Raw genomic sequence first — 47,931 nt, 5'->3', positions numbered from 1 at the left:
AATCTCTGGCAGCCGCAGGTGGTCGTTGACGACTAATTTAATGGCGATAAGCCTTATCAGCTGGGGACTGGAGCATGTTCGTGACCTTTCAACCTTTAGGACTTAACCCAAACCAAACGAAAAGCCATGTCGACAAACCCGGCATGGCTTTACTTGTCTAAATGTTTGGCTGCCGGCACGACGACCACGTCGGTGTCCACAATCCCAAATTTCAACCGCATCGTGGCCTCAATCTCTTCACCCAAGCGGTAGCTGTCCTGAACCTCCATGTGGGGATCGACGGCAATCACCAGTTCCAACGTGACCACGTTGCCGTTGTAATGGGCTTTGAGTTCCAACACCCGATCGACGGCCGGAAAGGCTTCGGTGGCCTGCCGGAATTCATCTTCAACCTGTGGATCAAAGTAATCGGCGAGGTTAAGGCTACTCTCGCGAAAGATCTTAATCCCGGCGGACAGAATGAAAATCCCGACTAAGATACTGGCGACACCATCCAACCAACTCAGCTTGAAGAGTAGCGCGCCACCAATGGCGACCATGGTCCCCAGACTGGTGACGGCATCGCTCAGACTATCCTGGGCGGCGGCCGTCAACGCGGCGTTCTGTAGCTTACGACCGGCCCGGCGATTCAGCCACCAGACACCCAACATGATTACGGTCGCAATCGCCGCACCGACTAACGTAATGGGCTGAGGAACCTCTTGGGTTTCCGTGTGCATCAGGCTCTTAATCCCGGAATAAATGACGCTGGCGGCAATCGCAATCATCACAATTCCCGTAATCAGCGTGAACACGGTCTCGTAGTGAAACCGTGTCAATTGTAGCCGCTGGCCGCTGTTTTCCAGGTCTTCCGGAAGCGGCTGGCCCATCAGATCATCGTCGTGAATGTCACGCGCGATGTAGATTCCCACCATTAGCAGGACGGACGAGATAATCCCCGACAGATTGTTAAACGCATCCGCACGTAACGTCTGCGAATGGCCGATGATGGCCAGATAAAATTCAATGATCGAAATGGCCAGATAGGCCCCTACGTTTAGGATCAGATGCCGTTGCGCTCCCTTTAGCTTGGTTAACTCGGTCTGCTGCCGGGCCCGCCACTGTGCCTGCTCATCACGGCGATGCGCATTCATATCCTTCATACTGATTCCTTCTCACGTTACAAGATACTTTCATTATAACCACTTTTAGGAAAGAAAATGGCGAAATCCGTCTCGCCGATTCCTAACCCACCCAGTGGCCAACCCAACCGACGTGTTGACTAGTCAACTTGTTAGACTTTTCATTAGTCGAAAAAAGTGAGTGAACTGGCGCTTTTCAGTTTTATTTTGCTTCGTGAAATTGCAGCACATCAGTATTTCAAGTCGGTTTTATCGTGGGTAGCGCGTCAAATAATGCGGAACCGGTTGCAAACTGTAATCAACTAAGTTATAATTACTTTGTGAAATTGGTACTAAGTATTTTCAAAACTTCTGAAAGAGGGAAAATTGAATTATGGCTGAACGTAGTTATGACTTTTTGATGCCCAGTGTCAACTTTTTTGGCCCTGGCGTAATTAGCAAGATTGGTGAACGTGCAAAGATGTTGGGGATGAAGAAGCCCGTCATCGTTACTGGTAAGATTCTCGAAAGCATGGAGAACGGTGCCGTTCAACAAACCATTGCTTCCCTTGAAGCCGCTGGCGTGGACTACGTCGTTTACGACAACGTTGAACCCAACCCTAAGATTCGTAATATTAAGGAAGTTAAGAAACTCTACCAAGAAGCCGAAGCCGACTCCATCATCACGATTGGTGGGGGCTCCGCTCACGATACCGGTAAGGGTGCTGGCGATATCTTGACGAACGGTGACGACATCACCAAGTTGGCCGGGATCGAAACGCTTGACCACGCCTTACCACCACTGATTGCCGTCAACACGACCGCCGGGACGGGTTCCGAATTGACCCGCCACGCCGTTATTACCAACGAAGAGACCCATTTGAAGTTCGTCGTTGTTTCATGGCGGAACATTCCGTTGGTTTCCTTCAACGACCCAACCTTAATGCTCGATATTCCGAAGAATTTGACGGCCGCAACCGGGATGGACGCCTTCGTCCAAGCCATCGAACCTTACGTGTCCGTTGACCACAACCCGATCACCGACTCACAATGTGTCGAAGCCATCAAGTTAATCGAAGGCTCCTTACGTGAAGCTGTTGCTAACGGTCACAACCTGGACGCTCGGACCAAGATGGTCGAAGCCGAAATGTTAGCCGGGATGGCCTTCAACAACGCCAACTTGGGTTACGTTCACGCCATGGCTCACCAACTCGGTGGCCAATACGACGCCCCACACGGTGTCTGCTGTGCATTGCTTCTGCCTTACGTGGAACAATACAATATCATCGCCTGCCCAGAACGTTTCGCCCAATTGGCTGAAATCATGGGTGAAGACACGACTGGATTATCCACGCGTGACGCTGCCGAATTGTCCATCAAGGCCATGAAGCAAATGTCACAAGACGTTGGAATTCCTGCTTCCATCAAGGAAATCGGTGCTAAGCCAGAAGACTTCGAACTGATGGCCGAAAACGCCTTGAAGGATGGGAACGCCTTCTCTAACCCACGCAAGGGAACTAAGGAAGATATCATCAAGATCTTCCAAGCTGCCTACGACGCTAAATAAGTTGATTCACAGTTACCGTTAAAGCCGCCACTTCAACGGTAACCTGCTTAAAACTGTTTCAGTTAACGACTCAAAAAGGTCACCTTGCGGGGTGGCCTTTTCTGTTCCATAATGGAGGCGTCATCTCACTTAAGAGGAGCTCAGGAGTTATGGAAAAATACTTAACCTTTGATTGTTACGGCACCCTGCTCAACGAGGATGGGACTTACGACGCGGTGGCCCAAGCGGCCAGCCAAATTGGCGTCGACCCAGAGCTGGCGCGCCAACGGTTCATGACCTATCAGGCCGACCGGAACAACATGCATCCTTACTTAGACTACGATCTACTGACCCGGAACAACCTGATTCACTTAGACTTTCAGTTTGGGTTGCGGCACCAATTTGAACGTTACTTTCCGGAAGTGCTGATTGCACACCGCAGTCTCAAACCCTTTCCAGAAGTCATTGCCACACTGAAGACCTTACAGCAGCGCGGCTACCACTTGATCATGATGTCAAATTCGAGTTGGGATATCATCCCCGCCAACGCCGCGGCGCTAGAGGTTCCCTTTGCTATCTGGACGGCCGAAGACGTGCACGCCTACAAACCGGACCATGCCTTCTTCAAGGCCGTTGAAAATCATTACGGCCTGACGTCGGAGAACCACTGGCACATTGCCGAAGGGTATCCGAGTGATATCGTGCCGGCCAACGCCCTCGGGTGGCCATCCATCTGGATCAACCGGATCGGTGCGACACCCACGGCCGCTGCTCGCCCAACTCACGAGGCCACTACGCTGGATCAAGTTCTGCGGTGGCTGAAATAGCCTCGGTATTTCGAGATGTTCTAAAAGGTTCCGATGACTTGACCTATGCGTTGCGTCATCGGAACCTTTCGTAATCATTCAGATCCCTGACGCATGCCTACGCCGGCGCCACCCGATACCGCAGCACCGTCTTCGCCTTCTCTGGGGCCGTGCGCCGAGCATCGGTCAGATAAATTTCACGGTGCCAGTAGTCGCCCATGGTGGGGATAATCTTCAAGTGTTTCTGATCCAGGGCGTCTTGCAACTGTGCAAAAGTCGTTGGCTCATCGTCAAAGGGCCCATGGTGAATGGTCTGGAGAACCTGGCCCTCCTCAAACGGCTCCCACTTAAGGTCCGCAAACCACGGGTTCTGTTTCTTCGCCATCACCCGTGCCAGACTCGCCTGAAAATCCGCTTCGGTTAAGCGATCCGGCTGCCGTAGCATAATCTTATAGTGTAAGGCCGCCTTATTGAGCGTCGCACCACGCGAGCCGTCATCCGTGGTCCACACACCCTCCAGCGGGTACACCGTGTATTCGTAAGGGGTCCCCAAGTCGCCGCGCTTCAAGGCCATCCGGAGATCATAGGCTACCGGATACAGTGCGCTCACCTGCTCGCCAAACTGCGGTTCATTGGGGTCGCCCGTTCCTTCCAGCGTGATGAAATTCAACCGAGGCAGGGTTAGAATCGTCGGTTGCTTGGGTAGATACCAAGCCTTTTCTGCTTTTCGCCATTCATGTTTCACGTGAAACAACCTCCTAATTTACACAAAAAGAGCGGGAGTAATGTCATCTCGCTCAATGTCTTCTTATTTTTCAACCAATGGCACTAACATCTCACCAATCACGCCATCGGCCGTCGTTCCCGTCATGTATGACGTGTTGGGGCCACCCACGTAAGCGTAATCGGTCAATTGCGGCAAAATTTCACCAAAGGCCGGGCCTTCCAGCGCGTTGTACAACCCCATCTGATCGGCCGCGGTACCTTTAATAACCAGATACTTGCCCGCTGGAAATTCAATTAACCGTTGACCGGCCGCCGCTTCCGTATCGGCCACCACTTCTCGGCCGGCGTAGTAGTGAAATTCACCATTGATGGCTTCGTTGACGGCAAAGGGATAGTCGTTTAGGCCCGTCAACTTGTCCAGTGCATGCTCGGCATTAATCTTTTGCCAGAAGTCCGTCTTCTGTTGCCCCATCTCGGGGAATCCCCCCGTTAACACCGTGCCAATCCCGAGAATCGTAAATGCTGCCTTTGTTTCAATCGTGTAATCTGCCATATTGTGGTGGCCTCCTTCAAATGATAGACTCAGTATACGCACTAATAGTTTCAAAAACTGACACTGTTAGGAGAAAAAACGATGAATAAAACCGATCGCATTAATACCATGATGCGCTACATCAACAATCGCCAATACTTCACGATTCGTGAGCTCACCACGCAGTTCCATGTTTCCCGCAGTACGGTCATCCGTGACCTCAATACCATTCAGGAATTGGGCATGCCGTTGACCGCCAGTGTGGGCCGCGACGGCGGTTACGCCGTCCTGCAGAATCAACTCCTCCCCGCCGTTCAATTCAACAGTGAGGAGCTCAAGGCCCTCTTTGTCAGCTTCTTGGCCACGCTGAATACCCAGTTGCCCTACCTGCAAAATCGCAATACCCTGACCGAAAAATTGGTCGCCATCGCCTCACAAACCCAACAGGACGACCTCTTGACGCTCCAGGAACTGTTGGTCTTTGACCACACTAATCCCCGTAACCCCAAGCTAACGGAGCTCGCCGATCACGCGCCGGCCCTGTTGAAACCCCTGCTCAATGCCTGTCTGACCACGCGACAACTGACCGTCGCCACCGCCGAACGGACTCTGACCATCTGGGTGCGCCACGTTTTCAGCCGTCAGAATAATTGGTACGTGGACGCCTGGGACCTGACGCACCACCAGTTTGTCCAGCTGGCTATCGCCCGATTGACCCGGGTCACGCCGATCGCTAAGGAACGGGCCCTCGATCCTCAAGCCATCACGCTGGCCATTAAACACGCCCAGCCGCAGCCCAACGTCCAGCTACGGTTAAACGCCGACGCCATCCAGCAGTTTCACCAGCATCCCCATCCCACGGCGGCCCTACAGTTCAGAGATGCCTTTCAACAGACGGCCGTGCTCGACTGTTTTCTCGAGCCGACCAACGCCCAGCAGCTGGCCGATTTTGGCCGGTGGTACCTATACTTAGGCGCCGGTGCTCGGATTATCCAAGCGCCAGCGCCCCTCATCGCGTATTTAAAAGAAAGTGCCCAGCGTCTACTCGCGGATCTACCGCAGTAGGTAACCGCCATCGACTGGAAGCATGACCCCGGTCACGTAGTCGGAGGCGTGGCTGGCCAAGAAGATCATCGGCCCCATCAAATCGGCCGGAACACCCCAATCACCACTCGGAATGTGGGCCGCAATTTCTGGTCCCCGAACGGGATCTTCCTGTAGGGCCTTGGTCATGTCGGTACTAATATAGCCAGGTGCTAAACCATTGACCTGAACATTATCCTTGGCCAAGGCATCGGCGTAAGCCCGCGTCAATCCTAAGACGGCGTGCTTGCTGGCGGTGTACGGGAAGATGTATTTCCCGGCCCGGTAGGACAGCATCGAGCCAATGTTGATAATCTTGCCGTGCTTCTGCTTGGTCAAGACCTTGGCCGCCGCGTGCGCCAGGTAATAGGTCGCGTTCAGGTTGATGTCAATGACCTTTTGCCAGTCCTCGTCCTTGTAGTCGAGCACGTCGTTTCTGATAATCACGCCGGCATTGTTGACCAAAATATCGAAGTGGTCAAATTCCTTCAATGTCGCCGCAATAATCTTGTCGGCCGCCCCCGGCGCGGTCACGTCCTGTTGCAGAAAGCCCACGTGCTGGCCGTTCTGTTCGACGACTTGCCGAATCTCATCCCAGCCATTTTGCGTCCGACTGACCACCATGACATCGGCCCCATACAGGGATAATGCGGTGGTATAGAACTTACCGAGCCCTCTGGCACCCCCGGTGACGATGGCCACTTGGCCCTTTAATGAAAAACTTTCACGATTAAAATCTGACATTGCTATCGCTCCTTAATAATGCGCTTTCATTTTCAATTTTAGCACCAATGCCGCTAAAGCAAAAAGGATTGATCAAGATGGGCCGCGCCCACGCGCAAGCCAGGACCCCGACTGAATTTTTCCCATTACAATAGCGCCCTCCAAGACCGGCTAGCGGTTTTGAAGGGCGCTATTTCATGGTTATCAGTTAGTCTTCTTCTGACGGCGCATCATTGCCAGATTGGTGTCGCAAGGCCATTTCGATTTCTTCCAACGACTTGCCCCGTGTTTCCGGAACCAGGTAGTGGACGAAGAACATGGACAGGACGGCAAAGACCGCGAAGACCGCGAATGGTCCGCCAACATTGTTGTGGAAGTAAGCCAGCATGACCAGGAAGAATTGGGAAACCAGGAAGTTTCCAATCCAGTTGGCCGCGGAACCGATGGACGATCCGATCCCCCGCACGCTGAGTGGAAAGATTTCGCCAATCGTGACCCAGGCAATCGGCCCCCAGGAAATGGCGAACCCGAAGATGTAGACCGCAATCAGAATCATGGTTGGCATGGCGGTCGTGTGAATATCCATGGTAAAGTTCATCACCGCTAAGATACCCAGTGAGACGGCCATGACGATTGACCCAAACATCAGGAACGTCTTTCGGTTGAATTTATCCATGATGACGGTGGCCAGAACGGTCACAACAAAGTTCACAATCCCAATGCCCACGGAGATCCAGATGGCACTGCCTTCAGCGAAGCCGAACCCTTTAATGAAGACCTGTGGCAGGAAGTAAATCACGGAGTTAATCCCGACTAATTGTTGAAGCAGCATAATCCCAACCGCCACAACCACCGCTGGACGAGCCACCGTGAAGAGTTCCTTCAGGCCCCCCTTAGGCTGATTGGCCACGACCTTGATCTCGTCCAATTCTTTTTCGGGATCATCATCTGTATTTTGTCGCAACATCTTCAAGACGCTCAGGGCTTGCTCATTATGCCCTTTTTCAGCCAAGAACCGTGGTGATTCAGGGAGTAACAGTCCCCCAATTAACAGTAAGGCTGCCGGGATCAGGGCCGACCCCAACATCCACCGCCAGTCACGAACGCCCAACAGGTTATGATTCAAGAACCCCAGGTTGGACACGTAAGCCAATAGAATCCCCAACGTAATCATCAGTTGAAACAGCGTCCCGAGTGACCCCCGTCGTTCTGCGGGTGCCAATTCGGCCAAGTACGCCGGCGTCAAGGCTGACGCTGACCCCACGGCCAGTCCTAAGATGATCCGGGCAACGACCATGGACCAGAAGCCGATGGCCACCATGGACAGCGAAGACCCAATCAAGAAGAGAATGGCGGCCAAAATCAGCAAGCGTTTCCGCCCATACCGATCGGCCAGCGGGCCCACGCCCAGTGCCCCGACGGACGACCCAATTAAAACGGATGACGTAATAAACCCGGTCTGTGCAATATTCAGGCTAAAGTTGCTTTCAATTAATGGCGAAGCGCCCGAAATAATCCCCGTATCAAAACCAAATAATAATCCCCCGAGTGCACCAAAAGTAAAAATAAAAAAGGTACTTAAATGTCGATTCATAAGCCCGTTCACCCTCCGATATTTAATAATAAGAGCACTTGTATAATCGATTTAATGTAACCGCTTTCCTTGACCAGTGTACACGTCCCGTTAACGATACGCAATTGTCTAGACCGCAAAATTTTACGACCCATAACTTTTGCTATTTCGACCCATCAAAATAGTCGCGCCAAGCCCTACTAATGCCGGGTTTGGCGCGACTATCGCTAGTGTTATTGGATTGAAAGTTAATTGACCCTAGCTAGGGGTTAGATCAGTTGCAAACGCCAGCCCATAAAACCAAACGATTTCTCTAAATCACTCGTCAAATTGTACTAGTCCTAATCGCCACTCGTATCGCTCTTTGACGCACCTTGATTACCAGTGACGAGAAAACCTTTCATGTAGTTCTTACGGTAATTTGTCGGTGTCACGCCAACCTTCTTCTTAAACAAGCGCAAGAAATACTTTTCATCGTTAAAGTAGGCCCGATCCGCGATTACCTTTAGCGGCAAATTGGATTCTAACAATAAGCGTTTAGCAATGTTAATTTTCAAAAAAATAATATAGTTCTCCACCGTAAAACCAGTTTCTGACTTCAATAATTGACTGAGATAGCGGTAATTGAGATCAAAATGTGTCGCGACATCCTTAACCCCAAGTGAATAATCCAAATTGGCTCGAATCCAATCCTTAATTAAGCGAGCCTTTGGATTCTCTTTGACTAAACGGTGTAAAGAATTAATGAAGTCATTGGAGATTTGCAGTGCTAGCTTGGTCACACTATAAGACATGATGGCATCGGTATAGTTGATTTCTTGGGAGATCGCCAAAACTTCGTTCGCACTCGCCAGGATGTTGTCAAAGTTATCAATCGTATACTCTGCCGGCAATATCGCGTAATTAATAATCCGGCTTAGGCGTTCTCGATCATCCAGGGCGGCCAGCAAGTCGGCCTGAGCAAGAGTTTCAACATGATCTTTCGGATAAAAGTGAAACCAATAATACTCAACATCGGTCTCTGACTTTTGATAACCAACGACCGTCGCTTCACTGGGAACTAATATAAACTTCCCCCGCGTTAACGCATGTTCTATGCCATTCACACTAAGATAGGCAACGCCCTTTACACCAATAATTAACTCATAATTATCACTAAGGGTTGTGGCTTGATGACTCCATCCCCGCTTCGCTGTGTACCGCCCAGCGACAAAGTAATGGAAAGGTCGATCGCTATTCAAAATAGTAATTGGTTCATTCGTACTCATCTGATATTTGTCCACCTTTAATTTATCTTATTGAGAAATAGTCCACTTTTATGTCATTTTATCTGAATATCATCCACCATTTTTGTGGATACAATTTAAAATAGTCCACCTTTTCTATCATTATATCAGTTTCGGCCGGCTGGTGAAAGCGCGTACAATATAACTGTCTTCTCGAGTAGACCAGAAAATTTGAGGTGAACTTCAACATGAAAAAGAAAGCAAAACAGTTTCTTAGTAATTATGAGATGTTCAACTACGCTAGTTTAAATTTTGCTCAGGTTCTTATTTACTTTTTGATTAGTAGTTATCTCCTTTACTTTTACACCGATGTCGCCAAGATTCCCGTGACCGTTGCCGGAGTCATTCTTTTAATTGCCCGGGGATTCGATGCGATTGATGCGCCAATTTGGGGTGCTTTGATTGATATCACCCATTCTAAGTACGGTCGATCCCGACCTTACTTCCTATGGGTTGCTTTTCCCTTTGCCATTTCGTCCGTTCTAATGTTCTGGAATCCGAGCTTACCTTACAAGCAAAAGATTATCTGGTGTGCTGTGACCTATATCCTTTCCGGAATTCTCTACACTGGAATCAATACGCCACTGACTTCTATCTTACCCTCATTGTCCCGAGTCCCTGAAGAACGACTCAAGGCCAACTCGTGGCGTTTGGTCGGTTCTCAATTGGGCGGGTTTCTGATTAATGCTGCCTGCTTACCCGTTGTCGCTTTTCTAGGCAAGGGTAACGACACACTGGGTTTTAGATTCTTAATTATCGCAGTTGCCATTATTTTCTTAATCATCACACTGCATGCCTTTACAGTTGTCAAAGAACGGGTACCAGTATCCGTTGAAAAAGTTCCCATTAACAAGAGTATCAAGGCTATCAAAGGGAATTGGCCGTGGGTCATCATCGTTCTTAGTAACTTATTCTACTGGATGGCTTACACGAACCGTAATTCCACGTTGGTTTATTACTTTACTTACAACTTTAATAACAAGGGGCTTGTTTCCCTCTTCAATTCGTTAGCTTCCCTACAGCTTTTTATGATTCTTCTAATTCCCTGGTTGAATAAGAAGTTTTCCAAGACGCAGATTTGGTCAGCGGGCTTTATCATTGCGATCCTCGGTCAATTAATCGTATTGGCCGCTGGACACAATGTTGGTATTGCCCTTTTCGGTTGGATCTTCGGTAACATGGGGTCCGGAGTTGCCGTAACCATGCCATTCTCCATGCTCAGTCAAGCCGTGGACTTCGGTGAATGGAAGACCGGGATTCATTCTTCGGGGATTCTAACCGCGTTAGGGAGTTCTTTCTGTATCAAGATGGGCAGTGGCCTTGCCGGCTTCATTCCATCCATGATTCTCGCCCACTTTGGCTACGTGGCCAATCACGTCCAAACGGCACGTTCCCTATTTGGTATCAAATTAAGTTTCATCTGGGTTTCTATCCTACTCTTCGCTTGTGCCCTGATTCCGGTCCCATTTTATGGTAAATACGAGCGAATGGAAGATAAAATCGCTGCTGACTTAAAGCAACGGCATTTACAGACTAAGGAGACTGATTAATTTATGGCAATTATTAAAGAACAAAATCACCAGCTCTATTGGACACATGCGGCCGAACAAATCTTAGTTGAACCCTGGGGCGCTAATAGCCTACGCGTTCGGGTAACCAAGAAAGCCGACTTTGCGAAAGATCAAAACTGGGCATTAACACAGCCCATTAGCGGTCAAGATAAGGCTGTGGTCACCATCACTGACGACACCGGGGCAATTCAAAACGGTCATTTAACCGCCAACATTAACAAATTTGGTTGGTTAACCTTTACCGATCAAAATGGGAAAACGTTACTAGAAGAACGCTGGCAAGTTAAGCCTGGTGGACACAAAACCAGTCCATTAGGTATTCCCGGCCGTGAACTCAAACCAATCATCGGTGGCGATTACGCTGCAACCATGCGGTTTGAAGCTGTGGACGGTGAAAAAATTTTCGGTATGGGGCAACGTCAAGAAAAGCAACTGAACTTCAAAGGCTGCATCCTTGAATTGGCCCAACGTAACACCCAGGCCAATGTTCCCTTTGTCATTTCCAACTTAGGCTACGGCTTCCTGTGGAATAACCCAGCTATTGGGCAAGTGACCTTCGCCAACAACGAAACTAAATGGGAAGCACAGGATACTGACCAAATTGACTTTTGGGTGACCACGGGTGATTCGCCAGCCGCTATCGAGGAATCTTATACTAGTGTGACGGGTCATGTTCCCATGCTACCAGAATTTGCCAGTGGCTTTTGGCAATCAAAACTCCGTTACCGCAGTCAAGCAGAACTATTACGAGTTGCACATGAATACAAGGATCGTGGGCTACCGATCAGCGTTATCGTTATTGATTTCTTCCACTGGACCCAGCAAGGTGAATGGAAGTTCGATCCCGAGAAATGGCCAGACCCGAAAGCCATGGTCGATGAGCTCAATGATATGGGTATCAAACTGATGGTTTCCATTTGGCCCACGGTTGACATCAACAGTGAAAACTACGATGAAATGGATGACAAGGGCTATCTGGTTCGTTCAGAACGCATGTACAATGACTCTTATCACTTCATGGGAAATGAAACGTTCTTTGATGCCACGCATCCCGGTGCCCGCCATTTTATTTGGCAAAAAGCCAAGCAACATTATTACGACAAAGGTATTCACCTCTTCTGGCTGGATGAAGCCGAGCCAGAATACGGGTTTATGTACGATTTCGACCACTTCCGCTACCACATCGGACCAGCACTTAAGGTCAGCAACATCTATCCTTTAGACTATGCGAAGGCCTTTTATGAAGGGCAAAAGGCCGAGGGGCAAACAGATATTGTTAACCTCGTTCGATGTGTCTGGGCTGGTAGTCAACGTTTCGGGACCCTGTTGTGGTCTGGCGATGTCCACTCAACTTTCGAGTCTCTACAGAAGCAAGTCGTCGCTGGCCTCAATGCTGGCTTATCCGGCATCTCCTGGTGGACCACCGATATTGGTGGCTTCACGGGTGGCAACGTCAAAGATCCTAAGTTCCATGAACTCCTAGCACGCTGGTTCCAGTTTGGAACCTTCTGCCCCGTTATGCGGATTCATGGATTCCGCGAACCCGCTGAACAGACCATCGAACACGCTGACCGTATGTTTGGCCAACCCTTTGGCTCCGGTGCCTTCAATGAACTTTACAAGTATCCTAAAGACACCTACCAAATTTTACGGAAGTACCTCTTCATGCGCGAAGCCTTGCGCCCTTACATCATGATCCAGATGAAGTTGGCCCATGAAAAGGGAACGCCTGTGATGCGGCCACTATTCTACGACTTTAATCACGATGACACTGCTTGGAATATTTCTGATGAGTACATGTTTGGTCCAGACATTCTAGTCGCCCCAATCTTACATGCCGGTGAAAACCAGCGCCAGATTTATTTGCCTGCGGGTGAACAATGGATTGATATTAACACGCAAAAAGTTTATGACGGTGGCCAAACGATCACCGTTGACACGCCGGTTGCAACCATCCCCGTCTTCACTCGCGCCAGTCATCCGGTTAAAGAAATTCTGAACTTTACGGAACCAAAATTAACTGAATAATCGCTCAACCTAAAAGACGTCCTATCAATATTTCGATAGGACGCCTTTTGCCGCTAACCCTCTGGTTAATTAACTAGCACAACGTGTAAATTTGTATTTTCTAGTAGATAAACAATTGGTTCAGGACAAGAGGATGTCTCTTATCGTTGATGATGTCTACAAGGTCTGCCACTATGCCGTACCCTAGTTGTTGAAGCATAGCACAATAGTATGTTCGTGATGGGTCTCATAAATGTTATTTTGAAAGTGCGATAATAAAAATAGCAATACTATATAACGACGTTTATGCTTTACACTGTTTACTACATTGCTGATATATGATATTCTTCTTTTGAGAGCTAAAAATGAATTTCATTCATGATTCTCAATTGCATTCTAATAATATTGGAGATGACTAGTTGGCAAATGGAGGTTCACCAGAAACTCAATTAAAACTAATTTTTCGGGAATTTTTAGGAGCTCGCAGTGTCAGCCAATTCTCCGATACGAATGGAGAAGTTTATGTCCATTTAAGAGTGTCTGATGTAGAAGGTCTATGTCTTTGCTTTAATTTACTAGGTCAACATGGCGCTAAATTTGGCACGACAGACATACTTGATGCAAGAGGCAAAATAAGTCAGATTCGACTACATGTTAGTTTAAATCAAAGTGAAGATCTGAAAAACTGGCTAACAGGTGAAGTACAATGAAAATTCTACTATTTTTCTTTAGGATGATTTTGCAGGATGAAACTTTAGTTCAAACAGACGCAAAGTTATCCTTTATCAATGTGGTGTTTCCGGCCACTGAGCTAACAAAACTAAGTTCCATGTTAACAATGCTTGGTACTAACCAGACAGTATTTGCTTTAAGGGCTGATAACAATACGATCTTTCTAAGCGTGAAATCATCTGAAAATCCCGATATTGATAGTAAAATGGCGCCAGTATTTGAATAAAATATGAGACCATACAAAAACGTCACCGTAAATAAGATATGGTGACGTTTTTTGTATAATAGTCACTTTGTCCCCTACGCCACCGCCATCCGTCCATCCATAATCGCGTAGGTCTGGTCCGCATACGCCCGTAGCCGTAGGTCATGGGTCACGACCACAATCGCCTTGTTGTGGGCCTTAGCCAAATCATGAAGCAACTGCCCCACGACCTTGACGCGTTCACTGTCCAGGGCCGCCGTGGGTTCGTCGGCTAGGATAATATCTGGATTCTGGTAGAGCGCCCGGGCAATGGCCACCCGCTGTGTCTGACCTCCCGAGAGTTCGGCCGGATACTGATCGACCAGCTGGCTAATGCCGAGGTGATCGAGGAGTCGGCGCAACTCGTCAGCGCTGAGGTTTCCCTGTGGCTTGACCCGGTCGACCAGCGCGAACTGATCGGCCACCGTTAGATAGGGCACGAGGTTGTACGCCTGTAAGATAAACCCAACTCGATTGAGTCGCAAGGCATCTCGTTCCTTGCCCGACAAGTGGTTTAGATCGCGCCCTTGAACCACCACATCCCCCGCGGTCGGTGTCTGAATACCGCCGGCAATCGTCAAGAAGGTACTCTTCCCGGACCCGGATGGCCCAATGACCAGACTGACCTCACCGGCGGCCGCGGTAAAATTCACGTCCGTCAACACCGTTACTTCATTACTGGCGTGGCCGAACGTTTTCGTCACGTGTTTCACTTCCAAAACTGCCATTCGCTAACCTCCTATCACGCTGACTGGATCAACGTTTAAAATCACTTTGACCGGAATCAGGGCACCCACGACGCCGGTCAGTAAAATACCGCCCGTCACGCCCGCCAACAACGGCAGGTTAAAACTCATGGGAACCCCCGCCGGCAACGCCAACACGGTTCCCAACGTCAGGACCGCGCCCAGTGCCAGACCGCAGACGACCAGTAGCAGTGCTTGGCTGATGGTCGTGGTCACCAGGACACGGGCGGGAATCCCTTGAGCCCGCAAAACGGCGTAGTTCGGCAACTTTTGCATGGTTAAAATGTACAGGAACACGGCAATCACCACCATAGCGATGATCATCAGAAAACCAATCATGAAGGTAAAGGTCGTATTCTGCGCCGAATAACCGGGTAATTTGTTGATAAATTGTGGGATGGTCAGGGTACTCAGCCCGGCCACCTGCGGCTTGAAATCGGTACGATCGGTCACGATACCACTGGCCTGAAAGTCCGTGGTCACGTGACTAAGCGTCCGCCACGTTCCCAGCGTCCCATAGATCACCGGCGCCACACTCAACTTTGCATTGTGGGTGAATCCCACGATCCGATACGTGGTCGCCGTCGAATTTAACGTGACCCGATCACCTAGTCGATAGCCATTCGTCTTGAAGCTATCATCGACCATGATCTGGTGGGCGTTCAGGGGTTTATGCCCACTGGTCGTCTTGACGCGGCGGTAAATAAACTGGCCCCGATTGATCCCTAAGAACTGGGCAGACAATTTAGCCTGACCCTTGGCCTTGGCCACCACACCAGCCTGACCAATGTCGGCTTCGTGGGACGTTAACGTCACGCGATCAGCCGTTGATTTGGCGATTAACGACTGGGACAGACTGTTGTTGGCGTCCGCATTTAAGACTATCTTGCTGGCCTGCCACGATGAGATGGCCTGCGTGTTCTGCTGGGCCAGTCCATAAGCCAGGCCGCTGAGCACAAAGACCAGGTAGCTGACCAGCACGATCATGCCCACGATTAACCCGTAACGTAATTTTTCGTGGCGAATTTCTTTTAAAGCGAGAAACATGCTCAGGCCTCCTTGGGTTGCAACAGATTCAGCGTCGTTCTGAGCCGCTCACGCACCACGGCTTCGTGGGTTGGCTGTAAAAGGATTTCCTTGATGGCCGCGTGGCTCAACACCATCGCCGCCCAGGCAATCGCGGGAAGGGTCGCTGGGACCGGCGCCGCGGGCAACAGGCTCTCGTTCTCCGCGTAGTGTCGCCGAATGAAGGCGTAGTATTGGCTGTCGTTGACCTGATCGACGAAGGCCACCACGCCCTGATAAATTCGCTCGGCGTCAAAGGTCTGGTGGTCATCCCCACCGGCATCGCGGTGAATCTCACGTAACGCCAGCCGATAGAGATATTGATACGCATCGGTCAGATCGGTAAAGTACTTGTAGAAGGCGCCGCGGGCAATATCGGCGGCCGTGACAATCCGCGCCACCTGGGCATCGGCCAGCCCATGGTCGGAAAATTCCGTCAAAAGAGCGGCGGTGATGCGCGCTTTTTTAGCGGTTGGTAAATGGTCAAACGTCGTTGAAGGCAATGGAAAAACTCCTCTCTTGGTAAAGTGACATCGTGTCACTTGAAAACAGGTTACCATGTGGGTGACACCGTGTCAACTTTAAGTCTGAATTGCGACTAACCGCTGGACGCTTAGGCTATACTCACGCTGTTTTGTAAAACATTGCCTCACCGAGTATGAAGCGCTTACATTGTGGCGTTTGTCACTACCCAATTCCACTACTTTGTGGTCTGTAATTTCAGTCGTTCACGCATCATTTTTATTGGTACTGATGGTAGAATGAACCTGTAAATACATAAAATATATAAGGGGTGCTTTTTATGCCGACATTTATTCGCCAGTTATCAGCCATCGGCCTAGCCATAATCCTGGTTGGTGGCCTTTCTCCGACTATCGCCCATGCCGACACCATCAACTCGCCAAGTGCTAAGACTGCAGAAAACGAGAAAGCCTACCAGATTAGTGGCGTCGAGGGGCCTTACACCACTTACGTCGATGAATCAGGCACCACTAACGTCCCCTGGTATTCTGATGAACCGAGTCAGATTTTCGATAGCGAAACCCTTTCGAATGATAATTTTGTTATTAACATGGTGGATAAATATTCCTTTGATCCACCTAATAGCAATCGTATGCTTCAAAATATGGTTGATTTTGCGAAAGAGCCCCTCACCCTAACTCCTGGTGAAACATTAGGCGACTACATGACGCAACAGATCAATGCTTCATTAAATCAGCAACGCCAATTTTCAACTGAGCAATTCACCACTATCCTGACGGCGACGACTTACAGTTATGCCTGGTACCTACACGTTGGTTCATCTAATCTTGCTAACGGTATGTCTATTAGTGATATCCAAGAGGACTATTTGGGGACTCCCCGAGATAAAATCAAATCGTCCGTAGATAGCCTATCTGCAGGTGAGACACCATCTTTTGCTGATGAACTGGACACCCTCAGTCAAAATGATCCAGATGAATTCCTTAAACAAATTTTTAAAAAAATTGAAGTGGCATTGCCCTTTTTCCAGCATTCCCAACTATCAGAGGACCCACAGGAACTTTATGTACAATTAGCTAAGATCAATCCTGGCGCAACCGCCGCCACAACCGCTAAACTACTTCAAACGCCCATGATTGACTTCTTGGAACCACAGAGTGACGGCACCTATCACGTTAATGGCGCCCTCGCGGCAACTGCACGTGCAACAATTATCATTAATCCCGTTTTCAAAGCCGATCAACCCGACGTCACCCCTACACCTACACCAACGCCCAGTCAGCCAATCACCATCCACTACGTTGACGAACAGGGCCAGCAATTGAAACCGGATAAGCTGCTCACCGGTGCTTGGGGTGAGAATTACCAGGCTAAACCGCTCACCATTGCTGGATACACCCTCGTTAAGACCACGGGTGACGAGACGGGCACGTTTAGCGAAAACGCACGCAGTATCACTTATACCTACGCGAAAAGTACGGCTGATGTGGCCACACCTAGCATCATTGCGGCGACCCGCAAAGTTGGGTTGTATCAGTCCCCTGACTTTAGCCAAAAAACGCGACAATCCTGGTATGCGAAACGTTCGCAGAGCAATCGTCCCCTCTTCAAAGTCACCGGTAGCACAACCTCCAAGGCGGGCACCTTGCGTTATCACGTCAAAGACATCAATGCTCAGAGTCAAACCGTTGGGCATACCGGCTACATCACGGCCAATACCAAATATGTGACCCAAGCCTACTATGCCAAGCGCCCACAACGGCTCACCGTCATCAATCCCCAGGGACTCAACGCTTATACCCAGAAGAATCTGACTGGTAAACGTGCCCACTATCGCCAGGGCCAAGTCCTTCAGGTCAAGCAGGTCGTGAAACACAACGCGACGACCCGGTTTATGTTGAAGAATGGCACTTACGTCTCCGGCAATAAGCACCTCGTCTTCGCTGGCAAGCAGGTCATGCCTAAACGCGTCCAGGCCAAGACGGCGCTGAACCGCTATACCACGCCTAATCTGACCAAACGTAACCACCACTACGCCAAGAAAGCTCACGCCACCTTTAAAGTTCTCGGTTGGGACTATGCCAACGCCAACGACTTTAGCAAGCGTGACCCCCTGCGTTACCGGGTCGCTGGTGGCTATATCACCGCTAATCAGCAGTTTGTCCGCACGTTAAAATAATCCGATCATCAAAAAATGCAGCTTACCCGCCCAGGTAAGCTGCATTTCGTTTGTCCCATAGATTACGCTTCCACACTCAACTTCTTCGGCTCCCCAATCACCCAGTGACCGAGCAACGCAACCACCAGAAAGGCCGCCGCTACGCCACAGACACCGAGCCAACCGGCGTGGGTCCACGCCCAGGTTGCGGCCAAGGTACCAATCGAGCCGCCGAGAAAATAACTAAACATGAAGACCGAATTATTTCGACTACTTAGCTTGCGGTTCAACGACTGCACGATGGCTTGGTTGGAGACCTGACTGAACTGAGTGCCCAGATCCAGTAAGATAATGCCCAAGATCAGACCAACCATCCAGTGGCCGCCGAACCAGAAGATGACGAAGGCAACCCCGGAAAGCGCCATCGACAAGGTAATCGTGAGGCGGGGCGACCGTTGATCGACCAGGTTACCAATCATCGGCGCCGCCAGTACACCGGCAATCCCCAGTAAACCGAGTAAGCCAGCAACGTTACTGCCGAGATGATAGGTTGCGGCCAGGTAAAAGGCCAGCGTTGACCACAGCACGTTGGACATGCCGAACAGGCAGAAGCCATTAATCGCTGACCCGCGTAACGCGCGCTGGCTCGTGAATAATTTAGGCAACATGCCAATCACCGACCAGTAGCGCAAATCCTGATGCCCCCGTGCATCTTGCGGCAATCGATAATGGACAATAACCAAGAAAATCAGGTCGATTCCCGCAGCAACGAGGTAGATATCCTGCCAAGGCATGATACTCCCCAGCAGGCCACTAAACGACCGCGACAGTAGAATCCCCGTCAACAGTCCACTGAGCACGATGCCCAGTACACGTCCCCGCTGTAGTGCCGGCGCGAGATACCCCGCATAAGGAATAATAATCTGGGGGGCGACCGACGTAATGCCGACCAGAGCCGTGGCGACCGCAAAGATACCGGCATTGGGCGCCCAAAAGGCTAAGAGTAACGAAAAGATCGAAAGCACCATCATAAATTGAATAAGCTGATAGCGATCGAAGATGTCTCCCAACGGAACAATCAACAATAGGCCAAACGCATAGCCCAGTTGGGTCACCATGGCTAGCGTCCCCACCGTTGCCTTGGAAATATCAAAGTCTGCGGCAATCAGGTTCTCAATGGGTTGAATAAAATTCAAATTGGCCACAATAACCCCGGTGACCACCGCCATGAGTAGGATTGTCCGCTTAGACAGTGTTGCTTCTTGTGTCTTCACTTAAAAAACCTCCTCATAGTAGTTTAGGCTAATTTCATGAAAAATAAAACCACATATGTAAGAACTGAAAGACTGAAAAATTAGTTTTCACCACCTGAAATGCCCCAACGTATTTATTAATTTCGCACATAAAACCGACTTCTCCCCAAAAGCCATTTCTCACGTTTTTCGCCGCACTCACAGTGCCAACCTCAACATCAATTTGACTCGTCGACTATCGTCATCGCGCGTGACCCTCCGAATTTCGCTTATTTCCGCTTGCTCATTTACTAATTTATGTGCAATTCCTTCTATTAGTATTATTAAACCAGAGCTATTCATCAATCACCGGGTCCTTTTCGCGACACCAAGTAAGCGCTCTTTTCATTTATTTTCAAAATATGTCTTACGAAATGAAACAAAACATGCTATGCTAACGACTCGTGGGAAATACAAACGAGGAGCAACACAATGCCTAAAAACTTTAAAGAAGAACTCTTATTTACTGCCGTCATGGCGGGCCTCATGGTCCTGGTCATGGCTGGCTACAACATCGCCTTAGCTGACGGTTTCTCTCACCACTTCATTCGCGAGGTGTTGACGGGCTACCCATTAGCGCTGCTGGTCGCCGCCATTTGTGATCTGGGCATCATCGGCCCCAGCGTCAAGGCCATCTTCTTCAAATTCATTCTAAATGATTACATGAAGAAAAAACAAATTCGAATCGCCCTGACCATCTCCTGCATGATGGTGGCCGGGATGGTCACCCTGATGTCGCTATTTGGCATGATCGTGACCCAGAACTTTGGGGACAACGTCTTCTTGACGTACCTGCACACCTGGATCTTTAACCTATTCATGGCCCTGCCACTCCAATTGATCGTGGTGGGTCCCATCGCCCGGGCCATCCTGGGCTTCGTCCAAAAGAAGACGACCCCCGCTGCCGAACATTTAGAACCCGAATCACTCGAAGATTAATCAAACTGAACGTCGCCGCTACCACTTAGTAGCCGCGGCGTTTTTTCACAGCCCCACGCCTGTGGAACCACGAACGCCTGCCCCGAGATATTTAGGGACAGGCGTTCGTTTTTGCTTGCTTAAGGTTAGCTCACGCAAGGCCCCGCGGAGACATCCACCCGGTCACGACTTGTGCGCTTCGCGATCCGCCTGAATCATCTGCCGCACCCACCGCTGGGAGTAATCATACTTCCGCGTGAGCGCCGCCATGTTATGGCCGTCATACTCCGTGACAATCTGTTGGGCCACCTTATCACGGTTGTAGAGCCGCATGGGAAATGAGATCTGTTGGCCCCGGTAGAGGTCATAAAGCCTCAGCAGCAAGTCTTCTCCCACCACTTCGTATAGTTGTGCATAGGACTCTTGCAATAAATCCACGTGTACTGTCATCAAATACCGTCTCCTTTTTGGCTAGATCTGCCGCCATTAGCGTAGCAAACGCGCACTGCCGGGGGAAATGACTTTGGCCACGCCCGTCACCGGCAGATTGCCCAGCATTATGCCGAGGACTGCGCTAATATTCGTCGAATCGTGCGGCTAGAATAATTGTGGCGCCGTGCTAACTGGGCCACCCGCATCCCTGCCGCATACTCTTGGCGGATGACTACGGCCTCACGTTGCGGATCGGCCAGGCGCTTGGGAAAGCTCACTTGGGACCCGCCAAAATACGCCCATAACTTCTTCGTGGCGGCTGGCCCCACGACCTGGGCCAATTCGCGATACAGGGCCTGCCAATTCTCAATATCTTCCACAATGGTCGCCTCACTTGCTTACGAATTAACCCCAGTCTACAATGACAACTAGACAGAATTTGTCTACCTACTAAAAAAGGAGTCTTCCCCATGAATGCCGCCTACCGTCAACTCACGATCTTTCAATCCCTCATGACCGGTCATCTGGTCAAGAAACAAGCGCTAGCCGACCAATTTCACGTCAGCCCCCGGGTCATCCAGCGCGATTTTAGTCAAATTCGTCAATTCATCGCCGAACAACACCTGTTTTACCGCCTCACTTATCGACGCCAACTGGGCGGCTATCAGCTCAGTACCACGCAGGCCACCGTTTCTAAGCAGGCCATCCTTCTGTTAATCAAGATTGCCCTCGCCAGCCGGGCGCTCACCAAGGCCGAGATGACCCAGACCATCGACGGCCTCCTCCGTTTAATTTCCCCCGAAGATCAAAGTGAAATTAAACCAATTATCAAAAACGAACGCTTTTACTATCGCCCCCTGCACCACGATCAGCCCCTCCTCAATGCCGTCTGGCAGTTGAGTCAATTCATCACCCACAAGCAACCCGTGACCATTACCTACCAACGCCAACACGGTGAGCTGGTCACCCGCACGATTCTCCCGGCGGCCATCATCTTTTCCGAATTCTACTTCTACGTCATCGCCTACAATCCGCGTTACCAGCAGAATCTCTTCTATCGGGTGGACCGCATCCGCCATTTGCAAACGACGACGCAACCCATCCCCCGTTCCCGGGCCGAGCGCGTCGAGGAAGGCGAGCTCCGCCAATTCATCCAGTACATGCAGCCCGGCCAGAAGATTAACCTGCAATTCAAGTTCTGGGGAATTCCCGAGGCCGCCCTCGACCGGTTTCCCACCGCAAAAATAACGGCACGGTATCCGGATGAGGGCGCCGTCTTAATTGCCGCCACCACCTTCGACACCGGCGCCAAGATGTGGCTACTTAGTCAGGGCGCGAACGTCCAAGTCACGGCGCCCCAGGAGTTTGCGGCCAGCATGCGCGCAGAACTCCAACGCATGTTGGCCCGGTACTAACGCGTTAACCAGAATATAAGTTTCCTGGCGAGAATCAGTTGGCAAGCGTCAAGCCGAACAGCTTGGCCACACCACCGTCCGCTAGTCAAAAAGGGCCTGCCTCGCAATGCGAGACAAGCCTTTTAACGTCTGTCTTAAATGATTACTGGGCATCAAAGTGGAACACCTTCAGGGCCTCACTTACCGGTTGGAACCAAAGAAGACCACGGCAACATCCCTGATGTCCCCTAAAGAATCTAGCAAACTTGCCGTAGGGCATTCCCGCATTTACTTCGGTCCCTGCTTGGCATCTTCCCGACTCTTTTGAATAATTTGCCGAATCCAACGCTGCGAATAATCATATTTTTTGGTTAATTGTGCCAGGTTATGACCGTCATATTCCTCAACAATTTGTTTGGCCACTTTATCGCGGTTGTAGAGTCGCATGGGAAATGAAATCTGCCGCCCCCGATACATCTCATAAACCTGTTCCGTTAAATCCTCTCCCAATAGCTCGTATAGCTGGGCGTAAGACTCCTGTAATAAATCCACACGCATTGACATGGCAAATTCCTCCTCAATTAATATGGTTTTTCGCCGTTAATAGCGTAACAAACGTGTAAGGCGAGTAAAAATGTGAACCACCTTTAACTATTAGGGTGAGGTGCCTTGCATTATTCTTTACTAACTATAATGTTCTTTCGGTTTAGTATCTAAAAGCCCCCCCCTCGCCGCATTCGTCAATATCTCCGCAATTTATGGCGGGCGTACACTGTCCTTCGCCAAATTTGGTCTGGATCGAGTTCACAAGTTTTTAACTTTTAGTTTGGTACTAAGCGTCTACATTTGGTATTTTTGGTGTATGATTAAAGACGTTAATTACCATACATAAGGAGTCGATTCGGATGAAACATCATTGGAAATTTGGTTTTGTGGCCGGTCTCATGCTACTTTTACCTTTAGCACTGGCCACCACCACGGTCACAACCGCAAACGCCGCCAGCAAGACGACCACGTCTAAAACGGCGAAAAAGGCTAAGGCGAACCCCAAGGCCAAGAAACACTACCTCATCGTCATGGGCCACGGGGCCGGCGATCCTGGCGCCCGGGGTAACGGGACCACGGAAGCCACCTTCTTGCGCAAACACATGCTTCCGCAGCTACGCAAATACGCCAAGCAGGTGAAGGGGAGCACCATCACGTTCTACAATCCCAAGAAGAATCTGGTCAGCGATACCCTCTATCATCACAAGGGATCCTACAAGATTAACAAGAAGACCACGGTCATCATGTTCCATTTGGACGCCCCGGCCGGTCATGGTGGTCACGTCATCATTCACAAGAAGCACCCGACGAAACGGGACAAACGGTTGGCCAAGGTCATTAAGAAATACGTTGGTTTGAACAAGGCCTACAACGGTTACAGCTACCGGACCAACCTGCGGAACTGTAACGTCCTGCGGCACCGAGGAATCGACTACAGCCTGGTCGAATCCGGCTTCATCACCAACAAGAATGACGTCAAACACCTCAAGAAGAACATGGCCAAGATTGCTAAAGCCGACATTGAGGCCATCACCAACGAACACCTCAAGTAAGCCTTAGTCGTTGAATGGCCGGTCTGCCTTACTATTTGCGGGTTCGCTTCCGGCTGCCAGGGATTCCGCCTGCTGTGGGACCGGCAAAAGCCAAAGAACGGTCTTTTACCTCGACTTGAAGCCTTGCCAAGACCGCAAGTCTCCAAGATCGTCCAGTGAAGTAAGCTGCCCAGAAACGCCAGCTAACTTCACGCGCACGGCCGGCTCCATCCCTGGCCTCCTCCAGCTAAAAACAAAAGTGAGTCATGCAACGCAATCACGATTCTCGATAACTTCTGTGATCGCAACCATCCTTAATAGTGATTGGATGACTCCTATCTGTGTAAATTCAGACTTGGCCCATTCACGGCGACGTTAGCAGCCGATGACCTGGAATAGTTATCAGCTGCGGATAATCCCCATCAATCTGCTAGCGAATCATTGACCGACAGCCCTAGCCGTAGGCGGAAGAAATGGAGCCAGCCGTGGAAGTGACGTTAGCTGGTGTTTCTCAGCCAGGTTACGTCACTGGACGATTTAGAGACGTGGGTTACGGCTCTAAATCGAGGAGAAAGACCGCCCTGTGGCTTTCTCCGGTCCTCACAGCAGGCGGAATTTCTGGTAGCCCTAGGCGGCACTCTATCATCAAGGTTCGCTCATAAATTAGGCCCATCAATAATAAGACCCGTCGCTAGATGCGGACGGGTCTTATTTGACGTGTATTTAATTCGGTGATGCAACGAATTGTTTATTTCACAATCACTTTCATTGTCCTATTCTCCGCAAGCTGGTATGGTAACTTTAGGTGAATCAGTTTCACACAATATTTCTCTCCCCTGATTCTTCACCCATTGGAGGTACCCCTATTTATGACAAAAACCGTCATTGTCCTCGGTGCCGGTTCTGGCTTCGGACTCGCCATTGCGCGGGCGTTCAGCCAGGCCGGCCACCATCCCATACTGGTTGCCCGTAACGCGCAGAACCTACAAACCATGACTGAACAGCTCCATACGGAAGGACTCGCCGCCGATTGGATTGCCGCAGACGCCACTAAACCGCAGGAGACCGCTCACATGTTTCAAGAGGTCAATCGTCAATTCGGCCATCCCCAGACCCTCATCTATAATGTGGCCGACACCACACTGGATGACCCTTTGACCACGCCACCGGAAACGATTACCCAACGTTTTCAGACCAACGTCTTAGGCGCCATCACGGCCAGTCGCCAATTTCTCGATCTCGTCCCCACCGATATCCCCCGCAACCTACTCTTTACCGGTGGTGGCGCAGCACTGCATCCCGATAAAACCACAACGACCCTGTCTCTGACTAAGGCCGCCCTGCGAAGTTACGTCCTGTCCCTCGCCGATGACCTTCAGGAAACCAATACGTACGTGAGTTTGATCACGATTCAAGGCATTGCCGACACGACCGAAGCCATGCGGCCGGCCAACGTCGCCCAAGCGTACGTGAAAGCCGTGAATACCCGCCAAAGCGCGGAAATCTTCTATCCCACTATGGCACCCAACTCCCCCTCAGAATTTGATCAACTCCGGCAGCTAACGGCTGATCCGGAAAAATTACAGGCTTTTCTCGCAGCGCATCCTAGCGCGGCAGCCTTCCTTCAGAATCATCCCGAATTTTTAAAAGATCATGATCCCGCTTAATTATTTTTTAGTTTAGAAAGTTTGTTGCAAAACTTTTAAAAAATGCTCGGTGTTAGTCGCCCTTGACTTTTCGTGAATTTTATCGGGTGATTACCGGGCTTTTTATTGTGAATGCGTTTGCAATCTTCTCAAAAATGTCTTATAACAATGGTGAGTAATCAAATAAATACGCGTATTTGATTTGAATTATGTTTGCTCATATAGTAACAATCTGTGACTTTTTTCGTTTACTATCCAAGTTACATTCGATGTTTATACATTGACCAATGTCCAATTGGGAAAGGAAGTATTTCGCATTATGACACAGAACACTGTCGCATTAAAACATTATCAAATGTACATTAACGGTGAATTCAAGGATTCCTCATCTGGCAACCTGATCACCGTCATCAACCCAGCTACCGGCGACCCGATTTCAACCGTCCCTAGCGCCACGCTTGAAGAAACGCGTGAAGCCATTGACGCCGCCTATGAAGCCCAGAAATCCTGGAAAAAGGTTCCCGCTGCTACTCGGGGACAATACTTACATGACGTGGCATCCGAAATTCGGAAGGACTCTGCTCATCTGATTGAGATGCTCCAAGAAGAACAAGGTAAGATCAAGTCATTAGCCACCACCGAAATTCTCTTCTCCGCGGACTATTTCGACTACATGGCTAGTGCTTCACGGACTTACGAAGGTGAAATCTTACAATCCGACAACGCCAACGAAAGCATTATGATTGATAAACAACCGATTGGTGTCGCTGCCGGGATCTTACCTTGGAACTTCCCATTCTTCCTAATCGCCCGGAAGATGGGACCAGCCTTGGTTACCGGGAACACGATTGTTATGAAACCAAGTACCGATACGCCTAACTTAGGCCTAGAATTCGGGAAGATTTGTGAAAAGGTCGGCATTCCTAAGGGTGTTGTCAACATTGTTACTGGTCCTGGTGCCGTCATCGGGGACGAACTCTCCAAGAACAAGAAGATTGGCATTATCAGTTTGACCGGTTCCGTAAACTCCGGGAAGCGGGTCATGGCCGCCGCAGCCACACACATGGCAAAGGTTTCTCTGGAACTCGGTGGGAAAGCCCCTGCCATCGTCTGCAAGGACGCCGACATCGATTTGGCCGTTCAATCCATCATCGACTCACGGGTCGACAACAACGGGCAACTTTGCAACAACTGTGAACGGGTTTACGTCCAAGAAGATATTGCCGACGAATTTACCAAGAAGTTGGCAACCAAGATGGGCGAAGTTACCGTGGGCGACCCAATGAAGCACGAAGACATTGGCATGGGTCCTCTGATCAACCAAGGCGCCTTGGACAAGGTATCCGGCATGGTTGACCGGGCCGTTAAAGCCGGTGGCAAGCTGGAAACTGGTGGTCACGTGGTCAAGATTGCTAAGGGCTTCTTCTTCGAACCAACCGTTATCAGCAACGTCAAGCAAGACTCCGAAATCGTGCAAGACGAAATCTTTGGCCCCGTTCTGCCAGTCTTGACCTTCAAGACGTTGGATGATGCCATTGATATGGCCAACGACAGCGACTTCGGGTTGACTTCATCAATCTTCACCGAAAACTTGGATAACGCGATGCGGGCTTCCAAGGAACTCGAAGATGGTGAAACGTATATCAACCGGTTCAACTTCGAAGCCATGAACGGCTCTCACTCCGGCTGGAAGGAATCCGGGATCGGCGGCGATGACGGGAAGCACGGGATTGAAGAATTCCTGAACACTCACGTTATCTACCTGCAAGGCCATCCTGAAAAGGCTAACGGCTAATCATACTGCTGAAAAAAGATAATTCGTCTAAGAATTATCTTTTTTCCTGTGAGTGTGAAATGCCCCACGGGATCGTTACTGCGGATAAATTTAAGTTGTAAATTCGAAAAAGCTGGTCGCAGTAAGGATCTTGTGTATATCCGCGACGTGTAGTCTTTCTGTAAGCGTTTACATCAGTCGCATTGTGTGTGATAATTAACATGTATTAGGACATAAAATTTTAAACCGAGGTGCCAATAATTATGAAGATTAAAGCTGCAGTTGTTGATAAGCAAAATGCTGATTTTGAAATTCGTGATGACGTTGAACTGGCTAAAATGGGCCCAGACGATATCCAAGTCCACATGGTTGCCAGTGGGATTTGCCACTCCGATGAAGCGCTCCGTACCGGGGTTGCGGTCATTGACTATCCAATCGTTCTGGGCCATGAAGGCTCTGGGATTGTTGAAAAAGTTGGGCCAGAAGTTACCCAATTCAAGCCCGGTGATCACGTTGTTCTGAGTTTCTACGGTTGTGGGAACTGTAAGAGCTGCTTGAAGGGGATTCCAACCCAATGTGAAAACTACGCCGCCAACAACCTGTCCGGTGTCCGTCCTGACGGGACCGCGCACTTCACCGAAAACGGTCATGACGTCGCCGACATGTTTGACCAAAGTTCCTTTACCTCAACCACGGTGGTTCGTGAACGGAACGCCGTTAAAGTTGACAAGGACCTCGACTTGCGGGGCTTAGGGCCTCTGGGTTGTGGCTACGTGACCGGTTCTGGGACCGTCCTCAACACCTTGAAGCCAAAGCCTGGTGACACCATCGCCGTCTTTGGGACCGGTGCCGTTGGGTTGGCTGCCATGATGGCCGGTCGGATTTCTGGATGCACCAAGGTTATCGCCATTGATATCGTGGATTCTCGGCTGAAATTGGCTAAGGAACTCGGTGCCACGGATACCATCAACAGCAAGAACGTTGACGATGTCGTTAAGGCCGTTCAAGACTTAACGGGTGGCTATGGGGTTAACTACGCGGTTGACACGACCGGTGTTGCCAGCGTGATCTCCAGTTCCATCAACGCTTTGGCTCAGGGTGGGACTTCCGCAGCCATCGCCGTTACCAACCATCACATCGATCTAGATACCTGGAATGACCTCTGTGTCAACGACAAGAGTGTCATCGGGGTTAACATGGGGGATTCCATTCCTCAAGTTGATATTCCACGGTTGATTGAATTCAACAAGTTGGGCATGTTTGACTACGAAAAGACTGAAAAGTTCTACAAGTTCAGCCAAATCAACGAAGCCAACGCCGACTCTGTTTCCGGGAAGACCATCAAGCCAGTCTTGGTTATCGATGAAGATTACGTTCCTGGTAAATAAACACTGACGCTTAAATCCTTCTAAAGTGGGTAATCCGGTGAGGTTATCCACTTTTTTGTGCTCGGCTAAAGCGTTTAGCGTATCTACGAGCTTATACCGGCCGTCTTACCGTTCGTCAAATTTGGTCTGGAATGCGGTGAGGAGGGAAGGAAAAGCCAAAAACCTGTCTTTTTCCTCAATTTTAGACGAAAATTCACGTCTTAGCTGTGACTACGGTAGCAGCTGAGCGGTAGCGTGGAACATGTTTAGGGTTTCAAACCGAGCCGGAAGACCGCTTATCAGACCATCCCCACAGTGCTGGAATCTCTGGCAACCATAGGTAATCGTTGATGATTGGCTTAACGTCATCAAGCCTTGTCAGCTGGGGATTTATCAGTGCTTTTGAGTCCTCAGTCTTTAGCTTATAAGCTAAAGACACTTTCACTTCAATATTTCAAAGTAAAAGCGTCTTTAATTTCAACACCAGATCACGTTAATTTAAGAGTTTATAGAGAGACTTCCCTATGATTCAGTTAACTGGTGCGTCAATATCCTCAAGTAAATTCAAAGTACAACGGGATCCAAACCTCTATATTATCAAACACATTTTTCCTTTAAGGATTATAGTTGCTCCACTAATTACAAATGTTTCCCATCAGCGAACATAGCTACAGTCTCCTTTAATGCTTCCAGCATAGTCCCTACTCCCTTGGCTTCTTTATAATTATCAATTTCCCAGTTTATATCGTTGTATTTAACATATTTCTTCTTAGGTGCAGTTTGTACTTGAATGTCCACGTATTTTATCATACTAAACTCAACATCATTTTTCCGAGCCCCATGATTCGGCAAACGATTACTTATTATTCGATCTCGTAGAAAGATAACACCAATAGTCTTACCATACCAACCAAATATACCATCTTCTCCATTAGGCGTCATTACGGCCAACACATTATCTTCATCAATATCTAGATAGTGAAAACCACTGATTAATTTTGCTTTCTCAATAGAGGCATTAGGATAAATTGAAACATTTTCTTTAAAATAGCGTAATGGTTCTACAATTCTACATAACGCCTTAAACTGTGAACTAATCTCATTATCAGTCAATTTAACTTCACTTTTATTTTCAGCCACAATTTTATCCAGTGGCTTCACAGACGTTGCCTTTAGGTCATGTAACATCTGTGCCATTTTTTTAACACCGGCTTTACTTTCTAACTCCCAGCTCACACCATTATACGCAATATATTCTTTACTTGATGATGTTTCTTCAACGAGATCACTATACATTACAACATTAAACTGGACACTTGATTTCAACATGCCCCCATATGGTTTACGATTACTAATAATTCTATCTTTTAAAAAGATTAATCCTATGCTTTTCGCAAATTCTCCAAAACACGCATCTTGTGTTGTCGGTCGGCAAACAGCGACTATGTCCATCTCGTTAAAGTCGATATCCACATTATAACTGCATATTTGCTTGGCCATTTCCAAATTTACATCCGGATAAATCGACACTTCAAAGAACTCATGAAAGCGAGTTAAGGGCCTGAGAACCTTAGCCATTGCCTCCATTTTGGGATCTACCCTTCTTACATTTAATTTTTCCGCTACGTTGCTTTCCTTATTCTGTCTGACATCCATTTCAGAGTTTTTTATATCAATCTCCTCATCACTAGTATGACTCTGTATAGTCTCGTTACTCTCAGTATCTTCATTTTTTTGAGCGTTCAAGTCCATCTCAGTTACTTCGAAGGGTATTATTAACCCCTCACTCCCCATTACCAATACTCGCCTTTGAATATCTTCCAATATTTCACGTTTAATATGATTATTTATGTTAAAGAAGTCAAAGAAGTCCAAGAATTCACTGTCCTTGGATAAATCGAATGAGCCATCATACAAGTACAAATATTCATTTACCGATCGAAATATTAGTTGCGTTTCATCCGAGTCAGTAATATTTTCAACATTACGCAAATTGATTTTCTGACTTGTATCCACAGATAAATAGCTTTTAATAGAGCGTAAATATCGTTGTTGTGCATCACTTGTTTTCCCGATTCCTAGTGATAGAGTTATTAATATCGCTACTAAGAATTCCTTACTACTACTCTCCAAGTCATCCCTATAATTTAATTCTTCCACTAAGCCTAATAATTTTTCCTTAGCATCACTTGTCAATATATCATTAACATCATCAAAATCATCTTTTAAAAGATTTACACTTGCGGAAACGTTATTTCCTGATGTTTCAACATTCTTTGACACCTCATCAAGTTTCTGACTTGTTGACTCTGAAGCATCAATGATTCCACGTTTGTATGCTTCCTTCTTATTTCCAATATCAAATAATCCCATAGTACCCTACCTTCCTGTTTATAATCTGTTAGGAATTATTAGTTTGTCGCCAGCTATCTCATTTGCCCAACCTTCCTTTAAAAATTCTTCTTTCACACGACCAATGAATTTAGAATCATAGAACAATTGGCCAATAGATACTAACGATCCTCCAATATCTAAACTTTGTACCCCCCCTGACACGTTCCCAGTTGCCGACATAATACTTGAAGCAATCACATTACTTCCTGTGGCCAAAAGGTTGGAATAAGTTAATATTTTATGAGTTCTCACTTTAAACAGTTCGATATTTTCGGAATTCTCAGCTTTATAAAAAAGGCGATGAACCATTGATATTAGGATATTTATTGCCAATGACAATGCGGCTTGAAGTGCAGCTTTTTCAGCAATGCGCATAACATTATACATATCAACCCCATAATCACACAGCTTTTTAGAAAGATCCATGTTAAGTAGTGATACCCCCGGCAAGGCTAATCCCTGTTTAGAAAAAATATCTGATTTCAGATGTATCGCTTCTTTAACAATCGAACAAGCTAGTATACTAAAATTATTCAAATCTAAGGGATATACATTATGAATTAATCCTCTGTACAAAACTGTCGGCGTATCCGCAATACCTGAGAACATATCCCCATACCGTTTCCCAATTAGATCATAGGTGACGTGATACGAGTGTAGATTAGCTAAGGTAACTGTCCTAGTTGCGATATTAGCTGTCCCAAATACCCACCCTAAAATTGGGTCATGTCCTAAGGTCGCTAACCTATGGTATTTCCCACCACCAAGATTCTCACCAAAGCTTTTAGAACCATTCTGGGTGTCAAAGGGTACCGGATTCGTATTGATCTCCAGTACAGTTGTTCTATACCTAGTCGTCTCTCTATTATTTCGATCATATTGATGTTCCCCAGCTGCTTTTTTATCATCAAGTCGCTCATCTTTATCTGCTGTCCAATTAATCTTAGATAGAAAGTACTGTCTAACTACTTGTAGGGCAGTTGCAGTCATTAAAATGGAAATATCCGCCTTAGTAAGTTTTGTGGCCGCCATAAACTGTTTGTCTAAACTATCCAGAATCTTTTCAGAATTATGTAGACGATTGGAAAAGCTATCCATTCCACGTGCAGTAGTTGATAAATCACTAATTGATTCCCCAGTAGTATTAAAATCTCGAATCACTTTTTTTCTCATTTGTTTGGTTTTCTTCAACTTATTCAATATAGGCATCTCCTTACAGTAGGAGGATAAGTAAGCGGTTTCATAACTAATATAAAACAAAAAATGTCTTATTAAAAGAACAACTTCATTTTTTATACGACTCGTTCTTTATTAACGATATTTTCAAGTCATTTCTGCTTCACATTTAGAAACGAGCAGTTTAGCATTATAATCAATTTATATTTATAAAATGTTACAATTAGTGTAGTTGCTTCCAAGTAAATTTTCACGCGAATCCCAATAATACTGTGAGAGGTTGATCATACCCATGGCAACGCGCCAAGAAATCTTTGATTATATCACTAACAATTACGCGGCATCACCGGTCTACACCTTTAAGAAGTTCCCGCACTACGCGACGTTTAAGACGCCCAGTGGCAAATGGTTCGCCCTAGTCATGAACGTGCCGCAAAATAAGTTGGGGCTGACGGGAACGGCCGAAATTGACGTGGTCGACGTTAAAATTGAGCCGGAACTTGCCAGCATCCTACGGCAAAAACCTGGCTACCTGCCGGCCTATCACATGAACAAGGAACACTGGCTGACAGTGATCCTCGATAACCAGACGGATAGGGAAACCCTCTATCAATTGATCGATGATAGTTATAATCTTGTTAGCTAACTATTAATAATCAATTTATAATTAATAATAAAAGGCTGAATTAGATTTTTAAATTTACCAGTTGACACCCCCGTTTTCCAGGGGTACACTAGCCTCAATTCAATAAATCGTCCGAAACAAACCATTGAGGTGGAGATCAAGATTATCGTGCACGTTAAGAGAGCCGTCGTTGCTGAGAGTACGGCCGAACGCAGGTAGTTAAATGGACCACCGAGGGCTTCCTCGAAATTTTTAGAGTACGGGAAGACGTGCGACATACGTCAGTTGTCAGGGAAATGTTAGTTTCCTGTGGAGAGGGATGGGGTCCGTCTATTTGACGACGACCCATCTAATTAAGGTGGCACCGCGGTTAAAACCGTCCTTAACACATTGGCTGTTGAGGACGGTTTTTGCATACTTTTAGAACCGAGGAGGAACCCCACATGATCAAACGATGGCAAAACTCACTGATGACTTTAACCCAAACACTAACTAAATTTGGAGGTATCCATCATGAGTTTATTAGATCACAAGAAAGCCCTATTACTTTGCACCGGAATCGTTTTAATCGGCGGCATCTTCGCCGTTACTGCCCACTCGAAATCCACTAAGACCGCTACGGCCCAACGCCTGAATCTCTATCAGACCGCCACGATTTCTAGCTTGGACGTGTCTAAGATTACCGACAACATCTCCAGCAACGCCCTCAGCCAAGTGGGGGAAGGCCTCTACCGGCTCAACGCCAACAGCCAGGCCGAAAACGCCCTCGCTACCAAGACGACGGTGACCGACAGCGGCCACCAATACACCATCAATCTGCGGCACGATGGTAAATGGAGCAACGGTGATCCGGTGACGGCCCAGGACTTCGTTTACTCCTGGGAGCGAACGCTGAACCCCAAGTCCAAGTCGGAGTTCACCTACCAATTCGCTAATATCAAAAACGCTGACGCCATTGCCGCCGGAAAGAAGTCGCCATCGACTCTCGGCGTCAAGGCAGTCGGCAAGTACCAATTGAAGATCACGCTGAGTCGTCCCGCTTCCTACTTCAAGAAGATGCTGGCCAGCACCACCTACTACCCGTTGAACGAAAAAGCCGTCAACAAATACGGTAGTAAGTACGGGTCCTCCGCCAAGACTACCGTCTACAACGGGCCGTTTGTCATGACCAACTGGAGCGGAACCAGCGATAACTGGACGTTAAAGAAGAATTCAAACTACGACGAAAAGAAATCCGTCAAGCTCCAGACCATCAACTATAAGGTCATTAAGGACAGCACCACGGCCTACAACATCTACCAGTCCAAGAAGCTCGATCAAGTGACGTTGAGCGGCGAACAGACCACGCAAAACAAGAACAATCCCGACCTCAAGTCCCTAGCCGCCGGGCGAATTGGCTTTATTCAATACAATGAACAGAACAAGGTCGCTGCGAACAAGGATTTACGGACCGCCATTTCACTCGCGGTTAACCGGCGACAACTGGCAACTAAGGTCTTGAAGAATGGCTCACTGCCAGCCAAGACTTTCGGCGTTCACAATATGATGAAGAATCCCAAGACCGGTGCTGATTTCACCGCCGACGCCTACACCAAGAACACCGTCGACTACGCCCCCACTCAGGCCAAGAAGCTGTACCAACAAGCGCTGAAACAACTCGGGAAGAAGACGGTCACACTGACCATTACCTGTGGCAACGATGACGCCAGCCAAAACATTGCGGAATTCGTTCAAAGTGCCATCACCAGCAAGCTGGGCGCCAAGGTCGAGGTTCGCGCTATGCCATTCCCATCCATGCTTAGCAACGTCTCCAAGGGGAACTTCCAGCTGAACCTGACCAGCTGGGGCATGGACTTCGCCGATCCGATCCAATCCTTACAGATTCTCCAATCGGCTAACAATTCCAACATGGGCCATTACGATAGTCGAACCTACGATGCCGCGCTCAACGCCGCTGAAGGCGCCGACGCATTGAACAAGACGGCACGCTACCAAGATCTGGTCAAGGCTGCCCAAACGGCCCTCAAGGATCAAGCCGTCACGCCACTCTACGAAAGCCGGACCAGCAGTCTGGTTAACCCCAAGGTCAAGGGCGTCGTTTACAACAAGTTCAACGGCGATGCCGACTACCAGAATGCTTACGTGGCGGACTGATGGTGGGTGTTTAGAAAATGGTGGTTCCGCCCGTTTCTCAGGCTCGAGGCGCTCTGTCCACCGCGTTTCAATATTGGATGCCATGGTAAAGCGACCAATTAGACCGGCAACTAACCACCCAAAATTCACAAGGGTGCCCCGTTGCAGTGGCGGTCAAAAACGGTATAATTAAATCAGGAACTTAATTATACGTTTTCATAACTCGGGTTGACCGCTGAAAGCTTGCATAACGGGATGGCCTCAGGGTTAGGACGTCACAGAAAGGTCTCAGAAGTTATGGAGAGTCAATCAGACAAACAACCCTTACGGCATGACCATTACCCGACCACCGAGGCAGAGTATGAGGCAGAACTCACCGAAACGGAAGCCGAGTTTGAGGAACAACTAGAAGAGGTCGAAGAGAAAGTTCACGGCCAAGTCCAACGCTACCTATTATTCGGGGCATTGACGGTCGTGGTCAACATCGCGCTGTTCTATTTCCTATCCCACACGTTGGGCATTGAATACCAACTGGCCAACTTCATTGACTGGATTCTGGTCGTTCAGGGGTCCTTCTGGTTGGACCGGACGTTCGTGTTCAAACACAAGTCCAACACGCCATTCAGAGAAATGGGTACCTTCTACAGCACGCGGATTGCGACCTACCTGATTGAATTCGTCATGTTATGGCTGGGGATTTCCGTCATCGGCGCCAACGGCACGATTACCAAAATCATTGGTCACGCGGTCGCCGTCACCGTTAATTACTTCCTATCCATGAAGGTCGTTTTCAAGCACAAGCCGGCTAAGGAAGAAACGACTAAGTAAGCTAAAATTTAAGCGGTCATCTCGCTGGAGACGGCCGCTTTTTTATTTCGAATGAAAGTTGGAATCCGCCATGTCCCTTTCCCTGGTCCTCACGAGTATCGGCATCTTCTTTGTCACGGATACCGATGACCTCGTGGTACTGCTCCTCCTGTGGTTGGCCGCGCGCAACCGCCGCCAGAGCCGCGCCATCATCAGCGGTCAATATCTCGGTATCGTCACGCTGATTGCCGCATCCTGGTTGATTAGCCGCGGCGTCCTCCACTTTAATATCGCCCACTGGACTCACTGGCTGGGCCTGGTGCCCTTCTTACTGGGGGTTAGCGGCCTGGTCTCCTGGTGGTCAACTCGGCACCGTCAGCCGGCGCTACCCCCTCTCGCCCGCACGGTCAGCCTACCGGTCGTGTGGTCGCTGACCATCGGCAACGGCGGGGATAACCTCAGCATCTACATCCCCTTCTTCACGCGATTGACCGCGGTAGAGTTTGGGGGCGTCCTGATCGTCTTTCTCCTAATGATTGGCCTATGGCTCCTGATTAGCCATCAGTTGGCCCGTTCGACCGCCGCCACCGCCTTCTTTGCGCGGTTTGGCGCCTGGCTCTCCCCATTGCTCTTCATCGCGGTCGGCCTGCTGATTCTCTTTTTATTTTGTTGTGAATTAAATATCTGTTTTTAATGGAAATATATAAATAAAGAATAAAGAATCCCTCTAAAACATGGTTGACATACTTAGTCTATGGGGGGGATCGTTATAACTAATCTCAGAGGAGGGATTAGTTTGAAAAAAGTTGTTTTGTTTAGTAGTATGCTAGGAGTAGCATTATTTATGGGTAGCGCGGGGATTACGGCACATGCCGATACGTCGTCCACAACCGTTGGAACGAGTAGCGTTAGTACCACGAGTAATAGTAACGCCACAAGCAGTAGTGTATCAGGGAGCGATAACAGTACAAACGCTGGTTCAACTACGAGTCAATCTGACGCTAGTTCGACAACTGGTGATTCAGACAGCGATACGGTAGAATATGATGTGGGAACCGTAGAACAAGCTATTGAAGAAGCTAATAATAGCCAAGTTGTTGTCATACCAGGTAGTAATGGTCCAAAGAGAATTATGATGTTTGCTGCTAGATCCCGTCCTAATAGTTTAGCAGCCTATAAGAAATTGGGCTACAAGCACATTACTTATAGTAAGTGGCCAGGAACTCATAAGTATGCTGGAACTAAGGCTAAACGAATTGCTGCACTTTCGGTGGAACAGTTAGTTGGGTTATTACCTGGTGGTGGCATCAAGGCTGCTTTGACTGTTTACGATGTTGCCCAAGCATTCAAGACACAAAACGCAGATATTTGGCCTACTTATAACATTCGTTTGATTTCAGCGACGACCCCACGAGGAAACCGAGCAATCATTGGTCAAGAATCAACGGTTAAGTATTACTCGAACAGTAAGCGTACACATTTAATTAAAACAATCCATCATACAATGTGGGTGGGGTAGACGGAGGTTTAAATGAAGCTGAATAATTGGTTTTATTTTTGTTTCTTTGCTTTATTTGTAGGGTTGTATGGTTTTGATACGCCAAAGTGGATCATGATAACTTATCTAATTGCCGGACTCTTACTCATGCTCTATTCTGCAATTACGAATAAAAATAAAAAGTAATAAAAGTCCACCCCTAGACAGTCGAATTGAAGTGAACCCTTAAAGTTGTACACAGATTTTACGCTACTTGCTGGATGGCGAGTTCCCGGTACTTTTCCGGAGACTTGCCGTCCAGTTTTGTTTTAATTCGACGCCTGTTGTAAAAGTTAATCCACTCAGTCATGGTTTGAATCAGGTCTTCCTTGTTCTTAAAATGTTCATCCATAACTTCAACCTTCATAACGTGAAAGAATGACTCAACTGCCGCATTATCCAAGCAAGTTGCTTTGCATGACATGCTTTGAAAAACGCGATGCTCTTTGAGTGTTTCTCGCCAGAATTTATGTTGATATTGGAATCCTTGATCCGTGTGGACGGTTGTTCGGTACCCTAATTTGAGCAGTCCTTGTTTGGAAGATTTCTTGTCTGCTGACTTCTTCTGAGCTAAGGCCTTGAGTTTTTTAGGTATTCGTTCTCAATCTTTAACATCAAGTTCTCTTGTTTCAGTTGCTTCAGTTCATCGGCAGTAGTCGGTTTATTGCTACTCTTTGAAGACTTCATTTGCTTGTGCTTAGCCATAATTTTAGGCTTTCCTCGCTTTCGTTCAAGGCCAACGATCCCTTGTTCCTCAAAGCGCCTTTCCCATTTCCAGATGGTACTTGGCAAAGTCAGGTTGAAGTGCAGAGCCGTTACCGGAAGCGAGGCCTGATGTTGTTTTCTCCAGTTTAATACATCGACCTTGAACTGACTAGAATATTCTGGCTTCCGACTCTCTAACTTCAACTCGTTAATACCGTACTTTTGGAAGCGACTAGCCCAAGGGAGAATGATTCCCTCCTTACTGATTCGGTATTTCTTAGCTAGTGAAGTTGAACCAATACCACTTAAATATTCAGTGACGACTTTAATCCTAAAGTCTAAATTAAACTTAACCATAGTACCCCCCCCAAGATTGGATTTTCCGTCCAATCTTGGGGGTTCACTTCGCCACGAGATTGTGACGAACCGTTATTTTTTACATTTACCAGAACAACTGGCCGGCTTGCCAGAGGAGATAACCCCCGTAAACCATGACCACGATTCCGGAAAGAATGTTGACCCACAGCATTAATTTCTGTGGCAGGCGTTCCTTCAAGAGCCCTAAAACCAGCGTGATTCCGCCGAACCAGATGGCCGTCGCGGTAATGACCCCGGTAATGAAGGGGAAGGCTTCCCCATCGGCCAACGTACTGCGCAACGCCCCGAACATCAAGCTGGTGTCGATAATCGCCTGGGGATTGGCCCAGGTCACGACCCACGCATTCACCAGCGACTTGCCCATCGGCATGGTCTGACTGGAACTCGCCAGCCGAAAACTACTAGCCGACCGCAAGATGCCAAACCCAATCCAGAGCACCAGGATGCCCCCCAGTAACATGATCACCAGTTTGATGATCTCGTGGGACCCAATCAGTGCCCCCATCCCAAAGAAGGCCGCCAGCGTCAATGCCGTATCCGCGAACCAGACCATTACCGCAACAATGCCGGCCCGCGACAGCCGCTGATTAATGGCGTTGTTAAAGACAAATAAATTTTGCATCCCGATTGACGAGACCAGCGCGATACTCAGCAGCAACCCGCGGAAAAACATGGACATAACACCCGATCCTCTCTTTTTTGAACTAATTTACCAATGATACACCAACTAAACAAAAAAAGCAGCCCCGAGATGAGCTGCCGCGTTCTTTAAATCAAGTCCTGCCCCACAAACCCGGTCTTATCCGCTGCCGTAATCGGCCGGATGACCTGGCAAGGATTGCCCGCCGCAATCACGTTAGCGGGAATACTGTGGGTCACGACGCTGTTGGCGCCGATAATGGTGCCGTCGCCAATGGTCACGCCGGGCATCACGGCCACGTTGGCGGCCAACCAGCAGCGATTGCCGATCGTGATTGGCTTGGCGATGCAGCCACCCGTTTGCCGTTCGACCGGATCAAAGAGGTGATTGCTGGTGTACAGCCCCACGCGCGGGCCAAAGAGGACATCGTCGCCGATCGTAATCTTGCCGCCATCGAGCATCACCACATCGTAATTGGCGTAAAAATTCCGACCCACGTGAATGTTAGCGCCGAACTCACAACGGAAATTCGGATTGACCACCGGATCGGCGCCGGTACTGCCCACCAAGGTCGTGAAGAGCCGGGACCGTTCGGCTGGGTCATCGGTCGCATTGAGCGCGTTGGTCTTGGCCGTTGCGCGGTCCCGTGCCGCAATCAACAGCGGATCTAAGTCATCGTACGGTTTACCCGTCGCCATGTAGGCGAACTTTTCTGATAAGTTCATTAGCCACACTCCTTTTAACCTTTATCTTACAAGTTATGAAATGCCGTATCAACTGGTCCGTCCATCGCGTATAATAAGGCCAAACCCAAAACTTACAGGAGGCTTCGCCATGAATCGCGATCACATCATTTACCAAGCCAGTGTCACCGACGAGGGCAACCCGCAACTGTCCTTTACCCCGGATACGCCCCAGTACGCCAACGAACAGACGATGCGGGACCTACTCATGCTAACGCTTCAAGCCACGCAGGATGTCCTAAACCTGTCGGACGATAACTTCGAGTTCCTAGTCAACGACGTTCTCGCCGAATCTCAGGAACGCCGTCAGGAAAACTTGCTCAAGGATACGGACACGGTTAAACTAGCCACTAAGAATCTTATCACCAATCAACGTGAAGACTTTGTCATCACCGCTGGCGACGTGCAGGACCTGACCAACGCGGAAGACGTGGTGACCATTACGACCAATGAGCTGACGCTTTCCTTCATCACGAACGACCTCTACAAGGAAATTAAGAACCCCCTGACCGCAGAGGAAGCTACCCACATTCCGGAAGCGCTGGGGATCGACCACGTCTTGTACGCCTATAAGTCCAGCCTAGAAGGCGTGAGCCAACTGATTCAATACGCCCAGGCCAACGACCGTTACACGGAGAGATCGGACGACGATGATATGTATGATGAGGGCGCGCCCGATACGCCCGAGGAATTCGAGAAGTTTATGGCGCAGGCGTTCGACGATTTCCACGATGGCGGGGACGCGTCTAACGTGATTCCCTTTCCGAAACGCTAAGCAACCTCACCGTCATCGCAAGGAAGCTGGATACCATCCCGCTTCCTTTTTATTTAATCTTCCAACGTTCCCCGCAACACCGCCAGCACCTGCTCCTGCGCGGGAGTCAGCACGTGCGAGGAACGGTAGGCAATGCTGGAGATAAATTCCGGTTGTTCATCATCCAACAGTTCCAGCCGGACCACATCATTGCGGTGCTGATCGACCAAGCCCGTGAGGTAGGTCACGCCGACATTTTCGGCCACTAGGTTCATGATGATATGGGTGTCACGGGCCCGAAACACCACGTCCGGGCGAAAATGATTCCGGCGGGCCAGCTGATTGAAGGCCGTGTCATGAATGAAACTATTGTTGAAGAGGACGAACTTTTCGCGGCGTAATTCGCTAAAGTAGATGCGCTTTCGCTTGGCGAGGGGATGCGCCGCGGACACAAAGATATTAAACGGTTGGCGATCAAATTCCTCGGCCACCAGCGTCTTGTACGACAAGGGTTCGGTCGAGCCGAGCAAGGCCAGATCGACCTGGCCATCGCGCAAGGCGTTGCGTAACTGGACCGAACCGCCCTCTAACGTCTCGATATTCTCCAACATTCCCCGCTCCTGAAGATGGGCGGCCACACGCGGAAAGTAGTGGTTCTCGATGATTGGCGGTAAGCCGAGCACCGTTCGCTGCTGGGTGAGGTGGGTAATCTCCTGATGGGCTAAATCCAGTTTTCTGAGGATTGCCGCCGCGTGGATGGTCAGTTGTTGCCCACTCGCCGTTACGGTCAGATCATTGTGAACGCGGTCGCGCAGGACTAATTTCGCCCCAAAATCCGCCTCCAAGCGCTTAATGGCAGTGGTAATCGTGGGTTGCGTGACGCCAAATTCAGCGGCCACCTGCGAAAAGTTTTTTAATTTTATGAGGCGATCGAAATAAGCTAAATCTTTGGTGTTCATTTTTAAATCCCCTTTTAACAGTCTTAATGGACCCATTATAAATTATTTTTATAACGACTACCAGATTTGACTATACATTTACCGACCGTCTATAGTATGACTTGTAAAGTTAATCATGAACTGGAGGGATCATTGATGAAATCCACAGCTTCAATCTTAAATAATCCATTTTTAAATAAAGGTACCGCCTTCACACAGGCCGAACGCCAAGCACTCGGCCTCGTTGGGACGCTACCGAGCCACGTCCAAACGCTGGACGAACAGGCTACTCAGGCCTACGCCCAATTCCAAAGCAAGCCCAACAACCTCGAGAAACGCATCTTCTTGATGACGCTCTTTAACGAAAATCGGACGCTCTTCTTCCGGTTGATGGACGACCACGTGGTTGAATTCATGCCCATCGTCTACGATCCAACGGTTGCCGATTCCATCGAGGAATACAGCCACCTCTTCACCGATCCGCAAAATGCCGCCTTCATCTCCGTGGATGATCCCGACCACATCGAGGATGCCCTGAAGAACGCCGCGGATGGCCGCGACATTCGGCTAGTCGTGGTCACTGACGCCGAAGGAATCCTCGGCATGGGCGACTGGGGCGTCAACGGGGTCGACATCGCCGTGGGTAAATTGATGGTGTACACCGCTGCCGCCGGGATTGATCCCGCCCAAGTGCTCCCCGTCAGCATTGATGCCGGGACCAACAATGAAACGTTACTGGCCGATCCCCTTTACCTGGGGAACCACCACAAGCGGGTCTACGGTGACCAGTATTACGACGTCATCGACCGCTTCGTGACCGCAGAACAGAAGCTATTTCCAGAATCACTCCTGCACTGGGAAGACTTCGGGCGCTCCAACGCTCAGGTCATCCTCGACAAGTACAAGGATCGGATTGCGACCTTTAACGATGACATTCAAGGCACGGGGATGGTCGTTCTCGCCGGGATTCTCGGCGCTCTGAACATCTCCAAGGAAGATATCAAGGACCAAAAATTCGTGACGTTTGGGGCTGGCACTGCCGGCATGGGGATCGCTAACCAAATTCTCGATGAATTGCAGCGGGCCGGGCTTTCCGAAGACGAAGCCCGCAAGCATTTCTACGCGGTCGACAAGCAGGGCCTGTTGTTCAGCGACACGCCAGACCTGACCGCCGCTCAGAAGCCGTTCACCCGCGATCGCGCCGAATTCGACAACGCCGATGAGCTGACGACCTTGGCCGCCGTGGTCAAGACCGTTCACCCAACCGTCCTGATCGGAACTTCAACGCAACCGGGCACCTTCACGGAAGCCATCGTCAAGGACATGGCCGCACACACGGAACGCCCGATCATCTTCCCGCTGTCCAACCCAACCAAGCTGGCCGAAGCCACCGCTGCCGATCTAATCAAATGGACCGATGGCAAGGCGCTGATCGCCACGGGGATTCCCGCCGGCGACATGGATTACAAGGGCACGACCTACCACATTGGTCAAGGGAACAACGCCTTGATGTACCCCGGCTTAGGCTTCGGTTTGATCGCGGCTAAGGCCAAGGTCTTAAACGGCGAAACGCTCTCCGCGGCCTGCCACGCCCTAGGTGGTATCGTCGACACGACCCAGCCCGGTGCTGCCGTGCTTCCTCCCGTTTCCCAACTGACGGCATTCTCCCAGAAGTTGGCCGAAATTGTGGCGCAAAGTGTCCTCGATCAACAGCTCAACAAGGAACCCATCGCCGATGCCAAACAGGCCGTCGCTGAGATGAAGTGGGTTCCCGCATACAAACCGATCGACTAGTTCTCAGACAACTTTATCAACGTTCTTTGTGCCAGCAGGAGTTGGTTCACCTTAACTTCCTGCTGGCACTGTACGTTTCTGATTATTGTACACGATTAAATTGTATAGTAACAATTAACCAAAAGAATCATTTAATTCCTTACCATGCTAAGCATAAGAGCTAATTGAAAATTATTTGAAAGAAGGCTGTCACTCGTGGCTGTTTTATGGAATTCTATTCAAAGTGTTCTGGTGGTCGTCTTAATCATGATTCTGGGCTTTGTCCTCCGGCGACAAGGTTGGTTTGATGATAAATTCGGCGGCACCATCTCTAAATTCATCAAAAACATCGCTCTACCCGCTTCAATCTTCGTCTCCGTCCTCAGTCGACTGACGCGGGGACAATTGGTCTCCTTCTCCGGTTACCTGGTTTACGCCTTTCTGGCCGTCATCATTGGCTACCTCATCGCCTTTGGCCTGGTACGGCTGATGCACGTGCGGCCCGGTCGTAAGGGGATCTTCATCAACGCGGTGGTCAACGCCAACACCATCTTCATCGGACTACCGTTGAACATTGCGCTGTTCGGCGATAAGAGTATGACTTACTTTCTGGTCTACTATATCGTCAACACCGTCTCCACGTGGGCCTTTGGGGTCTTCCTGATCTCGAACGATGACCCAACGAAGCCTAAGGAAAAACACCACAACCACATCGATTGGAAGAAAGTCATTCCGATGCCGTTAGTGGGTTTCCTGGTAGCGCTGGTCTTCCTGTTACTCAACATCCCCATCCTGAAGGTCAGCTTCATTAACTCTACACTGACCTACGTGGGAAACCTGGTCACGCCACTGTCCCTCATCTACATTGGGATTGTCCTGGCCGATGCCGGATTGAAGAGTATTCATTTTGACCGCGATACCATCGTGGCCCTGCTGGGACGGTTCGTACTGTCACCGATTCTGATGGTCGGCGTGTTGCTGGCCGCCGGACACTTCGGCGCCACCTTCCCAACATTGGCTTCACAAACCTTGATTGTCCAGTCCGCCACGCCAATGCTAGCGGTCCTACCCATCCTGGCAAATGAGGCCCACGGTGACGTGGAATACGCCACCAACGTGGTCACGACCAGTACGGTGCTGTTCATTATTGTGGTACCGGTATTGATGTCGTTGATTCAATTTATTTAGTCCAGTAACTTTATCAAAACAAAAATGGCGCAGACCTACCCGATAAAACTATCCGGTGAGTCTGCGCTATTTCTTTGCATTAAATTTTGTATGTTTCACATGAAACATTAAACTAGTAAAAATCATTAATCCATTGTTTTTACAACTCTAGCCGGAACTCCCACCGCGACCGTGTTGTCTGGCACATCCTTGGTGACAACTGCTCCGGTCCCGACAATCGCATTCTCACCAATCGTCACGCCAGGCAGAATACTGACGCGTGCGCCAATCCAGGCGTTGCGCTTAATATGGATTTCCTTGGCCATGATCGTCCGGATATTCTTTGGCTCGTGATTGACCGTGAAAAAGCCTACCTCGGGCCCCATCATGACACCATCATCAATCGTAATAGTTCCAGCCGCCATCATCGTTAAGCCATGATTGGCGTAGACGTTCTTACCCAGAAACACCCGGCTACCAGTATCAATGTGCATCGGCGGCGTGAAGAAAGTCCCGTCCTTCATTTGTCCGTGCAACAAGGCATTCTCCAAATCAACAATCCGCTTGCGATCGCTAGGCTTGGTGGCATTAATCTCAAATTGTAGGTCATCCGACCGATCAATCTCGCCGTGGACCTCTTCCAAATAGGCCGTATCGTGAATATCATACGCCTGACCTGCTCTCAAATCTTCAAATACACCCATTCGAACTGCTTCCTTTCTAGTATGTGGTGACCACGGCTCGCACAATCCGACATTGATCCGCTTGTCGTTGCACCGTCAAGACGGTGTTGAGCGTCCATTCGTGCCGCTGGCTACCGTGAATGCTGGCCACGACGCGATTCTGTCCGGTGACTTGCCAACCATCAGCCGTCTCTATCATTTCCACGTGATCCTCTACCGACGAGTCGTAGCGCATGGTGCCCCGCCGCAACTCGCCCAGCCATTCCTGGCGTGGTTGAATATAGCCCGTCATGTGGGTGAGCGTGAAGTCCGGTGCCAACAGCTCGTCCAAAGCCGCAACATCATCGGCGGCCATCGCGGTATTGTAGTCCCGGTATAGTTGTAAGATTTCTGAATTCATGGTCAACACCCCGTTAGTTTAAATTTACAGCCGTTTATTTTCGGTTAATCCCCAAGCTATCGCGGGCTCCCAACGTTTCATCATGAGCCAACCGAACAACTAGGTCCGCGATACTCTTCCGCGAAACGTCGTGGCCGCCAAAGGGCTCGCCCTTCTTGGTGACCTGATAGTCGGTATCGTTGCCGTTGTCAAACCAGCCAGGCCGAATAACGGTGTAGTTCAGATCGGACGCTTCGACCACGTCGGCGGCGTTCCGATAGCCTTGAAGCATTGGGTTGGTGGCCAGATTGCCGTTGGCACCCACACTCGCCGGAATTTCGTTATAGATCCCCATTGAAGCGATGAACAGGAGACGCTTGACGCCCGTCTCATCCATAGCGGCAACTAAGCTTTTCGCCATCCCGGCGAGGTTCCCGCTCAGCGCGGCGAAGACGACATTCTGGCCTTTGAGAGCCGCTGTCAATGTTGCCGTATCCGTGACGCTTCCGCCGATTGCGCGTTCACGGTCGGACAATTGACCCAAGCGGCGGGTGTTGCGGGCCATCAAGGTCAGTTGATCATCCGTGTGGTCTAAGAAATACTGCCGGGTAACGCTCCCCACGGAACCCGTTGCCCCAATAATTAAAAAGTTTGTCATGATTAATTTCCTCCAATTCGTTAATTGATAAATTCAGTGTAGCCCCTTGCAGTTACTTCAAGGCAAGGCCGATTTCAAAGTATTTTTAATTTTCTTGACGTTCTCCCGGAACGATTAGGAAAATAGCGGCGAGCAGCGCCAACAACAGGAGACCGGCACCCATTAAAATGGCGTGTTGGAACCCATTGATTTGGCCACCGAAGAGGTCTTGCGTGGTCACCAGAATGGACAAGCCCACGGACCCACCGATCTGGTGCATGACGTTGACCACCCCGGAAGCGGCCCCAGCATCGGCGCCTTTAGTGTGGGCCACACCGGCCGCCGTGAAGGGACTCAGGGAGAAACCTTGGCCAATTCCAATCACCACCATTGGTGCGGCGATTCCCCACCAATAGCCGGTTGCCGGCGTAAACCAACTCAGCCAGAGCATCCCGGCCGCCGTCAGCGCAATCCCAATCACCAGTAGACCCCCGTTGCCCCATTTGGCGGTCAATCGGGCAACCTGTAACGCAATCACAAAGTTCACCACCGTTAAGGGGAAGAACGCTATCCCAGCCATCAGGGCGCTGAAACCCAATTGATTCTGCATCAACTGGGGCGTGATGAACCAGAAGCCCATCATGTCACCCAAGTAGAGAAACCGGCCAATGTAGGCGCCAATGCGTTCGCGGTCGGCAAACAATCGTAACGGCATGATTGGTTGTTCCGTTCGGTGTTCCTGATAAATGAAGAGACCTAGGAACACGATGGCCAGCAGCAAGGCCGGTAACTTCGCCCAATCACCGATAATGCTGTAGACTAGCGCGCTCATCCCAATCAAGGAACTCAGGGTGCCCACCCAATCCAATTTGCCGGACTGGCCACGATCCCGACTGAGCTTTCTGACGGCCAGAACATACATCCAAATACTGATGGGAACATTTATGAAGAAGCCGATTCGCCACGTCAACAGGCTAGCGAAGATGCCGCCAATCACCAAGCTGACGCTGGCACCAATGCCGGCCATTGCCCCGTAATATGCGATGGCCTTGACCCGTTCGGCCCCTTCATAGGTGTCCATCAGAATGGCCAGCGTGGTTGGCGCCAAAATCGCCGAGCCAATCCCCTGAAAGGCCCGCGCCGCAATAATCATGGGGGCGTTAACCGCCAAGCCCACCAACAGGGAACCGAGACCAAAAATGATCAAACCTAGCTGGAAGACTCGTCGCCGGCCAAATAAATCCCCGGCTCGACCACCCAGTAACAGGAAACCACCAAAGGTCAGAGAATAGGCGCTGCTGACCCACGACAACGTCGCCTGATTCAGCTGTAAATCGTGGGCAATTTTGACCGTTCCCGTAAAAATAATCGAATTATCCAGTAGAATCATGAAGTAACTCATCAGGATAACCAATAGAATCCAATCGAATCGTTTTTGCTTTGCCATGTTTTTTACCTCTCTCGTTTAAGTGAATGATTAGGAGTTTAGACCTTCATCTACGCTTCAAGGCAAGAGGTTTTTTAAAATAAATTTGGCGAGTTGTTCCAACCGGTCTCCTTGTTATTAATAATAAAAATTAATATCGAGTAGGAGGTAGCCGATTAGTTCGGCTACCGACCTCTCACACCACCGTACGTACGGTTCCGTATACGGCGGTTCAGTAACTTAAGCATTTTGAAT

The 47,931-nt window shown here is 49.2% G+C and carries 46 protein-coding genes; 22 read left to right on the top strand and 24 right to left on the bottom strand.

Annotated features, from left to right (window positions below; all coding sequences use genetic code 11):
- Window positions 1–149: 149 nt before the first annotated feature.
- The gene (locus HEQ50_RS08365) at window positions 150–1,142 is read right to left on the bottom strand and encodes a cation diffusion facilitator family transporter (protein ID WP_168900065.1); all 993 of its coding nucleotides are present in this window, start codon (window positions 1,140–1,142) and stop codon (window positions 150–152) included.
- 352 nt (window positions 1,143–1,494) lie between these two features.
- Here HEQ50_RS08365 and HEQ50_RS08360 point away from each other — a divergent pair, with 352 nt between their 5' ends.
- Entirely contained in the window at window positions 1,495–2,667 is a 1,173-nt protein-coding gene (locus tag HEQ50_RS08360; RefSeq protein ID WP_168900064.1) for an iron-containing alcohol dehydrogenase, read from the top strand.
- A gap of 149 nt (window positions 2,668–2,816) precedes the next feature.
- Window positions 2,817–3,473, top strand: coding sequence for an HAD family hydrolase (locus tag HEQ50_RS08355; RefSeq protein WP_168900063.1), 657 nt, complete (start codon window positions 2,817–2,819; stop codon window positions 3,471–3,473).
- Window positions 3,474–3,570: 97 nt separating this feature from the next.
- On the opposite strand, the gene HEQ50_RS08350 is transcribed toward HEQ50_RS08355, so the two are convergent.
- Both HEQ50_RS08350 and HEQ50_RS08345 read right to left on the bottom strand, forming a co-directional pair.
- Window positions 3,571–4,197 carry a GyrI-like domain-containing protein gene (locus tag HEQ50_RS08350; RefSeq protein WP_168900062.1) on the bottom strand — a complete coding sequence of 209 codons (627 nt, stop codon included), beginning with the start codon at window positions 4,195–4,197 and terminating at the stop codon, window positions 3,571–3,573.
- 63 nt (window positions 4,198–4,260) lie between these two features.
- The gene (locus HEQ50_RS08345; protein ID WP_168900061.1) at window positions 4,261–4,731 is read right to left on the bottom strand and encodes an effector binding domain-containing protein; all 471 of its coding nucleotides are present in this window, start codon (window positions 4,729–4,731) and stop codon (window positions 4,261–4,263) included.
- A gap of 81 nt (window positions 4,732–4,812) precedes the next feature.
- Here HEQ50_RS08345 and HEQ50_RS08340 point away from each other — a divergent pair, with 81 nt between their 5' ends.
- Window positions 4,813–5,775: a YafY family protein gene (locus tag HEQ50_RS08340; RefSeq protein ID WP_168900060.1), complete on the top strand. Its 963-nt coding sequence runs from the start codon at window positions 4,813–4,815 to the stop codon at window positions 5,773–5,775.
- On the opposite strand, the gene HEQ50_RS08335 is transcribed toward HEQ50_RS08340, so the two are convergent.
- The 3 genes from HEQ50_RS08335 to HEQ50_RS08325 all read right to left on the bottom strand — a co-directional run bounded on the left by HEQ50_RS08335 (window position 5,764) and on the right by HEQ50_RS08325 (window position 9,357).
- Window positions 5,764–6,537: an SDR family oxidoreductase gene (locus HEQ50_RS08335; protein ID WP_168900059.1), complete on the bottom strand. Its 774-nt coding sequence runs from the start codon at window positions 6,535–6,537 to the stop codon at window positions 5,764–5,766. The two genes, HEQ50_RS08340 and HEQ50_RS08335, sit on opposite strands and share 12 nt — an antisense overlap.
- Before the next feature lie 187 nt (window positions 6,538–6,724).
- Window positions 6,725–8,110: a sugar porter family MFS transporter gene (locus HEQ50_RS08330; RefSeq protein WP_168900058.1), complete on the bottom strand. Its 1,386-nt coding sequence runs from the start codon at window positions 8,108–8,110 to the stop codon at window positions 6,725–6,727.
- A 320-nt stretch (window positions 8,111–8,430) separates the two neighbouring features.
- Complete coding sequence (locus HEQ50_RS08325) at window positions 8,431–9,357, bottom strand: AraC family transcriptional regulator (RefSeq protein WP_168900057.1); 927 nt, start codon at window positions 9,355–9,357, stop codon at window positions 8,431–8,433.
- 206 nt (window positions 9,358–9,563) lie between these two features.
- Between HEQ50_RS08325 and HEQ50_RS08320 the strand changes: the two genes are divergently transcribed.
- The 4 genes from HEQ50_RS08320 to HEQ50_RS08305 all read left to right on the top strand — a co-directional run bounded on the left by HEQ50_RS08320 (window position 9,564) and on the right by HEQ50_RS08305 (window position 13,911).
- Window positions 9,564–10,925, top strand: a complete 1,362-nt coding sequence (locus tag HEQ50_RS08320; protein ID WP_168900056.1) for an MFS transporter — start codon at window positions 9,564–9,566, stop codon at window positions 10,923–10,925.
- Between the two features lie 3 nt (window positions 10,926–10,928).
- On the top strand, window positions 10,929–12,974 hold the full coding sequence (locus HEQ50_RS08315) for a glycoside hydrolase family 31 protein (RefSeq protein ID WP_168900055.1): 2,046 nt from the start codon (window positions 10,929–10,931) through the stop codon (window positions 12,972–12,974).
- A gap of 398 nt (window positions 12,975–13,372) precedes the next feature.
- Window positions 13,373–13,663, top strand: a complete 291-nt coding sequence (locus tag HEQ50_RS08310) for a hypothetical protein (protein ID WP_168900054.1) — start codon at window positions 13,373–13,375, stop codon at window positions 13,661–13,663.
- Window positions 13,660–13,911 carry a hypothetical protein gene (locus HEQ50_RS08305; protein WP_168900053.1) on the top strand — a complete coding sequence of 84 codons (252 nt, stop codon included), beginning with the start codon at window positions 13,660–13,662 and terminating at the stop codon, window positions 13,909–13,911. Before HEQ50_RS08310 ends, HEQ50_RS08305 begins: the two co-directional genes overlap by 4 nt.
- A gap of 74 nt (window positions 13,912–13,985) precedes the next feature.
- Here the strand turns inward: HEQ50_RS08305 and HEQ50_RS08300 are convergent, their stop codons facing one another.
- The 3 genes from HEQ50_RS08300 to HEQ50_RS08290 are packed head-to-tail and all read right to left on the bottom strand — an operon-like array spanning window position 13,986 to window position 16,243.
- Window positions 13,986–14,657 carry an ABC transporter ATP-binding protein gene (locus HEQ50_RS08300; protein ID WP_168900052.1) on the bottom strand — a complete coding sequence of 224 codons (672 nt, stop codon included), beginning with the start codon at window positions 14,655–14,657 and terminating at the stop codon, window positions 13,986–13,988.
- A 3-nt stretch (window positions 14,658–14,660) separates the two neighbouring features.
- On the bottom strand, window positions 14,661–15,722 hold the full coding sequence (locus HEQ50_RS08295; protein WP_168900051.1) for an ABC transporter permease: 1,062 nt from the start codon (window positions 15,720–15,722) through the stop codon (window positions 14,661–14,663).
- A gap of 2 nt (window positions 15,723–15,724) precedes the next feature.
- Window positions 15,725–16,243 (bottom strand): TetR/AcrR family transcriptional regulator, encoded by a 519-nt coding sequence (locus HEQ50_RS08290; RefSeq protein WP_168900050.1) that lies wholly within the window; start codon window positions 16,241–16,243, stop codon window positions 15,725–15,727.
- Window positions 16,244–16,542: 299 nt separating this feature from the next.
- On the opposite strand from HEQ50_RS08290, the gene HEQ50_RS08285 reads away from it, so the two are divergent.
- A complete protein-coding gene (locus tag HEQ50_RS08285; protein ID WP_168900049.1) occupies window positions 16,543–18,402 on the top strand; it encodes a DUF5776 domain-containing protein in 1,860 nt (619 codons plus the stop codon).
- A 62-nt stretch (window positions 18,403–18,464) separates the two neighbouring features.
- Here the strand turns inward: HEQ50_RS08285 and HEQ50_RS08280 are convergent, their stop codons facing one another.
- Window positions 18,465–19,610 carry an MFS transporter gene (locus tag HEQ50_RS08280; protein WP_168900066.1) on the bottom strand — a complete coding sequence of 382 codons (1,146 nt, stop codon included), beginning with the start codon at window positions 19,608–19,610 and terminating at the stop codon, window positions 18,465–18,467.
- A gap of 495 nt (window positions 19,611–20,105) precedes the next feature.
- Between HEQ50_RS08280 and HEQ50_RS08275 the strand changes: the two genes are divergently transcribed.
- Window positions 20,106–20,612: a DUF2798 domain-containing protein gene (locus tag HEQ50_RS08275; protein ID WP_168900048.1), complete on the top strand. Its 507-nt coding sequence runs from the start codon at window positions 20,106–20,108 to the stop codon at window positions 20,610–20,612.
- A 162-nt stretch (window positions 20,613–20,774) separates the two neighbouring features.
- Here HEQ50_RS08275 and HEQ50_RS08270 read toward each other — a convergent pair whose 3' ends face one another.
- Together HEQ50_RS08270 and HEQ50_RS08265 are read right to left on the bottom strand one after the other, a co-directional pair.
- Window positions 20,775–21,041: a Mor transcription activator family protein gene (locus HEQ50_RS08270; protein ID WP_168900047.1), complete on the bottom strand. Its 267-nt coding sequence runs from the start codon at window positions 21,039–21,041 to the stop codon at window positions 20,775–20,777.
- Between the two features lie 107 nt (window positions 21,042–21,148).
- Entirely contained in the window at window positions 21,149–21,403 is a 255-nt protein-coding gene (locus HEQ50_RS08265) for a Mor transcription activator family protein (RefSeq protein WP_168900046.1), read from the bottom strand.
- Between the two features lie 90 nt (window positions 21,404–21,493).
- Between HEQ50_RS08265 and HEQ50_RS08260 the strand changes: the two genes are divergently transcribed.
- Complete coding sequence (locus tag HEQ50_RS08260; protein WP_168900045.1) at window positions 21,494–22,438, top strand: YafY family protein; 945 nt, start codon at window positions 21,494–21,496, stop codon at window positions 22,436–22,438.
- 267 nt (window positions 22,439–22,705) lie between these two features.
- On the opposite strand, the gene HEQ50_RS08255 is transcribed toward HEQ50_RS08260, so the two are convergent.
- Window positions 22,706–22,981, bottom strand: a complete 276-nt coding sequence (locus HEQ50_RS08255) for a Mor transcription activator family protein (protein WP_168900044.1) — start codon at window positions 22,979–22,981, stop codon at window positions 22,706–22,708.
- 341 nt (window positions 22,982–23,322) lie between these two features.
- On the opposite strand from HEQ50_RS08255, the gene HEQ50_RS08250 reads away from it, so the two are divergent.
- The 4 genes from HEQ50_RS08250 (at window position 23,323) to HEQ50_RS08235 (ending at window position 28,802) form a co-directional block, all read left to right on the top strand.
- Window positions 23,323–24,015 (top strand): N-acetylmuramoyl-L-alanine amidase, encoded by a 693-nt coding sequence (locus tag HEQ50_RS08250; protein ID WP_168900043.1) that lies wholly within the window; start codon window positions 23,323–23,325, stop codon window positions 24,013–24,015.
- An 848-nt stretch (window positions 24,016–24,863) separates the two neighbouring features.
- Window positions 24,864–25,661, top strand: coding sequence for an SDR family oxidoreductase (locus HEQ50_RS08245; protein WP_168900042.1), 798 nt, complete (start codon window positions 24,864–24,866; stop codon window positions 25,659–25,661).
- A gap of 298 nt (window positions 25,662–25,959) precedes the next feature.
- Window positions 25,960–27,435, top strand: a complete 1,476-nt coding sequence (gene aldA, locus HEQ50_RS08240) for an aldehyde dehydrogenase (protein ID WP_168900041.1) — start codon at window positions 25,960–25,962, stop codon at window positions 27,433–27,435.
- 242 nt (window positions 27,436–27,677) lie between these two features.
- Window positions 27,678–28,802, top strand: a complete 1,125-nt coding sequence (locus HEQ50_RS08235; RefSeq protein ID WP_168900040.1) for an NAD(P)-dependent alcohol dehydrogenase — start codon at window positions 27,678–27,680, stop codon at window positions 28,800–28,802.
- A gap of 618 nt (window positions 28,803–29,420) precedes the next feature.
- Here HEQ50_RS08235 and HEQ50_RS08230 read toward each other — a convergent pair.
- Window positions 29,421–31,154, bottom strand: a complete 1,734-nt coding sequence (locus HEQ50_RS08230) for a hypothetical protein (protein WP_168900039.1) — start codon at window positions 31,152–31,154, stop codon at window positions 29,421–29,423.
- Window positions 31,155–31,172: 18 nt separating this feature from the next.
- Window positions 31,173–32,375, bottom strand: coding sequence for a hypothetical protein (locus HEQ50_RS08225; RefSeq protein ID WP_168900038.1), 1,203 nt, complete (start codon window positions 32,373–32,375; stop codon window positions 31,173–31,175).
- 268 nt (window positions 32,376–32,643) lie between these two features.
- Between HEQ50_RS08225 and HEQ50_RS08220 the strand changes: the two genes are divergently transcribed.
- The 5 genes from HEQ50_RS08220 (at window position 32,644) to HEQ50_RS08200 (ending at window position 37,435) form a co-directional block, all read left to right on the top strand.
- Window positions 32,644–32,997, top strand: a complete 354-nt coding sequence (locus tag HEQ50_RS08220; protein ID WP_168900037.1) for an MmcQ/YjbR family DNA-binding protein — start codon at window positions 32,644–32,646, stop codon at window positions 32,995–32,997.
- 492 nt (window positions 32,998–33,489) lie between these two features.
- Window positions 33,490–35,130, top strand: coding sequence for a peptide ABC transporter substrate-binding protein (locus HEQ50_RS08215; RefSeq protein WP_168900036.1), 1,641 nt, complete (start codon window positions 33,490–33,492; stop codon window positions 35,128–35,130).
- A 276-nt stretch (window positions 35,131–35,406) separates the two neighbouring features.
- On the top strand, window positions 35,407–35,937 hold the full coding sequence (locus tag HEQ50_RS08210) for a GtrA family protein (protein WP_168900035.1): 531 nt from the start codon (window positions 35,407–35,409) through the stop codon (window positions 35,935–35,937).
- 70 nt (window positions 35,938–36,007) lie between these two features.
- The gene (locus HEQ50_RS08205) at window positions 36,008–36,610 is read left to right on the top strand and encodes a cadmium resistance transporter (protein ID WP_168900034.1); all 603 of its coding nucleotides are present in this window, start codon (window positions 36,008–36,010) and stop codon (window positions 36,608–36,610) included.
- Between the two features lie 102 nt (window positions 36,611–36,712).
- Complete coding sequence (locus HEQ50_RS08200; protein WP_168900033.1) at window positions 36,713–37,435, top strand: hypothetical protein; 723 nt, start codon at window positions 36,713–36,715, stop codon at window positions 37,433–37,435.
- 223 nt (window positions 37,436–37,658) lie between these two features.
- Here HEQ50_RS08200 and HEQ50_RS12810 read toward each other — a convergent pair whose 3' ends face one another.
- From HEQ50_RS12810 to HEQ50_RS08185, 4 genes are all read right to left on the bottom strand, one after another.
- Window positions 37,659–37,877 (bottom strand): IS3 family transposase, encoded by a 219-nt coding sequence (locus HEQ50_RS12810; protein ID WP_232842719.1) that lies wholly within the window; start codon window positions 37,875–37,877, stop codon window positions 37,659–37,661.
- A gap of 146 nt (window positions 37,878–38,023) precedes the next feature.
- Entirely contained in the window at window positions 38,024–38,515 is a 492-nt protein-coding gene (locus HEQ50_RS12805) for a helix-turn-helix domain-containing protein (RefSeq protein ID WP_232842718.1), read from the bottom strand.
- An 85-nt stretch (window positions 38,516–38,600) separates the two neighbouring features.
- A complete protein-coding gene (locus HEQ50_RS08190; protein ID WP_168900032.1) occupies window positions 38,601–39,215 on the bottom strand; it encodes a LysE/ArgO family amino acid transporter in 615 nt (204 codons plus the stop codon).
- A gap of 89 nt (window positions 39,216–39,304) precedes the next feature.
- Window positions 39,305–39,901: a sugar O-acetyltransferase gene (locus HEQ50_RS08185; RefSeq protein ID WP_168900031.1), complete on the bottom strand. Its 597-nt coding sequence runs from the start codon at window positions 39,899–39,901 to the stop codon at window positions 39,305–39,307.
- A gap of 109 nt (window positions 39,902–40,010) precedes the next feature.
- Between HEQ50_RS08185 and HEQ50_RS08180 the strand changes: the two genes are divergently transcribed.
- Window positions 40,011–40,694 carry a hypothetical protein gene (locus HEQ50_RS08180; RefSeq protein ID WP_168900030.1) on the top strand — a complete coding sequence of 228 codons (684 nt, stop codon included), beginning with the start codon at window positions 40,011–40,013 and terminating at the stop codon, window positions 40,692–40,694.
- 53 nt (window positions 40,695–40,747) lie between these two features.
- On the opposite strand, the gene HEQ50_RS08175 is transcribed toward HEQ50_RS08180, so the two are convergent.
- Window positions 40,748–41,632 (bottom strand): LysR family transcriptional regulator, encoded by an 885-nt coding sequence (locus HEQ50_RS08175; protein ID WP_168900029.1) that lies wholly within the window; start codon window positions 41,630–41,632, stop codon window positions 40,748–40,750.
- A 135-nt stretch (window positions 41,633–41,767) separates the two neighbouring features.
- On the opposite strand from HEQ50_RS08175, the gene HEQ50_RS08170 reads away from it, so the two are divergent.
- Together HEQ50_RS08170 and HEQ50_RS08165 are read left to right on the top strand one after the other, a co-directional pair.
- Window positions 41,768–43,405: a malolactic enzyme gene (locus HEQ50_RS08170; protein WP_168900028.1), complete on the top strand. Its 1,638-nt coding sequence runs from the start codon at window positions 41,768–41,770 to the stop codon at window positions 43,403–43,405.
- Between the two features lie 195 nt (window positions 43,406–43,600).
- Window positions 43,601–44,572 carry an AEC family transporter gene (locus HEQ50_RS08165; RefSeq protein WP_168900027.1) on the top strand — a complete coding sequence of 324 codons (972 nt, stop codon included), beginning with the start codon at window positions 43,601–43,603 and terminating at the stop codon, window positions 44,570–44,572.
- 125 nt (window positions 44,573–44,697) lie between these two features.
- Here the strand turns inward: HEQ50_RS08165 and HEQ50_RS08160 are convergent, their stop codons facing one another.
- From HEQ50_RS08160 to HEQ50_RS08145, 4 genes are all read right to left on the bottom strand, one after another.
- Window positions 44,698–45,255, bottom strand: coding sequence for a DapH/DapD/GlmU-related protein (locus HEQ50_RS08160; protein ID WP_168900026.1), 558 nt, complete (start codon window positions 45,253–45,255; stop codon window positions 44,698–44,700).
- Window positions 45,256–45,271: 16 nt separating this feature from the next.
- Window positions 45,272–45,634, bottom strand: coding sequence for a nuclear transport factor 2 family protein (locus HEQ50_RS08155; RefSeq protein ID WP_168900025.1), 363 nt, complete (start codon window positions 45,632–45,634; stop codon window positions 45,272–45,274).
- Between the two features lie 34 nt (window positions 45,635–45,668).
- Entirely contained in the window at window positions 45,669–46,271 is a 603-nt protein-coding gene (locus tag HEQ50_RS08150) for an NAD(P)H-binding protein (RefSeq protein WP_168900024.1), read from the bottom strand.
- 85 nt (window positions 46,272–46,356) lie between these two features.
- Window positions 46,357–47,697: an MFS transporter gene (locus tag HEQ50_RS08145; RefSeq protein ID WP_168900023.1), complete on the bottom strand. Its 1,341-nt coding sequence runs from the start codon at window positions 47,695–47,697 to the stop codon at window positions 46,357–46,359.
- Window positions 47,698–47,931: the final 234 nt, after the last annotated feature.

Origin of the sequence: Lactobacillus sp. HBUAS51381 (genome assembly GCF_012641095.1) — a bacterium.
Lineage (GTDB): Bacteria > Bacillota > Bacilli > Lactobacillales > Lactobacillaceae > Levilactobacillus.
Note: the sequence above shows the minus strand (reverse complement) of the source record. Positions and strands in the feature narration are given on the sequence as shown.

Coding starts and splice junctions, on each gene's coding strand:
- HEQ50_RS08365 (WP_168900065.1), bottom strand. CDS start 1,142: ATGAAGGATATGAATGCGCATCGCCGTGATGAGCAGGCACAGTGGCGG.
- HEQ50_RS08360 (WP_168900064.1), top strand. CDS start 1,495: ATGGCTGAACGTAGTTATGACTTTTTGATGCCCAGTGTCAACTTTTTT.
- HEQ50_RS08355 (WP_168900063.1), top strand. CDS start 2,817: ATGGAAAAATACTTAACCTTTGATTGTTACGGCACCCTGCTCAACGAG.
- HEQ50_RS08345 (WP_168900061.1), bottom strand. CDS start 4,731: ATGGCAGATTACACGATTGAAACAAAGGCAGCATTTACGATTCTCGGG.
- HEQ50_RS08340 (WP_168900060.1), top strand. CDS start 4,813: ATGAATAAAACCGATCGCATTAATACCATGATGCGCTACATCAACAAT.
- HEQ50_RS08335 (WP_168900059.1), bottom strand. CDS start 6,537: ATGTCAGATTTTAATCGTGAAAGTTTTTCATTAAAGGGCCAAGTGGCC.
- HEQ50_RS08330 (WP_168900058.1), bottom strand. CDS start 8,110: ATGAATCGACATTTAAGTACCTTTTTTATTTTTACTTTTGGTGCACTC.
- HEQ50_RS08325 (WP_168900057.1), bottom strand. CDS start 9,357: ATGAGTACGAATGAACCAATTACTATTTTGAATAGCGATCGACCTTTC.
- HEQ50_RS08320 (WP_168900056.1), top strand. CDS start 9,564: ATGAAAAAGAAAGCAAAACAGTTTCTTAGTAATTATGAGATGTTCAAC.
- HEQ50_RS08315 (WP_168900055.1), top strand. CDS start 10,929: ATGGCAATTATTAAAGAACAAAATCACCAGCTCTATTGGACACATGCG.
- HEQ50_RS08305 (WP_168900053.1), top strand. CDS start 13,660: ATGAAAATTCTACTATTTTTCTTTAGGATGATTTTGCAGGATGAAACT.
- HEQ50_RS08300 (WP_168900052.1), bottom strand. CDS start 14,657: ATGGCAGTTTTGGAAGTGAAACACGTGACGAAAACGTTCGGCCACGCC.
- HEQ50_RS08295 (WP_168900051.1), bottom strand. CDS start 15,722: ATGTTTCTCGCTTTAAAAGAAATTCGCCACGAAAAATTACGTTACGGG.
- HEQ50_RS08285 (WP_168900049.1), top strand. CDS start 16,543: ATGCCGACATTTATTCGCCAGTTATCAGCCATCGGCCTAGCCATAATC.
- HEQ50_RS08280 (WP_168900066.1), bottom strand. CDS start 19,610: ATGGCGGTGGTCACCGGGGTTATTGTGGCCAATTTGAATTTTATTCAA.
- HEQ50_RS08275 (WP_168900048.1), top strand. CDS start 20,106: ATGCCTAAAAACTTTAAAGAAGAACTCTTATTTACTGCCGTCATGGCG.
- HEQ50_RS08270 (WP_168900047.1), bottom strand. CDS start 21,041: ATGACAGTACACGTGGATTTATTGCAAGAGTCCTATGCACAACTATAC.
- HEQ50_RS08260 (WP_168900045.1), top strand. CDS start 21,494: ATGAATGCCGCCTACCGTCAACTCACGATCTTTCAATCCCTCATGACC.
- HEQ50_RS08255 (WP_168900044.1), bottom strand. CDS start 22,981: ATGTCAATGCGTGTGGATTTATTACAGGAGTCTTACGCCCAGCTATAC.
- HEQ50_RS08250 (WP_168900043.1), top strand. CDS start 23,323: ATGAAACATCATTGGAAATTTGGTTTTGTGGCCGGTCTCATGCTACTT.
- HEQ50_RS08245 (WP_168900042.1), top strand. CDS start 24,864: ATGACAAAAACCGTCATTGTCCTCGGTGCCGGTTCTGGCTTCGGACTC.
- aldA (WP_168900041.1), top strand. CDS start 25,960: ATGACACAGAACACTGTCGCATTAAAACATTATCAAATGTACATTAAC.
- HEQ50_RS08235 (WP_168900040.1), top strand. CDS start 27,678: ATGAAGATTAAAGCTGCAGTTGTTGATAAGCAAAATGCTGATTTTGAA.
- HEQ50_RS08230 (WP_168900039.1), bottom strand. CDS start 31,154: ATGGGATTATTTGATATTGGAAATAAGAAGGAAGCATACAAACGTGGA.
- HEQ50_RS08220 (WP_168900037.1), top strand. CDS start 32,644: ATGGCAACGCGCCAAGAAATCTTTGATTATATCACTAACAATTACGCG.
- HEQ50_RS08215 (WP_168900036.1), top strand. CDS start 33,490: ATGAGTTTATTAGATCACAAGAAAGCCCTATTACTTTGCACCGGAATC.
- HEQ50_RS08210 (WP_168900035.1), top strand. CDS start 35,407: ATGGAGAGTCAATCAGACAAACAACCCTTACGGCATGACCATTACCCG.
- HEQ50_RS08205 (WP_168900034.1), top strand. CDS start 36,008: ATGTCCCTTTCCCTGGTCCTCACGAGTATCGGCATCTTCTTTGTCACG.
- HEQ50_RS12810 (WP_232842719.1), bottom strand. CDS start 37,877: ATGTCATGCAAAGCAACTTGCTTGGATAATGCGGCAGTTGAGTCATTC.
- HEQ50_RS12805 (WP_232842718.1), bottom strand. CDS start 38,515: ATGGTTAAGTTTAATTTAGACTTTAGGATTAAAGTCGTCACTGAATAT.
- HEQ50_RS08190 (WP_168900032.1), bottom strand. CDS start 39,215: ATGTCCATGTTTTTCCGCGGGTTGCTGCTGAGTATCGCGCTGGTCTCG.
- HEQ50_RS08185 (WP_168900031.1), bottom strand. CDS start 39,901: ATGAACTTATCAGAAAAGTTCGCCTACATGGCGACGGGTAAACCGTAC.
- HEQ50_RS08180 (WP_168900030.1), top strand. CDS start 40,011: ATGAATCGCGATCACATCATTTACCAAGCCAGTGTCACCGACGAGGGC.
- HEQ50_RS08175 (WP_168900029.1), bottom strand. CDS start 41,632: ATGAACACCAAAGATTTAGCTTATTTCGATCGCCTCATAAAATTAAAA.
- HEQ50_RS08170 (WP_168900028.1), top strand. CDS start 41,768: ATGAAATCCACAGCTTCAATCTTAAATAATCCATTTTTAAATAAAGGT.
- HEQ50_RS08160 (WP_168900026.1), bottom strand. CDS start 45,255: ATGGGTGTATTTGAAGATTTGAGAGCAGGTCAGGCGTATGATATTCAC.
- HEQ50_RS08155 (WP_168900025.1), bottom strand. CDS start 45,634: ATGAATTCAGAAATCTTACAACTATACCGGGACTACAATACCGCGATG.
- HEQ50_RS08150 (WP_168900024.1), bottom strand. CDS start 46,271: ATGACAAACTTTTTAATTATTGGGGCAACGGGTTCCGTGGGGAGCGTT.
- HEQ50_RS08145 (WP_168900023.1), bottom strand. CDS start 47,697: ATGGCAAAGCAAAAACGATTCGATTGGATTCTATTGGTTATCCTGATG.